Here is a 57,671-nt window from a genome sequence, read left to right on the forward strand (position 1 = left end):
CGATCAGCCTTGGCGCATTATGACCATCGGCCGCCGCGAATGGGCCCGTGGGTCATGATCATTGCAGGTTGGTATAACACGCTAAGACATTTTCCTGATCCAGACTTCCTCCGCCACGGCGACGCGGTAGCGATGTTTGGCGGGGCGGATAGATTGCGCGCACAATTGCTTGCATGATTGATAATTGTCTCGTCTGACTGGCCATCGAAATGAACCTATCCGATTATTTAACTCACAATTCACGGATTTTTCGTGAAAAATTGGCGCTTGCTCATGGCATGGCACCATTCGCCAGCTGGCGTGAATTACGACAGCGAGCGGAGAAACTGGCGACTGGCATCGGACTTCCGCTAAGCTCTCGAGCAGCAATCGAAAGCAAGAATTGTCCGGAATATGTTGAGATATTATTTGCCTGCTGGGCCGCTGGCCTTATCGTCGTTCCGATAAACGCGAAACTGCACAAGCGCGAAGTCGAGCTGCTCGAATGTAGCAAGGCGTCGATGGTATTTGTGTCCGAAGAAATCGAGACGTGTCCGGACCGGAACCAAACCGTTACACGTTCACCTTGCCTCGTTGCGTCGCAGTGATTTCAGTCGAAATAACCACTTGGTCGAATATGTGTACCCTAATAAGCCTGATGTGGCTTTGGAGTGCAAGATGCTAATTTGGAAAAATTCAAAAAAATTCTGTAACAGGAATACCCGTCAGCTTAGCGGAAAGCAGGCGTTCGCTCCCGCAAAAGGAGCGGGAATTCCCGTCAAAGCCGATACGGGAATTCACTCTTCATATCCGCAGGATTACGTGGGTCTGGACGAACCAAGAAGCAGCGGAATGACCAAAAATGCGCAAAATTCCCGTTAGAATCCCGTTAAAACGCGATTTCACAAGAGAGACCCGTTCGCTACAGACTGCGTCGCGCACCATTTGTTCAGCTTAGTAAAAATCAATTCCCTACGGGGAGTGCCCAAACGAGGGTGCGTGCTTGGGTATGGCGTAGGTGCTGTTCTGGGTGGGGATGCCAGTATTCGTATTGGGAGGTTAACCGAGACAGTCAAGAAGCGATCTATTAGGTATCGGCACGCGAAACACCGGCCCAAAATCCTCCCAACAATGGAATAGTTGATAGTTGCAGCCAGCGGGAAAATGCTCGGTGGTCAACTTTGCCATGCTCGCCATGCGCTTGGGATCACTCGTCACATTCAAAACCAACATCGGAGCAGTGAGATTCATGTGTTCCTTATACAGGCCGCATTCTAAATATTCCCGATATTGCCTCAAATGCCGGTCGAAGCTTTTGCGGTTGAAATTGTTTGATGTTGCGGGTTCGGTCGCCCGGTCCGCTTCGACAACGAAGAAGCGAAATCGACGGCCATCGCCCGTGCGATATTCCAACCCAAAGACGGCGTCAGGAATCAAGTCCTTTTTAAATTCAAAACCAGTCGCGGGATCGGCAGTGCGTGCGGGATAGCGCAGCTCAGCTCCAGCTCGCGCCAAAATCCGGCTTTGCGGAATATATGATAGATCATCACGCTCTAAACAGGCGAGTTCGATGGAAGCTGCGATGCAGCTCACCATGAAACTGTGCAGCCAAGGACCGGATCGCGCTGGCTTGGTTGCCTCGATCCCATCTTGATCCGCCAATGCTTTGTGCGCCGCTGGGGCCAGATCATAAACAAGCTGGTTATAGCGGCTATCAATGGTGCGAAATTGCTGCGGCGGTCGCACAAGATATGGCCCTCCATGCGGCGTATTATCTTCGTTGAACAGGTCAGTCAGCCGTTCCTTGGCGCGCTTTTCCGATTTGTGGCTGTCCTTAGAAAATGCGAGTAAAAAGGACGATGGCAACGGTCCATGCTCCGCCAGCTTGGCAAACCAAAGCAAATCACGCGCTGTCGGCGATACACGCTTGCCGGTTGATGTTGGCTGCAGCCGGTTACGGCGTCCTATCTTGTCAAATGGTTGAATCATGATGTGTCCTTCAATGTGAGGACGAACCATTTATGCTAGCTGGACGGGTTTGTAACCGTGCGCTATTTTCAGCGGAGGAGCGCAGTGGAAAACAATGTTCGACTATGGAAATGCCAAAAATATTTCGCCGCTATCGTCACCATTTATCGCGCGGTTCAATGTCCACTTGGCCGGGTGGTGGCTTTCTGGGTTCTGGCTTTTCCGTTTTTGCCTGATCTGCGGCGGCTTCCGTCTCCGGTTCATTCTGGTCCTGCTCCAAAACCTGACCCAGCGCGCTATGATGCACAGCATAGTCAGCCCGCATCTTCGCTTGCAGCATTTTGCGCTGCTCCTTGGTCATCTGCGGCAGACCTTCTACCACACCAAAAGGAAATTGGAGCGGCACTGCACCCTTAGTCACGCCCCTGATATGGGCTGCAAAACTGCCTTTGGGCTGGCTTTCAATCAAACCGGCATCACAATAGAGCATGGGTGCCATGGAGCGCGCATCTTTGGCTGATACGCCGCCTGCAAATTTTATGCAGGTGTGGGCACCAAATGCTTCCTGCAATTTGGGATCAAGCTGGCCGAGGAATTGATGGGCCAGAACCATGCCGACGTTAAATTTGCGCGCCTGCGCCAAGATAATCCCAATATTGCGGTCAAAATAATCCTGCGCCTCATCGACATAGACCATCGTTGGCATGCGTTTATGTTCCGGTAGGGCCCCGACTTGAACAAGTCTAAAGGCCAGTGCAAAGATCTTAAATTTGGCTTGAGCAGGCCAATAAATACGGATCCCCTGCTTTACGCCAATGCTCAATGACAAGAAGTATGTCTGTGACTTTACCGCCGCAGAGTGGCAAGGCCGATCAATTGGGAGGTTTGTAAAGTGCGTAATCGCCATACAAAACCTAACATTAATTCATGACTCTCACTTGACCCATATTCAGGCAGAATTTCAACATGAACTACTAAATGATGCCAAAATCGACATATTCCAATTGATGATGGGCGTCATATGATCTCGCGACAGAGATATTCAGCCTTCCAACGGAACGTCAAACCGCTCAATGTAATTTGCGAATCGGCGGCGGATTGACGCGCTATCGAGGCCAAATTCCTCAGCGCTATAGTCATGTTTGCCATGCCTGCCACGCGGGCGGTCGGCGATGCGCTGACGCAATGCGGCTTCGAAGGCAGGCGTGAATTCCTTTCCGGCTTTGCCATAAATAGCGCGCATCGTAGCGACCGGATCGGCGGCAAGATCGCGATTATAGACATCGATTACCCGATCGCGATGCGGGGATGCGTCACGGCGGGCCATAGCCGTGTCGATTAGTCCGGCTTCGAATTCGAGAACATATTGTCCGAAAGCCTTGCGGTCGAACTCGAGGCCGGACGAATCGCGGATCAGACTGAGCAGGCTGCACACTGAGGGGATCGTATTCGCCGGATCGCGGTGCATCCAGAAGACGGGCGCGTTGGGAAATACCCTGAGCAACGCGGCGATCGCGAAGCTGTCAACTGGGTTTTTGAGATTCCAGTAGCCGACCGGATTTTTCCACTGCAGAAGTTTGAGGATCGAGACGAGATAGCTGAAAGCCAAATCCATGTCGCATTGGAGCACCCAGCTGGCATAATCCGGAATTGTGTTTAGCGAAGGCCAGTGCATGTTCCGAAAAGTGAGCCCCAGTAAAACGCCATGTTCGGAAGCATCTTCTGCGGTGACCGGCAGCATCGACTTGAGCTTCGGCATGGCCCTGTCGCGCGCTGCAAAGGCCACTTGGGTCGCCGCGATCCTTGGGTCTGGTTCGCTTGCAGAAGCGTCCGGCGGCGGCGTTAGCGAGTTAAGTTCCCAGCGCCGAATCGATCTTGCGGCCGGGTCGGCTGAGATGAATTGCGACAGCGCGGTAGTGCCACTGCGCGGCAGTCCAACCACCAGTACTTGTGGAGCCAATGTTTGCTCAAGAATTTCTGGATGGCGGGCGAACCAGTCCTCGACGCGCAGCCGTTCGCAAAGCATGGCCACAATTGACCCCTCCATCCCTTCGGCAGCTGGTGCATTCAGGTCACCCTGCTCACTGAGCGAACGACACAGAGTTTGCAGTCCGTCGTCAAGTGAGGCAGCACCATATTCCGAAAGGCCAGTCGCCTCGCAGGCACGCTGTTTCAAGTCCGAAGGTATAAGCATGGTATTCCCTTTGTTGCTTCGACGATGTAGGTTAGACGGGCGCGACTTCGGCAGCGATATCGCGCGCCATTTGGTTAAATCCGTTCCAGAACGGGACCGAGCATGGTCCGGTAATTGCGTAGCGGCGGGCTGTGTCGTTGGCATTTCCCGCTGGCACCGCAGGATCATTTATGACCCGGATATGCGCAGGTTTGCCGATAAGTTCGGCAGTACGCGCGAGTGTGTCCTGAGTGGTTACCGTTTCGTCGCCGCACCAGTTAACAATCGTTGCGCTGGTTGATGCCGCGTCGAGCAGCGGTTCGATGTGCGCGATCATGTCATCGCTGTGAATCGGCGTGTGGCAGTTGGGTTCGCCCGGCAATATGATTTCCTGACCCGCGCGGACAGCATCGAAATGTGACGCAAAAAAGGCCTTGCGCGGCCCGATAACGGTGTTCAGCCGTGCGATGGTGATCGGCAGCTCAAATCCGCGTCCGCAAAAACGGGCAACGGCTTCCAGCCCGAGCTTGGTCGCGGGGCTGGTCTGCGCCCAAGCTGTCGCACCGCGGCCGATCGGGTCGGTTTCAGTATAGTGGTGCTGCGGGTCGGGATTGGTCGCATATACGCCCTGCGACGAGACGACGAGCGCCGCCTTCGCCCCATGGTATCGCTGCAGAATCAACCCTGCGGCTTCGACATTCACGCGGATGGCGCGGTCTAGTTCTTCAATTGGCGCCCGCATCCATGCGAAGTGCAAGACATAATCGACTTCCTCAGGCAACGCGGACAGATCGCTGCTGTCGAAATCGGCTGGACAAGTGATAATGCCTGCCCGTTCCGTCTTTTCGCGCGCCGCTTCACTAGCGAAGCGGGCAACTCCATAGACTTCATTATTCTTGGCTAATGCGGCGGCGATCGGGATGACTGCCTTGCCGGTTACCCCTGTTATAAGAATGCGCTTATCGGTCAGCATTGCCGTGTCTCTCCAATTGCTCCCCGATAACTGCTCGGACTGCACCGATTATCTTATCAAAGGTCTCGACTGGCGATAAGGGAGTTCCCGTCCCTGCAGACTGGCAGACTGGCATGAGCAGTCATTGCAGACTTGCCTTACATATCGGCAGTATCACGACAATAGCACCGAGAGGAGTGGACATGTTACCAGCAAGCGCCGTCGATCCGGAAATCCGGCAGCAGTGGCGCGAGAATGGCTATTGGCAGGATATTTCACTCGATCAGGCGCTGAGCCATGCTGCCAAGCGGTTCGCCGACGCGCCGCTTAATATCCACTCGGATGTCCGTCCGGCACAAGTCACGCTCGCTGAACTGCGAAAACGGGGGCTCGTACTTGCCGGGGCGCTGCAAAAGCGTGGGATTGGCAGCGGGGATGTAGTTGCTTTGCAGTTGCCAAACTGGATTGAGGCCGCGCTGGTCTATCAAGCAGCGGCAGCAATTGGAGCGGTCATTCTCCCGATCGTTCCAATTTTCGGTGAGGCGGAACTCGGCTTCATATTGCGCGACGCACGCGCTCGCGTGCTTTTCATACCCGGCGTATGGCGCGGCACTGACTATGTCGAGCGGGTTCAGCGGATGGGTGAAACTCCCGAACTCAGGGCCGTGGTTGTGGTGGCAGGGGATTTGGAGTCGGTAGCAGCAGGCGGCGGCAGTCCGAGCGAGTTTCTGACCTGGGATCATTTTCTTGCTGACTCCGGCCCGTACACACCAAATCCTACAAACCCAGATGCTCCGGCGTTCATGGTTTATACCTCGGGTACAACTGCCAACCCTAAAGGGGTGATTCACAGCAGCAACAGTCTACTGGCAGAAGTAACTCAATCCTATCCCGAAGGCGATGACACAATCCGTGTTCTCTCGCCATATCCGGCTGGGCATATTGCCGGTGCACTTGGGGTGCTTGCGCATTTGGTGGCCGGACGACCGACGGTTTTGTTCGATGTTTGGGATCCAGTTGCGGCGGTAGGGTATATTGAGAGCCAACGGATCACAAGCACCGCGGGCACGCCGTATCATTATCTCGGACTGCTTGATGCGGCCGAAGCGACAAACAGTGATCTGTCCTCGCTACGCGCGTGCGGAACCGGCGGAGCAACCGTACCCGAATCGCTCGTGGCACGTGCCGAGCGACTCAACATTCACCTGTTCCGCCGCTATGGCATGAGCGAACATCCGACCGTGACCCAAGGTGACGACTCTGACCCGCTCGACCTCAGGATGACGACGGATGGCCGTGCCCGGCCGGGCGTAGAGGTGAGGATCGTCGATGACGAAGGGAGGGATGTTGCGCCTGGCACGTCCGGCGAAGTGGCGACGCGCGGGCCCGATATGTTCATGGGTTACACCGATCCCGAACAGACTTGTGCGGCCATATTGCCCGGCGGCTGGTATCTTTCAGGTGACATCGGTGTGTTCGATGAGCGTCAATGCCTCACGATCGTTGATCGCAAAAAGGATATTATTATTCGAGGTGGCGAGAATATTTCGTCGCGCGAAATAGAGGATTTGATGCTGCGCATCGCTGGAGTCGCCGAAGCAGCGGCAGTCGGCATGCCCGACGAGCGGCTTGGAGAGCGCGTCTGCATATACATCATCGTCGAACCGGATACGCACGTCGACCTTTTGTCGGTCCAAACCGCGTTCGCGAGCTTTGGTGTTGCACGCCAGAAAACACCCGAGCGCGTAATTGTTGCACAGGCATTTCCTCGCACGGCTGCGGGGAAGATCAGGAAAGTGGATTTGCGCCGAACGCTCCGGCAGGAGTTTGCAATGGAGAAACGGAATAATGGATGATCTCACTCCGGCGATCACGGATTTGCGCCGACGTTTGCTGGCGTTCATGGCCAAGCACATATACCCCAATGAGCGGCGCTATTTTCTTGAAGCCGAGCGTCTGGGACCATGGGCAGAATATCCGGTAATGGCCGAACTCAAGCCGCTCGCGCGCGCTGAAGGACTTTGGAACCTGTTTCTGCCCAACTCGGAGCGCGGTGCCGGCCTGACAAATTCCGAATATGCGCCGCTGTGCGAAATCATGGGGCGTTCGGTTATGGCACCCGAGGTATTCAACTGTGCCGCTCCTGACACCGGCAACATGGAAGTACTCGAACGCTATGGAAGCGAGGACCACAAGCGGCGTTGGCTTGCGCCGCTGCTCGAAGGTAATATCCGTTCGGCATTTGCCATGACTGAGCCGCTCGTAGCGTCGTCCGATGCGACGCAGATTGCCAGTTCGATTATTCGTGATGGTGATAATTATGTTGTCAACGGACGTAAATGGTACACGACGGGCGCAACTCATCCGAACTGCGAGGTGTTCATCTTCATGGGCAAGAGCGACCCGGATAATTCTGACCGCCACCGTCAGCAGTCGATGGTCGTGATACCTCGAAGTGCGCCCGGAGTAACGGTATTGAGAGCGTTGCCAATTTTCGGTTTCTACGGTGTTCCCGATCGCGCTTCCGAAGTGATTTTCGAGAATGTACAGATACCGGCGGCGGACATTCTACTGGGTGAAGGGCGCGGTTTCGAAATAGCCCAGGGACGGCTTGGACCGGGGCGGATACATCACTGCATGCGACTGATTGGTATGGCTGAACGGACCCTTGAACGGATGTGCCGACGGTCCGAACAGCGTGCGCCATTCGGGCGCCCTCTGGCCGAGCAGACCGTGACGCTTGAACGTATCGCCGAGGCACGGATTGCGATCCATCAATCAAGGCTAATGACCCACCATGCGGCGCAGATGATGGACCGGGTGGGTAACAAGGCGGCGCGGCAGGAGATTGCAATGATCAAGGTCGCAGTGCCTGCGATGGCGGAGCAGGTGGTCAACTGGGCAATCCAGGCGTTCGGAGGCGGGGGGACCGGCAATGATCATTATTTGAGCATGGCTTACGCGATGGCGCGCCTGCTTCGTCTTGCCGATGGTCCCGATGAGGTTCATCGTAACCAGATCGGGAAAATTGAACTAAGACGCCACCGTGACTCAGACCCCGCACTGACCGGCGGCACTGCCGATGTTCCTACGATTGAGGAAGTGCGGGAGATCGGCACAAGAGGTGCTTGGCCTGCTAAAACCTAGCCTCGGGTTCTAGACCGGGCGTCGATTTCGGGAGTGAACTGGGCGGTCAGATCACTGGTCGATGCGTGAAGATTTCGGCCGCCGTCGACCGGAATAACCGCGCCAGTTGTAAACGAACTTGACTCGCTGGCAAGAAATGCGGCGACCGATGCAATTTCGCTGACTTCACCATGTCGTTTCATTGGAAGCCGCTCAGAAAATTTACGTTGAACTTCTTCGTTGCGAAACAGCGCCTGCGACCCGCTGGAGCGGATCATCGCGGGGGAAATGAAGTTGAACCGGATGTTGTCCTTCCCGAATTCGGCAGCGAAATTTTCCATCATTTTCCATTCGGCGGTGCGGATTGCGGAATATACGGAGCGTTCCGCAGTCGCTTCGAATACCGCTCCTGATCCAATCCAGATTGCTGACCCGCCGCCTGCTTTTGCCATTTCGGGAATACACATGCTGGTGATCCAGAATCGGCTTTTGAAAATGTAGAGGAACTGTTCGTCAATTTCCGCGTCGGGAGTGTCGATTGCAGATCCGAACCATGGCCTGATGGTAGGCGACATTACCAAAGTCGTGATTTTGCCGAATGCCTCGAGTGTAGCATCAACGACTACACGTAAATCATCTTTGCTTACCATGTCCGCGGATTTGGCGACCGCCAGAGTTTCACCGTTACCAAATTTTTCGTTGATGGTGTCGGCTGCTGTCTCTGCTTCGGCCTGGTTTCGGCTGGTGATCATTACACTTGCGCCGCTGCGCGCGAAGAGCTCGGCGCAGGCAAGGCCCATGCCTTTCGAGCCGCCAATGATAATTGCAACCTTGCCGGACAAATCAAAATTATCGTTCATTTTCTGCCTTCCTGCGCCACTCACCGAGCGGATAATGTCTAAAAAGGCTACCTTGGTTTGCTTGTATACCGGCGTGTAAGGGGAGATTGAAAGGCGCAGCCGATTATTTCGCCTGAATATGATCGGTCCGGGCGTGGCATGACATATGTGAAGGAGAAACCAGCCATGGGACACGCCGACGATGAACTAGCGATCCGCAGCCTCGCAGCGGCTTATACCGATGCGGTCAACCGCCGCGATGGCGAAGGGATGGCGGCCGTTTATGCGCCTGACGGAATACTCGAGGCTCCGTCGGCGGGAAGCCCGGTTCAGGGGATCGAAAAGCTTGCCAAACGTTTCAAGCGACTGGTTGAGGAGGAACGTGAATTCCTTATGCAGCTTACCCATTCTGGTGTGGTCGAGATTGACGGAGACCGTGCCACCGCGCGCTGGTGGTTCAGTGAAATCAAGCGACCTACAGGCAAGGGTTTCGAATATATTCTCGGAACCTACCAAGACGAAGTCGTTCGACTGAAGTCTGGTTGGCGTTTCGCTCGGCGAACTGTCGCCGCCCCATTCCGCTGGAAACTTCCCAGTGACGGTATCAGCACCCAAGACTTGCCGCAATTTTTGGCACTAACGGGGCTACCAAGCACATGACTTCGACCGATCTTCTGATCACCGGGCAAGTCGCAATCGTAACCGGCGGCGGCGGCGGCATCGGCAGGGCGTGCGCGCTGCGCCTCGCAGAATTTGGCGCAGATGTCCTCATAGCGGATATCATTCCGGAGCGCGCGGAGGAAACTGCCGAGCGCGTGCGCGAACTCGGTCGGCGTGCCCTTGCGGCGCCCACCGACATGATGGATACCGCCCAAGTAACCGCTATGGTTGCCGCGGCAGATACTGAGTTTGGCAGGCTGGACATTCTTGTTAATAATGTCGGCGGAGTTGCGCATCGACCGTTTGCAGAGCAGAATGAACGGAACTGGCGACGTCATATCGACCTCAATCTGATCAGTATGCTTTCGGCGACGTCAGCGGCAATTTCTTTCATGGCCCGCAGTGGGCGGGGGGGCTCGATAGTCAATGTCGCAAGCATAGAAGGCGTTCGGGCTGCGCCCGGCTATTCGGTTTATGCTGCGTGCAAGGCTGCAATGCTGAATTTCACTCAGACGATGGCGCTCGAACTGTCTGGCGAGGGCATTCGGGTCAATGCAATAAACCCCGATCATACGGTTACCCCCGGAGGACGGGGCAACAGAGTCGGCGCGGTTGACCCTGCAAAATGGATCGAGCGGAGTCCCGAGGCTCAGGATGCGATGGATCGCCTGATCCCGCTTGGTCGGGAAGGGTTCGACACCGAATGTGCCGATGCGGTTGCCTATCTTTGCTCGCCCATGGCAAGCTATATCACTGGAGTAACGCTTCCAGTAGACGGGGGCACGGCTGCGGCGCAAGGCTGGCAGCGCACACCAGACGGCAGTTGGACTCAAATACAAGGGCAGCAGCGCAGCAATGACCCGGCGGAGAAACGACGTTGACCGCGTTATCACTAAAGGATTATCCTTACCATTTCGAAGTGATCACCCGCCGTTCTGACAGCGTTGGTAACGGTCACATTCCGAACGCTCAACTTGCCACATATTTTGATGACGCGCGCGAGCAGCTTAATTCAGCGGTGATGATGAGTGATCCATATGAGGATACTAGCGCCCTCTCGCTAGTGCTCGCGGAAATCGGCATGCGTTTTGCGTCTGGTATTAATTATCCCGGTGCCCTGACTATTGGCGTCGGGATCAGTCGCGTAGGCCGCAGTTCGTTCGACGTCGTTGCAGGGTTTTTTCGCGATGGGCAGTGCTTGACGACTGCTTGGTGCACGATGGTTAAACTGGTGAATCGTCGGGCTAGCGCATTGACGAGTGCCGAACGCGAGCGGGCTTTCTCTTACAGCGTCGCGACATAGTTCTGGAGCCGCCGGGTTGCTGACTGCGCGATCTCAAGCAATTCGGAATCGGAGCAGCCTGCTTCTTCGGCCACTTCGACAAGATGGTGGACGTCTTTTGCAAGGTTGCTGGTCGGCCCGCTAATCTTGACCAAGGTATCTTGATTGCGGAGTATTCCGAAACCATCGCTGTTGCCAGAACTGTTACGAATTACGTCGGCTGCAACATCACGGTCCATGCCCAGTTGGCTGGCCAGCTCCATCGCGTTAATTCCCATTACGAGATTCGCATAAGCGAGATTGTTGTTGAGCAATTTCATCATTTGCCCCGTGCCTGCCGGACCGAGATGGGCGATCTTGGTTGCAAAAGTTTCGAATACTGCGCGCACGCGTTCGAGGGGGTGTGCGTCGCCGCCAACCATCACGGTCATCGTACCAGCCTCGGCACCATGACTGCCACCACTGACAGGTGCATCGAGCAAATGGACACCCAGACTGCGAGCTTTTTTGTCGAGCTCGATGACGGTCTCCGGCAACAGCGTGGAATGGATAGCAATGATCGATCCGGGACGCATTGCCTCGAGCACGCCTGCTTCGAGAAGGACCTGACGGACATCGGCATCGTTGACAACACAGATGCCGATCAGATTGCATGCCTGTGCGAGATCGGCAGGCGAGTTCGCGATTTCAGCAGCCGTATTGACAAATGGTTCAAGGCTTTCGGGGCGCCGCGCCCAGATGGTCAGGGGGAAGCCTGCATCGACCCATTGACGGGCTATTGGAGAACCCTGATTCCCAAGGCCTATAAACCCTGTCTTAAGCATCTGAGGCATAGTTTATCCCTTTTTTAGCCCGTTAATGATGATCAGGCAGCGGAAATTTTTTCCACCGCGCTGGCGAGCGATTGCTTCCACTGACGTGCCGATCCGCCGACCAGCGCCAGATGACGGCTGCGCCGGTAGAATAGCTGCGGATCGCCTTCCCATGTAAATCCCATGCCGCCGTGGGTCTGGATATTTTCCTTGGCCGCATACCAGTAGGCGTCGCTGGCAGCAACGCGTGCGGCGGCGGCGGCGCGCGGCAGTTCTGCCCCACCCTCCTCCAGCGCCCAGGCACCATAATATGCGTGAGCACGGGCGAGTTCATTCTTGATGTACATGTCGGCGAGCTTGTGCTTGATTGCCTGATAGCTTGCGATTGAACGGCCGAAGGCAAAGCGCCCAAGCGCAAATTCGCGAGCCATTTCAAGGCAACGATCTGCGCCGCCGAGTTGTTCGAATGATACGAGCACCGCCGCACGGTTCATCAATGTCGCGAATTCAGTTTCACAATCTTCAGCGAGCGGTTCGACAGGAGTGCCCGCAAAAGTCAGTGTCGACGCACCACGGCTGGGGTCAATTGTGTCCAGCGAGGTTCGAGGGACATCATCGAGCCTGGCTAAAAATAGTCCCAGCTTACCACTCGAGCGGGCGAGCACGATTGCCGCGTCTGCGATGCCGCCGTCAGGCACGGGACTTTTGACACCGGTTAGACGCCCGTTAATGACCTCTGCCTCCACGTTTTCATAGGTAATAGGTCCGGGCCGCTCGGCTGCTGCCAGACAGCCGATGATCTCTCCACTCGCCACCTTCGGCAACCATTGCTGCTGCTGACCTTTGCTGCCCGCTAGAAGCAACGCTTCTGCGAAAAAATACAGTGTCGACGCGAATGGAACCGGGGCGCAAACGCGGCCCAGTTCTTCGGCGATTGCGCATAGTTCAATCAATCCAAGGCCGAGACCGCCGAACTCTTCGGGAATCGAAATTCCAAGCCATCCCTGTCCAACAATCCCGTCCCAGACAGCCCGGTCATATCCGATGCCTGGATGACCAACGAGTGCGCGAACGCATTCTGGAGGAGAATGCGCCGCCAAATATTTGCGCGCTTCGTCTTTGAGGTATTTCTGGTCATCTGAGTAATCAAAGTTCATTTCGGGCTCTCGCTTTTGCTTCGATCCCTTTTGCCACGACATTTGCCCGAATCATTTATGCGAACTTTTTCCAGTGGAGCCAAGATTCGGCATCGGAAGTAAGGCGCGCATCAATATATGGCTGTCTGGCCCGCCCTTTTCCAAGACTAAAAAGAGGATTGATCGTGGATTTTAACGACGCACCCAACGAAGCTGAATATCGGCGCAACGTACGCGAATGGCTAATTGCCAATGGACCAGCAAGAGGCTGGTTCGCTGGATTGGCTAGCGACGCCGAGCGCGTTGCTGCAGCGCGTGACTGGCAAGCCAAGAAGTTCGAGGGCGGTTTTTCGTGCATCACTTGGCCAAAGGCTGTCGGCGGACAGGGAGGGACATCGATCCAACAAGTCATATACAATCAAGAAGAAGCTGCCTATGAGGTGCCACGCGGGTATTTTGATATTACATTCGGGATGTGCCTGCCGACCGTGCTGAAGACTGCCGACGAGACAACCAAGTTGCGTTTTGTCGAGCCTTCGCTGCGCGGTGAGAAAATCTGGTGCCAACTTTTTTCTGAGCCAGCCGCCGGATCCGATCTCGCGGGATTACGGACCCGTGCAGTGCGCGATGGTGACGACTGGATCGTAAACGGTCAGAAGGTATGGACCTCGGGCGCCCATTTTTCCGACTTCGGACTGCTGCTGGCCCGCACTGACGCCGAAAAGCCGAAGCACAAGGGGCTGACGATGTTCTGGATTGATATGCGCTCCCCAGGAATCGAGATTCGGCCGATCAGGCAAATGTCAGGACGCTCCGCATTCAATGAAGTCTGGTTCGATGACTTGCGCGTGCGCGACGCCCAGCGACTGGGAGATATAGACGATGGCTGGCGTGTCAGTCTGATCACGCTGATGAATGAGCGGCTGTCGATTGGCGGCGGTGCGGCAATTAATTTTGCCAACATCTTTGCTACCGCGACTGAAGCGAAAACCGAAAACGGAACGTTGGCCGAAGACACTGCGTTCCGTGAAAAGGTCGCTGACTGGTACGTCCAGTCGGAGGGTGTGAAACTGACCGGCTTTCGTACGCTGACAGCTATGTCGCGCGGCGAGACTCCCGGCCCGGAATCCTCGATTAGCAAGGTAGTTTCAGCTAATCTGACGCAGGCAATGGCGCAGGAGATGCTCGACATACAAGGCGAGCATGGCCTGATTGCCGATCCCGAAAAGGCTTCATCTGCTGGGATCTATCAGGCGCATTTTCTTTCGAGCCCCGGTTCCCGCCTGGCCGGTGGAACCGACGAAATATTGCGGAATATTATCGCCGAGCGAGTGCTTGGGCTTCCTGGCGACATTCGTGTCGACAAGGACTTGCCGTTCAAAAAAATTCCCACCGGCTAAAGCGGCTATTGAGTAATTAAGCCCGAGATCAGGGGCAATTTAAATGTCGGACCCGACCTAGAGCCACGATTAAAAATATGGCTCCAGGTGTTTAGATTCTCGCGATTCCTGTGTCGATAAATGCACGATTTGGCTAGAAATCACTCTAGCGAAGCTTCCATTTTACCTTTGGAGTGCTGCCGCGATCAACCGCAGCGGTTGAGATCGGATTGCCAATCTGGGTATATTTCAACGCGTTGATCATCGCCTCGCGGAACGGCAAGTTGAGAGACTCCCAGATTGCGCGCACCGAGCCCTCGATTGCGACAGGGTGCTTGTCAGCAACGAATGCAGCCAGCTCGGCGGCGCGGGCCCACAATTTTTCGTTCGGCAACACTTCAGTAACCAGGCTGATTCGCAACGCGGTCTCGGCGCTGATCCGTTCATGATTTCCAAGCAGTACCATGCGTTGCACTTCAGCTAACGGCATGCGGGCCATCGCTCCTACCGGCTCGCAGGCAGAGACCATACCGAAATTTACATGTGGATCGAAAAAGGTTGATTCATCTGAGCAGATGATAATGTCGGCTTCATTCAGGAAATAGAAACCTCCTCCCGCACACATCCCCGACACCGCAACAATAACCGGCTTCCACACTTTGTTGCTTTTGGGTCCGAGCGACTCCGCCGGATCATCCATTTGCCATGGCTTGAGTCGCGCTTCTGGCAGACGGTAAGGCGTAATGTCCGGACCACCCTTGACGTCAGCGCCTGTGCAGAATGCCTTTGACGGCGCGGCTCGAAGCACAATCACCCGCACTGCATCGTTGTCGCGCACTCTGTTCCAGATATCGACGAACTCGTTTGTCATATCGCGGGTAAAACTGTTGTAGGCCTCAGGGCGATTGAGCGTGATTGTTGCAACGTTGTCGGCAATCTCGAACAAAACGGTTTTGTAGTCCATCGTGGATCCTTTCCTCAGGGAGCGTCAATTCTCTCCTCTTTTGTGCCAAAAATGAAGAGGCTTCACAATATAAAAAATCCTTTATCCGCAGAAAAATAGGGTATTAAGGTAAAAAAAGCTTGCATTATATACGTCAACCCATCAATCTTTGCTCAAACGTCCGGAGATTCGAGGCGTAATTTAGGAGAAGATTAGGTGGCTGAACTAGATCGACTAATTCGCTTTTCGGTAATTGCGGAAGAGCTCTCTTTTAGTCAGGCAGCTCGAAGGCTTCGCGTGGACCAGCCATGGCTCTCACGACAAATCCAACAGCTTGAACTGCAACTCGGGTTCACTCTCTTTGTGCGCAGTACCCGAAAGGTGGCATTGACTAGAGAAGGCGAAGAATTGTTCGAGCACACGCGTGAGCTGGCGAAGATTGCTGAGGATTGTCAACATTTCTCGCGCGAGATGTCGCGCTCGCACAGTTTTGAACTCTCAATCGGTGTCAATCCATACACTTTCTGGATACCTGAGCGGAAACAGTTGTTCGAGAAGTTCCGTTCCCGTTACAATCGAGCATCACTCGAAGTGGTAAGCAATTATACACCGCGCCTGATTTCCAAACTTCGTAAACGCCTGATCGATGTAGCGCTTGTCGGTCCACCGTTTGACTTTCGTGATCTTGAAACGCTGATCCTGCATAGCAGTCCGGTCAGTCTCTTGGTTCCGCCAGAGGATCCTCTGGCCGATGCCAGTTGCGTGCCGATGTCCGCCTTGGCCGGACGGACTATTCCCACGGTGAAGCCGCAACTCAACACTGCTATCCACGAACGGATATATGCCCCTTTGATCGAAGCGGGAGCCATACCCTTGGTCGTTCCTGAAGGTGATGCAGCGATTCCTTTCTATGCAGCCGACGAACGACTGCCAATGGTTTGTATCGGTGAACGTCATAACCATCAGGGTGCAGTTGCTGACTTCGTGCACGTTACATTGGAAGGATCGCCTCCGCTGGTTCAGTACGCATTGGTCCGCCGTCGCGAACCACCGCGCAGCCTATTAAATCATTTTTGGAATGTTGCGAAAAGGTTGGTCAAAGAAAATTCGAATGCAAATGTAGCAGAATTAGTCTCTAATTTTGAATATGCCGTTGCAGAAGAGCCAAGGCGTGTCGCGGTAAACGCCTGACTATAGTCGATGTCCGTGATTGTATCGGTAATGTCCGCGATATCCGACACACGCTGATTTTCAGTTGATCGGATCAGGCTCAAACAACGGTAACCAGACGTCTTCGATATTCTTGAATATGACACGCACCTTCATTCCTATGGTAACGTCATCAATTGGGCAATTCACTATGTTGGTCATCAAGTTTAGTCCCGGCTGCTCAGCAAGGGTGACAATAGCGATGACGAAGGGCGTGGTGAGGTCATTTTCCCATGGGTGGCGGTTGATTGTGAACGTTGAAATCGAGCCCTTTCCGGATACCTTTTCGGCACGGACGTCGCGTGAATGACAGTTGCGGCAAGCTGCGGATGGTGGATGGATAAACGTGCTACAGGTCTGGCATCGCGCAATTTGCAAACTGCCCGTTTTTCCAGATTGCCAGAATTCTCGATTGGCTTCGGTGAGGAGCGGGAGGTGCCGCCGCGGCAAGCGGTTTTGCGTGTCGAACAATGTTGAATACCTTTCAGGAATTAGCATCAAGAATAAACCGAAGAGGGACAGCTTGTCTATGGTCAATACAATTCTAAATGGGATCAGGATCGTTGAGCTGGGCGACGGGCATGCTACCTCGGTTTCGGCAATGCTGCTCGCCGAAGCCGGAGCCGACGTGCTCAAGATCGAAAGCAAGCGGGGTATCGAATCGCGGAGATCCGCCTCATTTTCTGTTTGGAATCGTAGCAAGCGAAGTGTTCTTCTTGATTGCGATGTGCCATCGCAGCGCGCAGAACTCGACGATCTGCTAGCGCGCGCCGACGTACTAATTACCGACTGGACTCCGTCCAGACAAGTAACGATGGGTCTTGATGTTGCAAGCCTGGCTGCCCGATTTCCGACACTGATTCACACTTCTGTCGGAGGGTGGCCAGCAGGGCACAGGCTTGAGGAAGCACTCGTCGACGATACGTTGGTGCTTGCCGAATCCGGTTTGATGGATGAGCAACGTGGTTATCGCGAGGGACCGATTTATTTGCGTTTCCCTTTGGGTAGCTGGGGTGCCGCATATCTTGCCGCGATTGGCACGATTGCGAAGCTAATTCAGCGTGGACGTTGTGGCGGCGGAGGTAGCGTTGGTACCAGCCTGCTTCAGGGTGCACTCCTTCCTACCGCCATGCTTTGGCGGCGTGCTGAACATTCCAGTTCGGCTTTCGAGAAAAGCATGGGCAAAGACATGCGTTCTCCGCAATTCAAATGTGCCGACGGTGTCTGGATTCATGTTAAGGCACCTCCCGACGCTGCGCCGAAAATGTGTGCAGCTCTCGATGCGCTTGGTCCGGAACGTGTCGCCGAACTCAATCAGGGACATCCCAGTGATCATACCTGCGTCAACTGGGGTGCCAATGCGCATATTTTCCTTACCCGGCCGAGCGCCGAATGGCTTGAAGACCTCTGGGGTGCCGATATACCTGTTCAGGCCGATGTGCCCATGGGGCAAATCTATTTCGACGAACAGGCGGCTGCAAATGGTTATGTGGTGACGGTGGAGGATCCGGTGTTTGGTCGTACGCGGCAGCCTGGGCCACCGGTCGCCGTCGACCCGCCTATGAGGGTCAGGGGGCCGGCGCCCCTGCTCGGGTCGAGCACAGCATCAGTGTGGGACTCGGAAATGCCGACATCGCTGATGGCCGATTCGGTTGCATCTATGCGGCCCCTTGAAGGAGTGCGAGTCGCTGACTTCGGGGCATATCTTGCCGGACCGTTGGCGGCGATGCTGCTTGCAGACCTTGGCGCGGATGTTGTCAAGATCGAAGGGCCTGCAGGTGACATTATGCGCCGTGTGCCTGGCGCCTTCGTCGGCTGTCAGCGCGGGAAGCGCTCGCTTGCGCTCGATCTCAAGGGAAACGGTGCAAACGAAGTCACTCGGCGGCTCGCGCAATGGGCCGACATCGTTCATCATAATATCCGACTACCAGCTGCCCAGCGCCTCGGCCTCGACTACAAGGCGCTTACGGCGGCTAACCCTGATTTAATATTCTGTCACGTTAGCTCATATGGCCCGCGTGGACCGCGCAAGGATTGGCCGGGCTACGACCAGCTCTTTCAGGCGCAGACCGGGTGGGAATATGAAGGAGCGGGTGAAGGAAACCAGCCGATGTGGCACCGTTTCGGAATGATGGATCATCAAGCTGCCATGGCCTCGGTTCTTGGTACTCTGCTCGCTCTGTATCACCGCGATCAGACCGGGCGCGGTCAAGCAGTCGCTGCATCGCTACTCGGTGCAAGTTTGATGACGGTCAGCGAGACGGTGGTGGGCCGCGATGGCAAGCTAACGCCGTTTCAAAGGCTAGATGCACGTCAGACCGGCGTTGCACCGGGGCGGCGTATTTATCAGGCGAACGACGGTTGGGTTGCGATTGTTGTTGAAAAACCCGGAGCGTTTGATGTCCTTTTTCAAAGTATCGGCGTAAGTACGCAGGTTGCGGTTGAAAAGAGTTTTAGAACGATGTCTGTCGACCAAATCATTGAGGTGGTTAGGGCGGCTGGTGGTGAAGCGGCCACCGCCCGGTGCAACTGGCGCGACTCTTTCTTCGATAGCCCAGAAAATCGTGCGGCGGGTCTGATTAAAACATATGACCATGCTACACTTGGAAAACTTGAATTGGTCGGCTCGTTTATGTCGATTGATCATATACCGACAATCAGCGATTTGCCGCCGCCGGAGATTGGTCAACACAGCGACAAGGTCATGCGCGAACTGGGGTTTGACGAAGACGAAATTTCGGACATGTTCGATAAAGGTCTGATTGCAGCGGTTCGGCCTATTCTAGATTCTAAGTCGCAATCAACCGGATCGTCTTGATAAGTGCCACCAATGTCCAAACTGAAGCAAGTGTTGGCGGACTGACATCGATGCGCTATCGTTTTTAGGTTATACAAACAGTCAGGATCACTAGTTACCGACCAGAGATTATTGGCTCCCGGTAGTAATAGATCGGGATTAAGAGAGTGCAGGGCCGTGGAAAATTATAAGGGACAACGGGTCATGATAGATGACGAAGATAACGGTGTACCGATTCGTGGTCGCAACACTAATCAGCGGTCGAAGCGAAAGAAGAGTGAAATTACCCACGGTAAGCTTTGTAGGGCAACGGCGCGTCTGCTCGACAAAAAACCTCTACGCGCGATCAAGATCGCGGATATCACCAATACTGCTGCAGTTGCTCCATCGACATTTTATATCTATTTCGCCGATGTCGAAGAAGCCGTGCTCGCCGCGATCGCCGAGATTGAGAAAGAGTTGCCCAAAATTGAACTCATTGTGTTGAATCTCACACCCGAAAACCTCGAGCGAGAGATTAAGATATTCGTCAAGAAATACATCGAGTTCTGGGACGAACATTTTGCCATCCTACGAACTCGCAACCTTGCTGCTGACGAAGGTGAGCCACGTTTTCGCGAAGCTCGTGCGCGTATGCTCGCGCCCACGCTCGATGCTCTCGAAAAGAAAGTTGACGAGTTGCGGGGTAGCGATTTGCTCGCATCAAAGGTCGAGTCTGGTGCAGTAGCCGCGCTGATCATGGGGCTGATGGAGCGGTTAGCAGCGATTGTCCGTATCCAGCCCGCGACTAGCTACCTGACCCGGCGTAAACTGATTGATGCCTCGGTGTTCATGATTTGTGGATTTATCCGGCCCACTGCTTCAAATACGGATTTGTCCTGAAAATGGTTATCGGATCACATGGATCGCACGCGGCAATAACCGGGGTTGGATTATCCGCTCCCGGTCGCGCTAACCCGCGACCGGTCATGGATTTAATGCTGGATGCCGTCGATGAAGCGCTCGCTGACGCCGGATTGAAGCTTTCTGACATTGATGGCATCACGACATGGCCATCGAGTTCGCCATCGGCGGGAATGGCCCCGATTGGCGTGATTGAGCTTAAGGAAACGCTAGGTATAGATCTTAATTGGTATCTCGGTGTGGGTGAGGGCCCCGGCCAGTTCAGCTCGATCATCAATGCGGTCGCAGCGGTGGTAAGTGGTCAGGCCCGGCACGTTTTGTGCTACCGTACGTTGGAGGAATATTCGGCGATCCAGCGGCGACGTAAAGCCCCGCCGATCGAAGGGGAGGCTCCACGGATCAGTGGACCATATGTCTGGCAACGGCCATTTAATGCCCTGTCGCCGGTAAATTCGCAGGCAATGATGGCCAAACGACATATGCATGAATTTGGTACCACCAAGGAACAGCTTGGCTGGGTCGCAGTGAATGCGCGGCGGAACGCGATGCTGAATCCCCGAGCCAGTTATCGTGATCCAATGACGATGGACGATTATTTCAACGCCCGCATGATCAGCGACCCGTTGGGTTTGTTTGACTGCGATGCGCCGACTGACGCGGCGACGGTGATCATAGTTTCGCGATTCGATGCAGCGAAAGACCTGCGTAAGCCACCCTTGCGATTCGAGGCGATGAGCGGTGTGGCGTACGGGCGCAACAGCTGGGACCAGTATGAACCGCTTTCCGGTATGGCTGCGCTTGAAGCAGGAGAACAGCTTTGGAAGCACACCGATCTCAAACCGGCTGATGTCGATGTCGCCAATCTCTATGACGGGTTCAGCATCCAGACGCTGATTTGGTTGGAGGCAATCGGATTTTGCAAGCGCGGGGAAAGTGGCCCGTTTGTTCAGGGCGGGCACCGCATAGCACGCGACGGTGAGTTACCTCTCAACACGGGCGGTGGACAGCTGTCTATGGGCCGGATGCACGGCTATGGGCTGCTCTGGGAATCATGCCTGCAACTTTGGGGCGAAGCGGGTGAAAGACAGGTGCCGGGTAATCCCGAAGTAGGCGTGGCAGCCGCAGGAGGTGGCCCGCTCGCAGGTTGCCTTTTGTTGGCTCGGCATTAGACGGCATGGAAGATATACCAAGCAGTAGTGCCGAGAAATCATCCGTCTTGCTGGCTGAACGGCACGGGCATCTTCTGCTTCTCACGCTCAATCGCCCTGATCGCCTCAATGCGCTTTCGCCGGAATTGCATGAGGCTTTGTTCGTTCAGATAAATGCAGCGGCGATTGATCCGGAAGTCCGTGCTGTAGCGGTTACCGGTGCAGGACGCGGCTTTTGTTCTGGCGGTGATCTTGGCGGCGGCAGCCGCGAGCGTCTCACGCAGGAGGCTCGCATCGATCACATGCTCCATCACGCTGAAGCCAATCGGCTGCTGCATGAGATGCCAAAGCCGACCATCGCACTGATCAATGGCGCGGCTGCGGGCGCGGGGCTGGCACTGGCGCTGGCGTGCGATATGCGCGTTGCCGCCAACGATGCGATGCTGACCACCGCTTATTCCAAAGTGGGCCTTTCAGGTGACCATGGCGCGACTTATTTTCTCACCCGCCTGGTCGGTCCAAGCCGGGCGTCCGAACTGATGTTTCTATCCGGCCGGGTCGGTGCCGAGGAAGCTCTTGCGTGGGGGCTGGTCAACAGAGTTGTACCGGCTGCAAGCTTACAAGAGGAGGGGCTGGCTTTTGCCCGCGCCTTGAGCGAAGGCCCGCCAGTTGCATTGCGTCTCATGAAGCGCAACATCCGTGCTGCGGTGTCGGGCACGCTGGTCGAAAATATAGAGCGTGAAGCCGCTGCGATGATTCGCTGCACAAAAACCGAGGATATCAAAGAGGCGATGGTCGCCCGGCGCGAAAAGCGAAAGCCGGAATTTCTTGGGCGCTAGAGTTGACCGATTTTGATCGAATCAATATCGATCTCAAGTGTTTTGATAATAGTACCAGCGTGGCACCCTACCTTCAAAGATGAAGGGGATACCCGCCGCTCACCACCATCGTTTCCCCGGTGATGAATGCGGCCTCGTCCGAACATAAAAAGCGGACGAGACTTGCGACATCCTTCATTTCGCCGGGGCGTTGAACAAGCTGTAGCTTGCTGACAAATTCCGCTCGCCGCCCAGCTGGTATTTCCGCCATTGCCGCAGGACTGTCGACAAGGCCTGGAGCGACGCCGCATACCCGGATCGAATCGGTCGCAAATTCCTGCGCCAGTCCCACGGTCAGCCCGCGCACCGCAAGCTTCGATACGCCATATGCCGTATTTCCGACGAGGCCTGCCGTCGAGGCCATGTTGATGATCACGCCACCACCGCGCGCTGCCATGAGTGGACGACATGCCGCAGCACTGTTGACCGCCCCCAGGATATTGACCTCAAGCATGATGCGCCATTTTGAAGGTGGAAGCGCACTGGGCGCCACGGCATATTCAAGTAGATGCTTGCCGGCATTATTGATGAGTATATCGATCCCGCCAAAGCGGTCCGCTGCATGACCGACCGCGGTTTTGACCTCGTCTTCATTGGCGACGTCACACTGTACTGAAGTCGCCAAAATGCCATTCTCAGTCAGGCCGACAACTGCCTCTGCACCTGCGTCGCTATCGTTATCGGCAATGACAATTGATGCGCCTTCACTGCCAAGCCGCCCGGCAATGGCAAGGCCAATTCCGCGCGCGCCTCCAGTGACAAAAACAACTTTTCGGTCGAACTCCCCGCTGTTCATGCAGCGTCCGCGTCCGTCGGTTTCGGTGTCGGCTCTTCGTCGGCCCAGGGATCGCGCGGCATGCCGAGCACACGTTCAGCGAGTTTGTTGCGATGGATTTCACTGGTGCCGCCGCCGATTGTCGAGGCGCGCGTCGAAAGATAGGCGCGTGTCCAGATACTGTCGGCAAGCCCTTCGCTTCCGAGAACGTCAATCATCAATTCGAACAGATTTTTCTCATTTTCCTGCCCAACCAACTTTGAAATTGACGTTTCGGCTCCTGGCGTTTCGCCATGTGTGAAGCGGGCCACATTTCGCAGGCCGTGTAGCTTGACGATTTGAGTCGCGGCCCAAGCCTCGGCGAACCGGCGGCGCAGGTCGCTGTCCCGGCCAAACATTTCCTCGCGTTTGACGATCTGTTTCGCAATGCGAGCGAGCGTTGAAGCCTGTGCCGCTTGCGACCCGAGGAAGTTGGTCAAATGTTCGCCAACCATTGTTGTGCGATTGACGCGCCAGCCTTCCCCCATCGGTCCGACGACATTGGAAAGCGGTACACGAACTTCGTCGAAGAAGACTTCGTTAAAGTGAAAATCGCCATTGTTCCGGCGGATCGGACAGACCTGTAGACCCTTGCTGTTCATGGGGATCAAGACAACGCTGATTCCGTCATGTTTTGGTTCGGTAGGACCGGTCCGGATCAGCGCGTACATCCAGTCCGCGTCCTGGGCCTGGGAAGTCCATATCTTATGACCATTTATTACCAGTTGATCGCCATCGACCAAACCTCGGGTACGCAGCGATGCGAGATCGGAACCCGCCCCACGCTCCGAGAATCCGCCGGCCCACAGGATATCGGCCCGGCGGGTCGGTTCGAGCAGGGCCTTCTGTTCGTCCGAACCATGCGCTATCAGTGTCGGTCCAACCAGCATCAGCCCGCGATTGCCGGGAAGTGCGGGGAGCCTTCTGCTTACCATTTCGCTATAATAGAGCACCTGTTGGGTAAAGCTTGCCTCGCGGCCGCCCGCCTCCTTCGCCCAATGCAGGCCGACCCAGCCCGCTTGGGCGAGTTCCGACTGCCATGCACGTCTGGCAGCCGGATCACTCCGTCGAAGCTCGTCGATCCGTTCCCTCGGCGCATTCTTGTCGAGCCAGTTACGAAATTCGGCGATAAACGCCTCGTCCTCGTCACTCGGAACAAAGCCGAGATCGCCATCCTCATTTCGGCGCTCGCCACTCGCCGCATCGGCAAGAGCGGTCTCTCCAAGTGCCTGAAGATTTGCTGCGGGTGAGCCGAGGCTGAGTTGACAGTGTTTGGCTCGCCGCATTAGCAAGTGGATGTCATGCTCCCAAGTACAGCCGATTGCGCCGTGAAGCTGCACGCCCTCTGCCGTACAGAACATGGCGGCTGCAGTCGCTTCGGCTTTGGCAAGCCGCGCGGCGTCAGCAGCGGGAATACCATTACGCACCGAGCGTACCGCGCCCCAGATCGTCGAGCGCGCTCCCTCCATCCGTATAAGGCATTCCGCGAGCTTCTGTTTGACAGCCTGAAATCTGCCGATGGGTTGCCCGAACTGGTGGCGCTGGAGCATATATTGACGTGTCATTTCGAGCGCCGCCGTACCCACGCCAAGCGCCTCGGCAGCAATCAAAGTACGCGCCAGCGCGATAACTTCGTCAGTATCAATATTTCCCACCGCTTCTGCATCCACCGAATCCAGCTTGAGACTGGCCATGCTATGACTCGCATCAAGGCTAACGATCCCATCGAGAACAACGCCCTGCTGCTCGATGTCGATCGCCCACCATGTTCTGTCGGTATGGACAAGCAAGACTTTTGCGCACGCGCCTTCGAACAGGTCGGAAATTGTTCCGCTCAGCACTGCTTTGTCCCCGTCGCGCCCAGTCGCCTGAATGTCGGGCAGACCGCCTTGTGCCGACAGTGCGACTCCAATCATGCTCGAACCGCTGGCCAACTTTTCGGCAAGGCGATTCGCCGTAGCTGTGTTCCCTTCGGCGAGAATATGCGCAGCGAGATAGGTCGAGACAATTGGCACCGGCGCAACGAACTCGGCCAGCGCTTCGACGATCACGCATTCTTCGGCCAAGCCGAGTCCAACGCCACCAAGATCTTCGGGAAGCGCAATGCCAAGCAGCCCAAGTTCAGCCAGCTTGTTCCACAATGATTGGTCTATCGCAATGTCGCCCTCAATGGCCTGCCGCGCGGCAGACCGGTCGACGAATAGCCGTCGCACGGTGCGGCCGATTTCCTCCTGTTCCGAAGTTAACACTGATGCAATCTCCCTTGCTCCCCGCTTTGCGCGGAATTAAAGAATTCTGATCGCGTCATCGCGTTTGAGCGCCATTCCGTCCAAGTCGTTATATCGTGTTTTCACGTGCAAAAACACATAAGCGCGGCTTCGGCCGGCCGATAAGCCTCGACTAAGGACAAATGGTCAGGTCATTAACAGCGAAAGACATTTGTCCCCAGCGAGCATAATCTGTCTGGAAGTTCCATGCATATCGAGTTTACCGCCCAAGAACAGGATTTCCGTGCTGAGGTGCGCGACTGGCTTTTGGCCCACCGACCAAAGGAACAGCGTCCCTATTCAGGGCAGGCGATGCGCGAATTTGATCTTGCCTGGCAGCGGACCCAGTTTGAAGGTGGCTGGGCGGGTATATCCTGGCCGCGCGAATTTGGTGGCCGCGGTGCAAGTCTGATGGAGCAGCTGATCTGGCATGAAGAATATGCCCGTGCACGGGCCCCACGAGCGGGCGCATGTTTCGTCGGTCTCAGTCATGCCGGGCCGACGCTCATCGCGCATGGCAGTCAAGAACAAAGGGCGTTCCATCTGCCACGGATACTTGATGGTCGCACGGTTTGGTGTCAGGGTTTCTCGGAGCCAGGTGCCGGGTCTGACCTCGCGGCACTTTCGACCCGTGCGATTGTTGACGGCGATCACCTCGTCGTGACGGGCTCAAAAATCTGGACCAGCTATGCCTCGCACGCTGATTTCCAAGAATTGCTTGTTCGTACTGATTCGGGCGGACGCAAGCAGGACGGAATCAGTTGGGTGATCTGTGATATGAAGCTGCCCGGGATTGAAGTGCGACCAATCGCGACCATGATCGCGCCCGATGACCATCATTTCGCGCAAGTGTTTTACAACGATGTACGTATCCCGATATCCAATGTTGTCGGAGAGTTTAATCATGGCTGGGCCATTGCAAATTCCACTCTGGGATTCGAGCGTGGTACAGGGTTCATCGCTGACCAGATCCAGAACTCCGAACTGGTTGAGCAGCTAATCGTGCTCGCTCGTGAAAGACGTTCCGGGGATGGCCAGGGCTGCATGGCTGATGACGGGGACATAGGCAGTCGGCTCGCCATGCTGCGCGCCGAGATGGCGGCAGTTCGCGCCATGACCTATGCGACGATTTCGCGCGCTGGACATGGCAATCCTGGACCGGAAGGTTCACTTGTCAAACTGTTTTTCTCCGAAGCATCGCAGCGTCTGAGGCGGTTGTCGGCCGACATCCTTGGCGCCGAAGTGCTCGAACTTTCTGCCGATGAAGGGTTGACCTTTGCTTATCTGCGGTCGTTCGCTGCGACGATCGGCGGCGGTACGTCGGACGTGCAGCGTAATATTATCAGTGAACGCGTGCTTGGCCTGCCGCGCGGAGCGCGCTGACATGATTGACCTCCAGCCCTCGTCCGAACAGGTGCAGATCATTGATTCGGTTGCCGGATTTCTGGCCGATAGGTTGCCAGTTGAAAGGTTGGTCGCGACGCAGGATGCAAACGCAGAAGCAGAGGCAAACCAAGACTATACCGCATTGTCCGAAATAGGTGAACTAGGTGTGTTGGGACTTGGTCTTAGCGAGGAACAGGGGGGAGTTGGCTATAGTCTGGTCGAGGAAGTCTTGGTGGCACGCGAGTTCGGCCGGTTTCTGGTGTCGCCGGGAATTATAGCCACAATGCTTGCGGTCCATCTTGTCGCTCGTCCGAACGAGCAGGCGGTCGCGGCCGAATTTGCGCAATCGCTTCAAACCGGTTCGATTGCTGTTGCTCCGGCTGTCGCCGTCACCTCTGACGGGAACTTGACCGGCAGCGAGTTTTACATTCTTGATGGTGCTCCGGCAGACTGGGTCTTGGTTGTAGCGGAATCTTCAGCGTGTCTTGTTCCGCGGGCGGACTGGAAGGAACGGCGGGCGATAGTCGCGATCGATCCAAGTGTGACGCTCGAGCGTGCGCAGCTTGGCAATCTTAATGGATCACATCATTGCAGTGATGCGTCGTTGGTTAGACGGGCACGATTGCTGGCGTCTGCCTATCTGGTCGGAATAGCCGAAGCGGCACAGGAAAGTTCTGTCGCATATGTGAAAATACGTGAACAATTTGGTCAGCCAATTGGTGCATTTCAGTCAGTCAAGCACCGCTGTGCAGACATGTTGACGCGATCGTCTGCCGCTTGGAGCCTGACGCTGTTTGCAGCTCTAAGCGAGGAAAGTCGCTCGAGCGATGCCGGATTCCAAGTCATGGCAGCAAAAATTATTGCGAGTGATGCGGCCTCACGCAATGCGGCTGTCAATATCCAGAATCACGGCGGGATCGGTTTTACCCGTGAGCACCACGCCCATTTGTTCGTAAAGCGCGCTCACATGTTTGATTTGATTGCGGGATCGAGCGCGCTGCTCAAGAAGCGTCTGCTGTCCGCAGATTCGCCGCTGCGGGTAACTTAGGCGGATTCGCATGAGTATCGGCTGCATTCTCCCTTGTGGGGTTCCATTGGGCACCGCACAACTTACGTGACTTCGAAAGTATAACAATGGAATTTAAGGAGCATCGATGTGATCCGTAAGACTGAAGAGATCGCCGCACATTTTGGCCGATTGCCGACACTCGAGCCAGAAAGCATCGCCGTGCGCTTCGGCGACAGCGAGCATAGCTGGCGCGATCTTGGCGCGATTGCCGACGGGATTATCGCAGAACTGGAACTCGCGGGTATCTATAACCAAGCGGCAGTTGGCTGGCTGGCGCGCAATGATCCGGCACTGATCGGGGCGTTGATCGGGCTGATCAAGGGGAGCTATTGTGTCTCACCAATCAACCCGCACCAGCCTACCGCCAGGGCGGCCGAGCAATTGCGCGAACTGAAAATGGCGGCTCTGGTTGGGGTCGAGCGTGATTTTACGCCAGAAGTGCGCGAAGCATTGAAAGAGATCGGAGCGATCGGACTGGTGCTTGAGGCGGGGGGAAGCCCACCCGTTCGTCCGCTCGATCCGGCGGCAAAACTCGGACCGGGTCCTTTTCGTCACCTGGGCGACGATATAGTCATTGAGCGGCTGACCAGCGGCACGACTGGCGAACCGAAGCGAATTCAGGTTTCCGCTGAAACCTTTTCCAAGGCGGTCGAACTCGGCGCGCGCTCGGAAAAAGGGGGCGAGGCAGGAGAACTCAAGGTCAAACGCTCACCTTCGATTTTGCTGACAACGTTCTCGCACTCGGGCGGCATGTGGGGCGCGTTGCTTGCGCTCAACCAGGCACGCCCGATTGATCTTCACGAAAAGTTCGAACCCCATGCTTGGGCCGATGCTGTCGAGAGGACCGGGACCAAGGCCGCAAGTCTGGTCCCGTCGATGATAACGATGGTCCTCGAGGCCGATGTCGAGCCGGGCAAGATTCAGAGTTTGATCGCAATCCGCTGCGGTACCGCCGCGCTGGACCCGGAAACTCAACGGCGGTTTGAAGAGCGCTTCAACGTTCCAGTGCTAGTCGAGCTTGGTGCCTCCGAATTCATGGGTGGAATTGCCGGATGGTCGCTCGCTGATCACAAGGAATTCGGCGAGTCCAAGCGCGGCTCGGTCGGACGTGCGCGGCCCGATATGGAGGTGCGTGTAACCGATATTGAAAGCGGCGCGGAACTGCAGGCGGGTGAAATCGGGATCATGAATCTTAAGTCTCCGCGTGCGGGACCTGACTGGGTGCGCACCACCGATCTTGCATCGCTCGACAAGGAAGGTTTCCTTTATCTTCATGGGCGCGCGGACGAAGCAATTAACCGTGGTGGATTCAAGGTGTTGCCCGACAAGGTCGCGGAAATCTTGCGGCTTCATCCGGCGGTCCGTGAAGCTGGCGTACTCGCCGTCAAGGACAAGCGGTTGGGTGAGGTTCCGGTCGCGTTTGTTGAAACAGTTCACGGCCAGCCGAAACCCGGCCCTGATGAGCTCAGGGCGTTTGTCCGCGAAAATGCTGCTGCCTATATGGCACCGGTAGCCTTCGAGATGGTCGATGCGTTACCGCGCACGTTGTCGTTAAAAATCGACCGGCCCGCATTACGCGCGCGCTTCAAGGACTCATATGATTTTTCGTAACTATTGCGAGCATTTGACTCGCGCTTAACAGGAGATTGAATAATGGCCAGCGCTCCCGAGGACACTACACCCCGTGACATCGATTCCAAGATTACTGACGAAGATATTAAACGTGCACGGAAACAGATCGGCATTCCGCAGCGCCGTTACGTCCCGACTTTCAATGTCACCGCGACGAGCGACGCCATGCGGCACTTCGCGTTCGGATTGGTCGGCGACGACAATCCGCTCTGGCACGACGAGGCATATGGCAAGACAACGAGGTGGCGAGGACAAGTCGCGCATCCGCTGTTCATTCAGACGATGGGAATCAACGAATGCCCTGCCTACCCACCTGAGATCAAGCCGCTGTTTCGTGGTCTATTCCGCGGCATAGGTAAATATCTCGCCTCAACGACCTGGTCCTTCTACAAGCCGATTTTTCCAGGCGAAGTGGCATATGAGGAATATATAACCTCGGCCATCGAGGTGAAGAAGTCGAGTTTTTCAGGCGGCCGCAGCGTCATTGACAGCTACCGCTCGCTTTATGTCGATCAGGCGGGCGTGCCGCTTGCGACGCGCGATCTTTCGCTGGTCAACGCCGAGCGCGGCGGCTCGAAGGAGAAGGGCAAATATAGTTCGGTTAGCCGGCACAGTTACACGCCCGACGATATTGCCAGAATTGACGAAACCTACGCCGCCGAACAGCGCCGCGGCGCGGTCCCGCGCTTTTACGAGGACGTCGAGGTTGGCGAGGAACTGACGCCGGTCGCCAAGGGGCCGCTGACCATGGTTGACCTGATCAGCCGGCATATTGCGACCGGCATGGCCGACGGTTACGACATTGGACCGCTGCGCTACGGGTACAAAGCCCGGCAGAAGATCGCACCTTTCTACACCCCCGACAAATGGGGAGTCCCTCAGGTACAGCAGCGCGTCCACTGGGACGATAGCCGCGCGCAGGATCTTGGCCTGCCGAGCGGATATGACTATGCCATCATGCGCTTTGCCTGGCTTTCACATATCCTTACCAACTGGATGGGCGATGATGGCTGGCTCAGTAAGTTCAAGGTTGAACTGCGCCAGTTCAACTTTATTGGCGATTTCCACGTCGTTTCGGGCAAGGTGACCGACAAACGCGTTGACGACGGGCAATGTGTGGTAGAAATCACGTTGGAGGCAGCCAATCAGCGCGGCGACATCACTACGCGAGGCACTGCTGAAGTGCTGTTGCCATCGCGCGAGCATGGCGCGGTTGTCCTGCCTGAGCCACCGCGCGAACTGATGGCTCGCGGAGCCAATATGATGGCCGAGGCCGCTGCTCGGTCACGGCAAAACTGAGATGGAGGCGAGCGACCGTTCAGCCAATATTGGCGGGGAAACCAACCAATGAGTGATACAATTCGAACCGAAACCCGCGACGGCGTGGGCGTGATCAGCTTTAATCGTCCCGATCGTCACAACGCCATGGATGATGCCATGAGCGCTGCCTTTGGCGAGGCAGTCACTGCCGCTTTGGAAGACGGTGATGTACGAGTGATTCTGTTTCGAGGCGAGGGCAGTTCGTTTACCACCGGCCGCGATACTGCGGTGCTCGGAGTCCGGGCTGCGGGAGTGAGCGATTTTGCACATGTTTCGCGTAGCCAGCAGCGAAAAATTCAGTTGCTGGACAGCCAGAAACCGACGATTGCGGCGGTGCGCGGTTACGCGATTGGCGGCGGCTGCGAACTCGCACTGCAATGTGACATCCGCGTTGGATCGGAAACCGCGCAATTGTCGCTCCCCGAGATCGATCACGGGATCATTACTGACGGCGGGGGTTCCGTCATCACAGCATCACTGGCGGGACCTTCCCGGGCCAAATATATGTTGATGACCGGGGAGCGTATTGACGCGGCGCAGGCGCTTGCGTGGGGGCTACTGGATTTTGTCGTTCCTGACGCGGACCTCGACGAGCGGGCAATGGAGATTGCTCGCAAGATTGCGGCGCGTCCGCCGATTCATGTTGCGGTCGCAAAGCAATTGGTCGACGGGCTTCACGGTGACCAGATACACCGGGGTATCCGTGAGGAATTGATCGCGATCAGCATGCTCTATAAAACCGAGGACAGGCAGGAAGCCCGTACCGCGCGCAAGGAGAAGCGCACACCCATTTTCAAGGGACTTTAACAATGGCGCTCAAAGAACCGTTCGCAGCGGACCACCCGTTCATGGCCGCCGATACGTTCAAGGATGATGTGGTAATAATCACTGGTGGCGGGACGGGACTCGGCAAGGCGATGGCCTGCGCATTCGCTAGAATGGGTGCGGGCATTGTGATCGCAAGCCGCAATGCGGACCATCGTGCCTCGGGAATTGCGGCAGTAGAAGAACTTGGCGGAAAAGCAATAGGTTTCGCCGTCGATATTCGCGATCCCGATCAGATATCCGCGATGTTTGACGAAGCCGAGCGGCTTTTGGGTCCGGTGACCGTGTTGGTCAATAACGCTGCGGGCAGGTTCATGGCCCCGGCGGAGGACATCTCGCCCAATGGCTGGCGGGCGGTAACCCAGATTGTGCTCGATGGCACATTCTTTTGCTCGAAGGAATTTCACCGGCGCCGTCTTGCGGCTGGCGGCGCGGGGGCGATTTTGAATATTGGCGCGACATTTGCCTGGACCGGCGGTCCCGGTTCCGCGCATTCGGCTGCGGCTAAAGCGGGCGTTATCAATCTCACCCAAACCTTGGGAGTTGAATGGGCGGTGGATCAGGTTCGTGTCAACTGTCTAGCTCCCGGTTATTTCCCGCACGAAGATACCGCCGCGCACATGAAGGGCGACTGGTCTGGGGAGGACAAGCGCGCGGGGCAAATGCCCGCAGGCCGCGTTGGGCGCTTGCAAGAGCTTGGCTGGTCGGCGGCCTTTCTTTGCTCGCCGTTTGCTTCTTATATTACCGGCCATACGCTGGTGGTCGATGGTGCCAACTGGCTGCGCCACCGAGCGTCGAGTGCACCCGACTTCGTGCCGGTACGCGAATGGGCGCGGACTCCCAGAGATTAACCCGATCTGATGACATTGCGCGAACCGCCCCCAGCCGCCGATCCGATGCTTCCGGCAGACGAATTTGCAGGGAAGGTCGTGCTTGTCACCGGCGGCGGGAGCGGCGTAGGGCTGGCGATGGCGCGGGGCTTTGCTCTTTGCGGAGCCCGGATCGCAATAGCCAGCCGAAACGAGGAAACACTAGCGGAGGGAGCTGCCGAACTACGCGGGCTTGGTGCGGAGGTCTTCACTGCACAATGTGATGTCCGCCAACGTAATCAGGTCACCGAAATGTTCACCCGGATCGAGGAAGCGGCCGGGCCGGTAGATTTTCTTCTCAACAATGCGGGTAGCAATTTCCCCGCACTTGCCGAAAACCTGAATGTCAACGCGTGGCGGGCGATTACGCAGATTGCGCTCGACGGCACTTTTTTTTGCAGTCAGGAATTTCACGCCCGCCGGTGCCGTGTCGGACGCGCAGGGGCGATCGTCAACAATCTCGCGTCATATGCCTGGACTGGATTCCCCGGGGACGCCCACTCAGCTGCGGCCAAGGCAGGCACGCTCAATCTTACACTTTCGCTTGCTACTGAATGGGCACGTGATCAGATACGGGTTAACAGCATAGTCGTTGGTACATATCCGCATTCCCGTGTCCCGAATAATGACCCACGCGAGCGCGAAGGTCGGCGCGGACTTACGGTACCTGCAGGACGGGCGTTGCGGACTCAGGAACTTGGTTGGGCCGCAGCATTTCTATGTTCGCGCTTCGGCGGATATATAACCGGACTCAACCTCGTCGTTGACGGCGGCGACTGGCTGCGGCGCGATCTTTTGAAACCGCCATTCATTCCGCCGCGCGAGCGTAAAGACTTGTGGTTCGGTCAATGAGTCAAGTGCTCCAAGATCTGCCGGTACCGGCAGGAACATTTGCAGGTAAGGTCATTCTGCTTCTGGGCCAGCCTGGATCCACCACCTATGCAATTGCCAAGGCTTTCCGGGCGGTCGGCGCGCAGCTGGTGGTGAGTGGCGATGCACTGGAGCAAGTTCCCAGCGATATGTCGCTCGCGAAAGCCAAAGTGCACCCTGCCGCCATATCGGCACTTTTTAATACGGTCGAGGCGGCATTCGGTCCGATTGATGGACTGATTATTGATCGGGTTGGTTTGGGATGTGCGGCAGCGGAGGATATTCCTTGGAAGCGGTGGCGGGCAATCAACGCCGACATTGTAGACTGTATTTTTCTTGCCGGAAGCGAGTTCGCACGCAGATGCTTTGCGCGCGGTGATGGCGGCGACATCCTGTTGCTTGCTGCAGCCCAAGCGATTGACGGCGCCGCGGGGAATTCACTTGAATCTGCCGCCGCTTCGTCGGTTGCCAGCCTTGTCAAAAGCTGGACTGTTGAATGGCTGAACGATGATGTCCGGGTAAACATGATTGAAGTTAGCCTGATTGAGGGATCGATTAACTCGGTATCCGATCTCGCTGGCAGACAGGGGACCAATGAAGTTGATACCGTTCCTCTCGCTCGCCTTGGAACTGCCGCTGAGGTGGCAGCGACTGCGCTGTATCTGACATCCCCTTATGCAGCTTATATAGCTGGTGCCCGGGTGCGGATAGACGGAGGGGAGGGGCTCCGGGCCAATCTCGGTGGAGAACCATTTCTGCCGCCCCGGACATGGGTACGCAGCAGTAAGGTTTAGGCGGAATGATCGCGTCACATCGCATCAAACGCATTAAATCGCGAATATTATTTTCGACAATCCATCATAAAAATCAGGCAAATCCTTGGTTTCTCTCATTTCGGAGATTTTGATTATTCATCGAATATGACTATATGTACCCACGTATGGTATCACGGCCCTTGTTCGCGCTTGGCGAGCTGCGTCGATTTGTATATGAATAGTCGTCATAAATTATAGCTGTGGCGCGGCCATGACGAACTGGAGAAGATTATGGAATTGAACGACATGATACTGGTCAGTGTGGATGATCATATTTGCGAGCCCCCGGACATGTTCGAGAAGCATATTTCGTCCAAGTACAAGGGGCGCGAACCCAAGGTTGTGGTCACTGAACATGGTCAGGCCTGGGAGATCGAAGGGAAAAAGGTCACCGGTCTCGGCCTAAATGCCGTCGTCGGTCGCCCCAAGGAAGAATATGGCTATGAGCCGACTTCTTTCGAGCAACTTCGTGCCGGCACCTATGACGTCGACGCACGGATCGGCGACATGAACGCAAACGGCGTTCTTGGCTCGATTAACTTCGCTCAGTTTCCGGGCTTTGCCGGACTGCGCTTTATCATGCAACAGGACAAGGGTCTCGCGCTCGCAACCATTCAGGCTTATAACGACTGGCACGTTCACGACTGGTGCGGCAAATATCCGGCCCGCCTGATTCCGATGGCGATTTTGCCGTTATGGGACATAGGTCTCACATTGGCGGAAGTTAAACGAATGGCCGATCTTGGCGTCCACTGCATCAGCTTTCCAGACAATCCTGCACTAATTGGGTTGCCCAGTCTGCATGACGAACAATGGGAACCACTGTGGAAGCTGTGCGCTGATCGCGCAATAGTTTTGAACTGTCACATCGGCACTGGTGCTCATGCCGAGCACGCATCAGACCTTTCGCCGATCAGTTCGTGGATCACTTCAATGCCGATCTCGATCGCCAATAGCGCGGCCGACTGGCTGTTCGCTTCAATCTGGAGGCGTTACCCGACACTTAAGATGGCCTTGTCCGAAGGCGGTATTGGCTGGGTGCCCTATTTCCTCGAACGTGCGGACACGACAGTCCGTCAGCACAGTGCATGGACCAATCTCGATCTTGGCGGCGAATTGCCAAGCGATATTTTCCGCAAGCATTTTATAACCTGTTTCATAGAAGATGATTTTGGGGTCAAGAACCGGCATGATATCGGGATCGACAATATAACATGGGAGTGTGACTATCCGCATTCGGATTGCCTGTGGCCAAATTCACCCGAGGGGCTGTGGCGCGGGGTCAAGAATATACCCAAAGACGAAGTCGACAAAATGACGCACCTGAACGCTATGCGGGATTATAGTTACGATCCCTTCGCGATCATGGGCCGTGAGAATTGCACGGTTGGCGCGCTACGCGCGCAGGCTGCGGCGCAAGGAGTTGACACGAACGAGGCTGCTCCGGGTTCTCTCGGAGGGCTGGAACCGAAATACGAAGCGGGCAAGCCAGTCACGTCGGGCGACATTAAGAAAATACTTTCTACGGTTTAGTCGACACATTGTGCCGGGGACCGATGCTCGATGCGCCCGTCGGGTTCCAATATACTCCAATCGCCGTACCTTGCGGTCGAAAGTCCTATAATGTCATCAAACGATATTCCGCGTAATCAAACCGTAACCGGCATTCTGGCAAACGCCGTTCGCGACGGTGGTGATCGGATTTTTCTCGACTTCGGCGGTATTACATACAACTATGCCGAAATTGATGCGCGGTCGAACCAGTTGGCCAATGGTTTAGCTGCGCTTGGGGTGAAGCAGGGTGACAGGGTTGGAACCTTACTCGATACTTGTGTTGAAGCCGTCTTGATCTGGTTTGCGGCGAACAAACTGGGTGCAATCTACGTACCTGTCAACGCCGCCTATAAAGGCGAATATCTGCGTCATCAGTTCAGCGACGCCGGGGTCGGGGTGGTATTCGTGGAGCCGTCTTATGCAGCGCGCCTCGAACTTATCCATGATGGCCTGCCGCAGCTTCGCACGGTCATCCAGCGCGGCGAAGAAGCACCTTCCATAAGTGGCTTCGACATACGCCGCTTTGACGACGTGCTCGCCGACAACACTCCGCTTGTTGATCCCAACCGCTATTCCGATGTCTCGATGCTGATTTACACCGGTGGCACTACCGGGCCATCGAAGGGGTGTATTGTCAGTCACAATTATATCTGCAATCTTTCGCGTCAGGCCGTGGTAAATGGCAATCGGACCGCCGATGATATTAGCTGGTCGCCATTGCCGCTGTTTCACATGAACGCGCTGGCTGCGACAGTGCTGGCGTCGGCCATGACACTCAGTCGCGGCGTTCTCTATCCACGCTTTTCGGTGACCAATTTTTGGCCGGAAATAGAGCGTAGCGGCGCAACTCTGTGCAATTTGCTCGGCTCAATGCTCAGCTTCATCGCTGACCAGCCGGAAACCGAGGCGGCTAAACGCTGTTACGGACAATTGCGTGCAATTCGCGGGTCACCATTTCCGGCCGAGCTGCAAGCCAAATGGAAAAAGCGCTTTGGGGTCACCGTTGCCGGTACCAATGTCTATGGACTGACCGAGGCCAGTGCCGTCACCAGCCTGCATGATGATGAATATGCCAAGCCTGGCTCGTCGGGCAAACGCAATGATGACTTCGACGTCAGGATAGTAGACGACGATGACAATGAATTGCCGCCGGGCACTGCCGGCGAGATCGTCATCCGTCCGCGCCATCCTCATGTGATGTTCGAAGGCTATTGGGGACGTCCCGAGGAAACGCTCAAGATACTCAAGAATCTGTGGCTTCACTCTGGCGACATCGGTATGTTTGACGAGGACGGATATTTCTTTTTCGTCGACCGTAAAAAAGATTATCTCCGCCGTCGGGGCGAAAACATATCGAGCTTCGAGCTCGAAAACACTTTTCGCCAGCATCCGGATGTCGCTGACGTTGCGGTGCATTCGGTTTTATCGGAAACTGCCGAAGACGATGTTAAGGTCACCCTGGTGCTGTCACCGGACAGCTCGGCCACCGAACCGGAGATGTGCTCATGGTGCGCAGAGCGCGTGCCGTATTTTGCTGTGCCGCGCTACATTGAATTCCGGCCTGAGCTTCCCCGTAATCCGGTTGGCCGAATCCTGAAATACGTGCTGCGCGACGAGGGCTGTACGTCGGGAACCTGGGACCGTGAAGCGGCGGGATTCGAGTTGGAAAAGAGCTGAGATAGCCTGAGGAACACAGTAGATGGACGCCAAAGCCGCTATTCTGGTCGCAGACCGGACAATCGAGATTCGCAATGTGCATGTCCCTGACTCACCACCGCGTGGCGGCGCGATTCTGTCGGTCGAAGGCTGCGGCATGTGTGGCAGCGATATAAAACAGTATGAAGGCATTACGGCCCGCAGCGGAATGATGACTTTCCCCTGCATTCCCGGCCACGAAGCACTCGGGCGTATTGCAATGCTTGACGCAGAAGCGAAAGCGCGGTGGGGTCTGAAAGAAGGTGACCGGGTAGCGGTTCACGGTATCGCACCGTGTGGTGTTTGCACCGGTTGCATGGCCGGTGTCGCGTGCCAGGACAATTTTTATTACGGCTTTCGCTCGCTCGACGTCGGCTCGGGCTTGTGGGGCGGTTTCGCCGAAGCGATGGAAATCGATCCGCGGACCCGGCTTTACAAAGTCTCGGACAGTCTTTCGGTTGAGGACGCATTATTGTTCAACCCGCTGGCAGCGGGGTATGACTGGGTGATCGACCAGGGTAGACTTAAAGTTGGCGAGACAGTGCTAATTCTTGGTAGCGGGCAGCGCGGACTGGCCTCGGTAATCGCTGCTGTCGAGGCGGGTGCCTCCCAGATTATTGTCACCGGACTATGCCGTGACAGGTTCAAGCTCGACATCGCCATGGAACTTGGCGCGACCGCCACTCTGGTGGTTGAGGACAGCGATGTTCCCGATGCCGTCAAGACACTGACCGGAGGTCGCGGTACAGACCTTGTTATCGAAACCACCCCCGGGGCTTTCGGCCCGGTCCGCGATGCGATCATGGCAGTGCGCGTTGGCGGTACGATCATACTGGGCGGCCTGAAGGAAGGCGAATCCATGAACGATTTACCTTTTGATCAGTTGTTGATGAAGCGTATTCGGCTTGTCGGGGTGTTGTCATCGAGCCACTGGGCCACGCAGCAGGCGATCCGGGTAATTGAGAGTGGCCGTTTCCCGGTTGAACGCCTACACACACATACATTGCCGCTCGCCAAACTGGAACATGCCGTGCACCTTCTCGCTGGTGAAGTTCCGGATGAGGCGGCGCTGCACATCAGCATCGTAGAGCAATGAATTCGAAATGATCTCATTGACATGGAAGCCATTCATTTAATAGCTATGATTCTGGACGCAATATTTTAGGGGTCACTGCCTCGCCGACGAGGCGCATAACCATCTTTGCATCCGAACCGGCATACAGTGGCATCGCATTGCTTCCTGCACGTGCGCCAAGCTCGTCAAGAACAGTTGCGATGTCGTCCGTCTCAATTTCATAGATTGCCAGATAGCGGAGAGCCGAGGAGGTTTCATCCGGTCCAGGGGCGAGCAGGAATCGTTGCGCAGAGACAAAACCGGGGACGTCCAGAACGTGAGGTATATGTTGCTCGACATACCATTTGCCATATTCTTCGGTCTCGCCCGGAGGCGGTCTAGTCACCACCATGAATATATGTCTTGTCATTAGACTCATCTGCCAATCTAAATATTGCAGGACTCTATCTATCTAAAGAATTTTCGACAACTCTTCATTTTTGCTCAACATTTCTATGGTCAAATAAAAAGTCAGCCTTTCAAAATCTCGTGCCCCGATGCGGGTTTGAAGTCCACCGATCTATCACTGGTTGACCCGGAGCTATGCTCCTTTATCAATTAAAATGTTATATATCAGAAAGATGAAGTATTTTCAATTGACGTTGATGAAGTATTATATGCTGTGGAGAATTTTTTAGTGATGACAATTGCGCATGAATGCCGAGTTTTAACCCATCACTTGAATGCCCCTCTGCAATGGCTTTTTTAAACGGCATCATATATTTGACTGGAGCGGATCAACTGGAGACGGTGCCCCGGAATCCGAAAAACAAAATGCGCTGCAAGACAAGCGCTCATGGAGAGGTCGGCGATGAAAGATTATACAAAGATATTAATGGCCAGCGGTGCTTTTTGCATGGCTGCAGCGATTCCCAATGCGGCTGCTGCGCAGAATGACGGCAGTGCGGATTCTCCCGTTGCCGCAGACCGAAGCGCCAATTCCGGACAAATTGGCGAGATTGTCGTTACGGCCCGCCGCGTTAATGAATCGGCGCAGCGCGTGCCTGTTGCCATCACTGTTTTAGGTGAGGAAACGCTCCGCGACTCGACCATAAAAAATATTCGCGACTTGCAGGGTAGCGCTCCGGCACTGTTTTTCTCAAGTGGCGCAGGCGGCCCCTCGGCGGCTAATGTCGCGATTCGCGGACAAACGCAAGCCGATGTTCAGCTGACCACCGACCCTTCGGTGGCAGTCTATCTGAACGAAGTGAGTTTACCGCGTCAGATCGGTTTGCGCGCATCTTTCCTCGACCTCGACCAAATCGAAGTGCTCAAGGGACCGCAAGGCACACTGTTCGGCAAAAACACCACTGGCGGCGCATTACTGCTGCGCTCCAAGCGCCCGAATCTCACTGAATTTGGTGGTTTCGCCAATTTGCAGGCGGGCAACTATGGCCTGATGCAGGTCAGTGGTGCCGTTGGTGGCCCGCTAATTCCTGACCAACTCGGTGTTCGGATCGCCGCGCAACAAACCCTTCGGGGAGGTCTTGGCCGAAATGGTACAGGACAGCAGATTGGTGACCAGGAAGATTTTAGCTATCGGGCTTCCTTGCTTTGGGAGCCGACGGATTCGGTTCGTCTATTCCTCACCGCAGATGGTTCGAACGGAAAAAACAACGGCTCGATTATCCGGCTCGTTGAGCTCAATCCATTGGCCTTCAATGCTACAGGGGTGCCGCAGAATGCACTTACCAACACGCTTCGCGAGACTGCTCTTGAACTCGGGTTGAAGAATTCGGTCGGGGATTTGACTGTGGCCGATTACACCACTGCCTATAACGAATTTGCCAGACGAGGGTTTGAGACGCGCAGCTTCTACGACACGAACAATACGCAGCGCACGCGTTCCAAACTCGATCTTTACGGCTTTTCGGGCGACCTGTCGGTAGATGTAGGTTCGGTTACCTTCCGTTCGATTACCGGCTATCGTCATACCGACCGCATGGATGACCAGGATTATGGTACGACGGGCTTTAGTATCGTCCAGCCGATCAACTTTACCGATGCGGGTAGCTTCACGCAGGAAGTTCAGCTGCTGGACAATAGCGGGGGACGCTTTGGATGGATTGTCGGCGGATATTACGGCCGCGAACGGGGTGTGGAAGGTAGCACTACCACTCAGCTCAGGCTTTTGCTGGGGAATAGAAACCCCAACATGACGGATAGCACCATCACGAATAAGACCTATGCCGTGTTTGCGCAGGCCAATTATGAGATCATCGATGATTTACGTTTGACGGCTGGCGCACGGTATACCGATACGAAGCAGGAGCTGCTTTCGCGAAACCGCAACCCGACCGGATGCAATGTGCCGATCGAGGTACGTGCGGATCCAGCGATTTGCGAAGGACGTTTTGTGACCGGATCCAACAAACCATCTTGGTTGGTTAGTCTTGATTATCAGGCCACGCCGAACATTCTCCTTTATACATCGGTTGCGAACAGCTTTCGCGGAGGTGGCCTTAATGCGCGAGGCGGAACAAGTGTCGAAAGCTATGCTGCATTTGGTCCTGAAGAAGCGACGAATTATGAAGTCGGATTCAAGGGCGATCTGCTAGACCGGCATCTGCGTATCAATGTAGCTGCTTATTATACCGACTATACCGGTATTCAGCGCAGCACCACGCTCATCAGCCCGACTGGAGCACTGATTACGGTCGTCAACAATGCGAGTTCTGGAGAAGTCTACGGAGCGGAAGTTGAAGTAACGGCGAGACCGGTAGACAACCTGACACTAGGCGGTGCATTCAACTGGACACATACGGCTTATAAAGAATATTTCGATGCCAATCTAGGCGACAGATCCGATGAATTATTTGCGGTACCGGAATATCAATTTTCGGCCACGGCCAAATATGTCGTTCCACTTGGCCCTGACGAGCTTAGTTTCTTCGGTGCCTATCGCTGGCAAGATGACGTGACATTTCGGTCAGAAGCGATGTTCGACGACACCGTCACACAAAAGGCATTTGGCCAGCTCGAAGGACGGATCGCTTATCATATGGGTAGCCCTGACATTGAACTGGCAATTTTCGGGAAGAACCTTACCGACGAGAAATATTTCACCAACTTTCTCGCGTTCGACCGCAATCTTGGCTACAATATCGGCTTTGTTGGCGAGCCTCGGACATATGGACTCGAATTGCGGATTGCGTTTGGCGGAGGCTGACCAGGCACCCACTGCCAAGTCACAGTATGGCGGCGGTTTTTTCAAGGGTTGACCGCCGTCAGTGACAGTACGCGAGCCAATATGGCTACAGCGTTTGGTGACGGAAAAACGATGCAAGAGCCGCGCTTCGATATCCCCGGGATGCTTTTACCAGTTTGTCAGTGAGCATAAAATTTTCCTGTCATTCGCCATGCCCGTGCGGCGGCACAGTTATGTGTCTGCGTATCACTCGAAGGCAATCCTGACATTATTGCACGGGCTGCTTCGACCCTATGCTTGTCTGAATTATGGAGAATATCTATTGATAACCCGACGCCCCTGTGTCCAAGGCATTGACCGGCGAACGGCGATGGCGCTGTCTGGCGCGGTAGGAGTTGCTGCAATGATGCCTGATCCTGTAACGGCGTCTTCTTCTGTCGGTGCAAGCGCGCCCCAGACAGTGTCCGTTAAATTAAAGGTGAACGGGGAGTCGCAAAGCGTCCAATGCGACGCTCGGACGACGCTCCTCGACTTCATTCGCGATCATTTGCGTTTGACTGGAACTAAAAAAGGTTGCGATCACGGTCAGTGCGGTGCTTGTACCGTGGCAGTCAACGGAGATCGGATCAATTCCTGCCTGTCACTAGCAGCAATGCACGATGGCGACAGCATTGAAACAATCGAAGGCCTTGCGAAGCAGGGCAAACTGCATCCCATGCAAGCTGCTTTCATTACTCATGATGGCTTTCAGTGCGGATTTTGTACCTCTGGCCAGATCATGTCTGCTGTAGCGTTGCTGGACGAACATGCGAATGGCCAACCGAGCCATGTCACAGATGACATTGCCGACAAAGCCATTGAGCTAAGTGACGGCGAGATACGGGAACGGATGAGTGGCAATATATGCCGATGCTCGGCCTATCCGAATATCGTCGCTGCCATTCGCGACGTGGCAGCGCGCCGATGAAGCCATTTCAATACCTTCGGGCGGGCAATCTTGAAGACGCGACCCGGTCGGCTGTAAGCAGCGAAAATGCACGCTATATCGCAGGTGGTACGAACCTGCTTGATCTTATGAAACTGCAAGTCGAAACGCCAGAGTTGCTGATCGATATCGGCCGGTTGCCAATGGAAACGATCATGCCGCACAAAGACGGTATTCGCATCGGTGCACTGGTGAGCAACAGCGCAGTTGCGGCGCACAAGGACGTTAGGGAGTCCTACCCGGTACTGGCCAAGGCGTTGCTGTCGGGGGCGACGCAGCAATTACGCAATAAGGCGACGACGGGCGGAAATTTGTTGCAGCGGACCCGATGCTCATATTTTTACGACATCGCCATGCCCTGCAACAAGCGCCAGCCAGGGTCAGGTTGCTCCGCACTGGGCGGCTTCAACCGGATGCATGCAATCCTTGGTGCCAGCGACACATGCATTGCGGTCCATCCTTCGGATATGGCGGTGGCTCTAACCGTTCTGGACGCCTCAATCGAGACGATCAATGATGCTGGTGTGAACCGCACTATTGCGATCGCTGATTTCTACACTGATCCCGCTGCACAGCCCAATGCGGAATCAGTTTTGAAACCGGGAGAACTGATCACGGCAATTTCACTTCCGCCACCGCCCAAAGGCGAACAGCATTATCGCAAAGTGCGTGATCGTGCATCCTATGCGTTCGCAGTCGTTTCTGTCGCCATTGCCGGAAATCGCGCCGCGATGGGCGGCGTTGCACACAAACCATGGCGTGCTTTCCAAGCCGAAAAATACATTGCGGACGACCGGTCTGCCGCGGTTTCGGCCGATGCCGAGCTTGCAGAAGCAAAGGGGTACGGTCACAATGACTTCAAAATACCGCTGGCCCGGCGCCTGCTGACAGCTGCGCTCGATGGCAGTTTTCTGCCCAGGGATCGATCATGACGACCCGCAAGATGGAAGGCCGTTTCGGCGAGAATCGCCTCGACTATGGCGGCCAAGGGGTGCTTGGCAAGCCTATTGATCGACGTGATGGCGTTCGCAAGGTCACTGGCGGTGCCGACTACACCGCCGATTGGCGACCTGCAGAATTGTTGCATGGTTATCTTGTCTGCTCGCAGCGCGGAACTGGAAGAGTTACCGGTCTTCGGGTTGCCGATGCGCGCCGGGCGCCGGGTGTGCTGGCTATCTACCCCCGGGTGCCCGGACTGCCGGACGCGGCTTCGGACGGCGACATTCTTCATCCAGTGCCAGCGGCCGTAAAACACATAGGCGCTCCGCTTGCTCTGGTCGTCGCCGAAACGTTCGAGCAGGCCCGTGCTGCAGCTTTGCTGGTTGGAATAGATTATTCCGGGGAGACTCAGGGGCGATACAGTTTAATCCAAGAAAAATCAGTGGCGAGGGTGCCCGCTCCGTTCCTCTTCGGTCCCGATTATGTGCGCGGCAAAAAGACTACCGATGATGAATTCACGTCGATCGACGCGACCTATACCACACCGTCGCAGTCGCATGCCGCGATGGAGCCGCATGCAACTGTTGCTCAATGGGAGAATGATAGCGTTACGCTCCATGTCAGCTACCAGATGCTCAACCGCGGCCGGCAGTTGCTGGCTCGGGTGTTTGGCATTCCCGAAGAACGGATCCGGTTGATCAGTAAATTTGTCGGCGGCGGATTCGGCGGCAAGACTGGAATGTCGGTCGAAACTGTGTTCGCTGCGCAGGCAGCGCGTTTGCTCGGTCGGCCGGTAAAAGTCGTCATGACCCGTCGTCAGGTTTTCACTGCCACGTCGCGCCGTTCGGAAACGATCCAGAAAATTGTGCTTCGTGCCCGTCCGGGCAAGGGTCTGGAGCAAATACAACACCGCAGCGTGGTTGCGAATCTCCCCGGAGAAGTGTTCTGGGAGCCGCCTGGCGTGGGCACCATGAATATGTACGCCTCCGACTCGCTTGAGATTACGCACCGCATTGCCGATCTTGACCTCGTGCGCGCTGGAATGATGCGGGCACCGGGAGAGGGTGTCGGCATGCTCGCACTGGAGGTCGCGATGGATGAGTTGGCCGAGAAGGTCGGAAAGGATCCAGTCGCATTCCGGATCGAGTGCGAACCCGAAGTTGATCCGCTTGACGGAAAGCCGTTTTCGTCCAGATCTATGGTGCAGTGTTTGCAGGAGGGTGCCGACCGTTTCGGTTGGGCAAAGCGACATCGGTTGCCGGGTGCCCGCCGCGAGGGGGAGTGGCTAATCGGTATGGGCATGGCCGCCGCGATTCGCCTGAACATATTTGACCAGTCCAAGGCGCGGGTTTCGCTTTCGAAGGACGGGCGCGTAGAGGTTGAGACTGATCTCACCGATATTGGCACAGGTAGCTATACCGTTATGGGTCAGATCGCAGCGGAAATGCTGGGCGTTCCGATGGATCGGGTAACGGTAGCACTGGGTGACACCAATTTGCCGCTGTCGGCAGGGTCGGGAGGCTCTTGGGGTGCGAGCTCGACCGGCACGGCCGTATTCATTGCATGCGAGGAAATTGTAGGAATGATCGCTGCACAATTAAAAGTTTCTCCCAAGCATTTGAAGCTGAAGGACGGCAAGGCAATCGTTGCCAACAAATCTTTCGAAATGGTTTCGCTCTTACCGCAAGGCGGGCTGGAGGCAGTGGGAAATGCCGAGCCCGGCTCCAATTATCAGACCCACGTTCAGTCCGCTTTCGGTGCGCACTTTGTTGAGGCAGCTGTGAGCTCGCTGACCGGTGAGGTGCGCTTGCGGCGAATGCTGGGCGTGTTCGACGTGGGGAGAGTGATGAACATGAAACTGGCCCGCTCCCAGCTGATTGGCGGGATCATTTTTGGTATCGGCGGGGCGCTGGGCGAAGAACTGGTGGTCGATCAACGTCATGGTCATTTTGTCAATGGCGACCTTGGTGAATATCTTGTCCCGGTCAATGCCGATGTTCCCCCGATTGAGGTGCACTTCCTCGATACATTGGACGATTGGTCCAACCCGATCAAAAGCAAAGGTATTGGCGAGCTCGGAATTTCCGGTTCGGGGGGTGCGATAGCCAATGCCGTCTATAATGCTTGCGGTGCCCGGTGCCGCGATTTTCCACTTTCGCCTGACCGCATTTGGGCTGCCATACCATAGACATTGCGCGATGGTTGACGGAGTTGCCAGCTGCTGCCGAAACGCCGGAATAAGTATGTGTGACTTTGACATTGGTGCCGTTGCACGTTTTGCTCAATGGCATGTGGGATTATAGCAGTCGGGTTGTTCCACTGCTTCGGCCTAAAGATTTCAATAATGGCGAACGGCCAGTCGCATGGAGGGGATTATGATGAAGAATTTTACGGGGACGTCGATTGTTGCGATTGCGGTCGTTATTGCTACGGGTCAGGCCCAGGCTCAGACGCCAGCAAACCAAGAATATGGCGAGGCCGATGCAGAACTGGCGCAACCGCAATCAGGTCTCGATGAAATAGTCGTCACGGCCCGTCGGCGAGCTGAAAGTGCTCAAACAGTGCCAATCTCGATTACTGCATTTTCAGGGGAGGATTTAGCCAGTCAATCAGCTGTCAAGGTCAATGATGTTAGTCGCCTGACCCCAAACCTGTTCATCGGTCCTCCAGGCAGTGCCCCGGGCGGACTGGTCATCGGGATTCGTGGCCAGGTTCAGACCGATACTATCGCTACTCTCGATCCGTCGGTTGGAATTTACGTCGATGGTGTCTATTGGGCACGCGCACAAGGTGCCAACGCCGATTTACTGGATATTGAACGAGTTGAGGTTCTCAAGGGTCCGCAAGGAACTCTTTTTGGCCGTAACTCGACCGGTGGCGCGCTAAATATCACCACGGCCAATCCGGATACGACGAGTTTTTCAGGTGTCCTGCAGGGCCGGATCGGAAATTTCGGACAGCTTGATGCGATGGCGGTGCTTAACATTCCACTTGTCGAGGATGAATTAGCGGTACGGTTCGCGGCCAACAAGGTGAACAATGATGGCTTTTACCGGAACACCTTTCTCGACACCCGCCTGCGCGAGGATGACACTTATACCGTGCGTGGTAAGTTACTGGCAAACATTGGACCTAGCCTGAAAATGGTGGTCTCTTATGAGCATTTCGATCTTGGCCAGGCAGGAAATTTTACTCGCCTGATATCCTCGCTTCCGTTTCCATCGGCCCCTGAATTTCAAGCTCTGATTGAAACCGGCGGCAGCCTGACGTTCGGTCAATTCGCAAGTCCGGCAGATTTCTATGGGGCGCCTCTTAACGTCGATTCTATCGAGACCGCCAACACCGACACGGCATCTCTAACACTCGAATATGAGCTTGGTGGTGCTACAGCAAAATATATCGGATCCTACCGTTCGGTCGATTCTGACACCGGAACCTATGACTATGACGGAACACCAATTAACGTTCTCACGCCGCGTAATTTCAACAGTACTTCACAGTGGACGCACGAATTGCAATTGAATGGCGAAACCTTTGATGACCGCTTCAACTATACACTTGGCGGCTTCCTGTTCCGTGAGGACGGCCGCGACGGCGGGTTCACTCTGTCGCTGCCTGCAATTAATCCCAACAATCCGTCCGAAACCGATGGCACAATTAAAACCCGTAGCTGGGCGGTCTTTGGCCAGGGTACTTTCCGGTTTACCGATGCATTTTCGTTCACTGGCGGCCTGCGTTATTCCGAAGACCGGAAGGAACTCGATCTTCGTTCTCGGGCCAACGGGGTCTGCTCGCTTAGCGTCGGCACTCCTCCGGTCCGGATCGCGCCCACTGCCGAGTGTCTTGTTCATCAAGAGCGCAAGGACAGCTCCGTCAGCTATCTTGCCAGCCTCGAATACCGGGTCAGCGATGCAATTCTGACATATGCTAAAACAAGCAAGGGCTATCGCGCCGGCGGCTTCAACTTGCGAGGAACCACACCGGGAACTTATGGGCCCTTTGCGCCTGAAAACGTTACCGATTATGAAGTCGGTTTGAAATCTGAGTTCCTTGATCGCCGCGTACGGTTGAATGTAGCTGCCTTCTATTCCGACTATAGTGACATCCAGCGCGGCGTGCTTGTGCCGAACGGAGTCGGCGGCGTCGCGACATCGACTATCAATGCCGGTAAAGCTGAAATCAAGGGGCTTGAGGTCGAGTTGACCGCGCGCCCGCTGGAAGGGCTGGAACTTGGCGCGACCCTCGGCATTACGGACGCCAAGTACAAAGAGTTCCTTTCGTCCTGCCCTGTCCCGTTTCCGACGACGGCGGTTGTTCCCTGCGTGAATGGAACGCTTGATCGGTCTGGGGAGGAGTTCGAGCGCACCCCCAAATATACTTATAGTGTGACAGGGTCATACACCCACCCGGTACCGTTGGGCAGTGCGACAATTCGCGCCGATTACAGCTTCCGGAGTAGGACCGTTCAGGTTGGCTTGACCCAGACGATTACGCCGGCAGCTGTGCCGTTTATTTCGCAGGAAGGCTTTGGTCTTCTTAATGCGCGGCTTAGCTGGGACATCGAAAATCCCGACCTATCGCTTGCCGTTTATGGGCGCAACCTGACGAAGACAGAATATTACGCTTATCAGCTTGATCTCGCGAGTGCCGGTCTCGGTTACTATCAAGGCTCACCCGGAATTCCGCGCCAATATGGTTTGGAAGCCACCTTCCGCTTCTAGTGGCAACCAGCCCGGTACCGAACCGCACAACGCATCCGGAAATGATGGAAGAGCTGGCAATAGTGTTCGTTCATGGCGGAAGCCACGGTTCCTGGTGCTGGGATGACGTCATCGCCCAGATGAAGTGTATGGGGCGTAAAGGCCCGCTAATTGCGCTGGATGTGCCGGGGTGTGGCGCCAAGCGGGATCGACGAAGCGAACCTCTAACACTCGCTGCCATCGCCGCCGAATTGAACGCGGAAGTAAGTTCAAGAGTGACTGGTTCCGCACTTCTTGTCGGTCACTCAATGGCTGGCATTCTGCTGCCTTTCATGGTCGCCTTGGCACGGGCTCAATATTCGGAGGCTTGCTTCTTAGCGGCATGCATCCCGCGGGTCGGTGAAAGTGTTGCAGATACCTTGGGCACTGGCACGCAGGGAATGGATCCCGACAAAGTGGGTTGGCCGGTACCGCTATCCGACGACCCGATTGCCATGTATAAAGCTATGTTCGGTCCTGACATGACACAAAAACAACTCGACTGGGTCATCGAGCAAGCCAAACGGGATGATTGGCCACGTTCGGCGGCGACCGAACCGGTTGACCGTGCGGGCTTTCCCAGAAAAACGCGCACCAGCTATATCGCGACCCAGCGCGATCCTATTCTTCCGCTAGTGTGGCAGGGCCGGTTTGCCGAGCGGATCGGAGCGAAATTACTTTACTTGATTGATACACCTCACGAACCTTTTATAACGCACCCTACTGAATTGGCAGAATTAATTCACCAAATCTGCAGCCATGTAGGTGGCTTGGATGCGTTCAACGCGAAACTCGGAATCACAGCCTAAACGAATTAGTCTGATGCCTTGAATGTGGCAAAGAGTGGTCGGTCGGTTACCGAAACAGACTTATGGTATAGACGAGCGACGCTTGGAATGAGCCTGGCGGGCAATTGTGGCTTGCGCGCGCACATAGTTTCGTATTCCTTCCAGCGTTTGGTCGTCAAGCTCTTCGAAACGGGGCATACCCTGAGATTGCAGCGCGCCGCCACGAACGATTTGTTCGAATGTGCTGGCATCACTCGTACTAGATGATGCTCTCAGGTCGGGTGCGTTGCCAGCTGCGATCGCACCAATTCCGTGACAATGTGCGCAGCGTCTACCGTATGCAATTACGGCGCTAATATCTACTTTAGCCGGCGGGCGGGAACTTGGGTCATCCGGAATGTGGATAACCGTCGGAATATTTGGCGACAACACAGCCTTCCCATCGATCGCAAAGGTTAAGATGCGACGCGCCTGGGTTCGATAGTCGATCTTGGATTTCTTTATCAATGGACCCAACGCTCCCGAACCCGTTCCGAAACCCGCAATAACTGTCACATATTGAATGCCCTTCGAACGGAAAGTGATCGGCGGAGCAATTACCGGGGCTTGCGATGCAAATGACCAAAGCATCTTACCATTTTGCGCATCATAAGCCCGAAAACGGCCATCGATTTGCCCTTGGAACACGAGGTTTCCAGCTGTTGCCATGACACCACCGTTTGTAGGTCCATCTGTCGCGATTCGCCATACTTCTCGCTGTGCAACTGGATCCCATGCGATCAAGTCACTTTGACTAGCACCGGGATCGTCAGAAATGATACCAGCCGATACGCCACCGTCCTGCCCAAGGCCTGGATATCGCGTCCAGCGGGCCGGATTAATACCCTTATCACTGACGCGCGAACCTATGGATAGTGTCGGGATGTAGATCAGTCTGCTTTTGCGGCTGAATGCCATGGGTAGCCAGCTGTGAGCGCCGATGCTCCCTGGATAGAGGTCGAAGCTTGAGCCGCCGGGAAACCGCGCGCCGGGTGCTTCCTTTGGGCGCCCGGTCTTCAGGTCTATTCCGGTGGCCCAGCTTGTCTTGACGAACGGCCTGGCAGAAATCAGCTTGCCGTTCGCTCGGTCGATCACGTAGACGAAGCCGTTTTTAGGTGCCTGAATCAACACCTTGCGGCGCTTACCGTCAATGTCCAAGGTGGCGAGCGCCATGTCCATTGCAGCATTGTAGTCCCAAGTCTCGGCCGGATTGACCTGATAGTGCCATTTGTACGCGCCGGTTTTTGCATCAAGTGCGACGATCGACGCAAGAAACAGATTGTCCCCCTTGCCGGCGCTGCGGATGCGATGGTTCCACGGAGCGCCATTGCCGGTTCCGATATATACGGTTGCGAACTCAGGATCGTAGGTGATGGCGTTCCAGACCGTCCCGCCTCCGCCGAATTTCCACCATTCGCCTGACCAGCTTTTGGCAGCCATCTCCATCGCCGGACTTTCGAAGCCCTTGGCAGGTTCTCCCGGCACCGTGTAGAAACGCCACATCCGCTGGCCCGTCTTCTCGTCATAGCTGGTTACATAGCCGCGCACTGGCGCGACGTCTGCGCCGGCATTGCCAATGATAACTTGTCCATCAAGCACCCGGGGGGCGCCCGTGATATAGGCGCCTGGCGTTTCATCGAGAGTCTGCACGCTCCATCGCAGCCGGCCAGTTTTCGCTTCAATTGAAAGCAGGCGACCGTCGAGCGTAGCGACGAAAATTGATCCATCGGACCAGGCAATGCCGCGACTACCCCAGCCAGTTCTCAGCAACCGACCGGCAACTTCAGTGACTTTCGGATCGTAGCGCCACAATAGTTTTCCGGTCGTGGCATCAATGGCGCTGACGATACTGTATCCCGTCGCCACGAAAACTGTGCCGTCAATCGCCAGCGGCTGGGTCACTGGATTGCCCGGTTCAAGATCCAGCGACCAGGCGAGGCCGAGACGGCCAACATTCTTCTGGTCGATATCCTGCAAGGTGCTGTAATGCTGTTCACCATAGGCCCCGCCATAACCTGGCCAGTCGTCACTAAGGCATTGCTCTGCTTGCGCGCTAGATGCACAATCTGCTGGCTGCTGATTGCATCCCGACACAGCGAGGCAAAAAAACGACATCATATTGATATTGATTATAAGATTCCGTTTCATCAAATTTTACCTGGAAATTGTTGCTCCCGATCATCGGGATTGCCGATCATCGGGATTGCCGATCATCGGGATTGCCGATCATCGGGATTACCCATCATCGTGTCTGATCGCATGCTGCACCAATGCGATGTGGCTATGAGACCTTACTTAAGTCACCTAAACTCACCTGTTGAACAGTGCTATCACGCATGATCTATTGACTAGCAGCCAAAATGTGGGGGGCGGTTTATGGCTCGTCAGACATTCGGGATCGATTCCTCGTGACAGCAGTGTAGAGATTTAGGCGGCGGCCCCGGCACGGTTGTGAAAATCTCATCATAACTTGGGCCGGCGGTTGGGTAGTTAAACGAAGCAGGTTCCGACATTTCCAAGGGAATGTCAGTATTATTAACCAGAGGAGAGTTATTCATGAGCGTGACTGCGCTTTCCGTTCCAAACCATGTGCCGCCTGAGCTGATTTTCGACTTTGATTTCCTTAATGATGCGCGTTTGAAACCGGACATGCACGAAGGTATTGCAGAACTGGCCCGTGTAGCTCCACCGCTGTTCTACACACCGCGCAATGGAGGCCATTGGGTCGCGCAGGGCAGGACCGTGCTATTTGACATCGCCCGCGATGTTTCACTTTTTTCAAGCGCGGCTCAGACCGATGACTACAAGGCGCAGACAGAGCGAATCCCGATCGGTATGGATCCACCGGAACATACTGCTTACCGTGCGGTTTTAACACAGGCCTTCTCGCCGAAGCTGATGACCACGCTTGCACCTGACATTCGCACACTTGCGATCGAATTGATCGACGAGGTGGTGCCGCGCGGCTCTTGCGATTTCGTCGCAGCGGTGTCCGAGCCACTGCCGGTTCTCATTTTCATGCGGATGGCGGGATTGCCCGAAGAACGCTTTGCTGAATTTCGCGAATGGGTTGCGGCAGCTGTCGGAAGCTATGACCCAGCCGAGCGCCAGCAGGTGTTCAACAAGGTCACCGACATGACTGCGCCTTTGGTACGTCAGCGGATGGAGCAACCCGGAAGCGACCTTATCAGCCGGATTATTCAGGCCGACGTTGGCGGTCGCCGTCCGACGTTCGACGAAGTTCAGTCGTTCTATCTGATGTTGTTCATTGCCGGCCTTGATACCGTAGTCAACGCGATGTCTTTTGGTATCCGGCATCTGGCGATTGATCAGGACCTTCAGGCTAGCCTGCGCAAGGACCCATCGAAGATTCCTGCAGCCATGGAAGAAATTCTCCGTCGCTATTCAATTGCATTGCCGGGAAGGCAGGTGACGAGGGACGCAAACTGGAACGGAATTGAATTTTGTCGGGGCGACAAGGTGATGCTTTTTGTCCCCGGCGCAGGTCTAGACCCGGACGCCCATCTGGACCCGACCAGAGTCGACCTCAAGCGCGGTGAATCGCATATCGCGTTTGGTGCAGGTCCGCATCGCTGCGTTGGTGCCAATCTTGCGCGAATCGAGTTGCGCATACTCTATGAGGAATGGTTATCGCGCGTTCCGCAATTCGGCATCGATCCGGACAAGCCGTGGCGGTTTCACCCTGCGCTGGTGTTGTCAGTAGATGCACTCCCGCTTATCTGGCAGCCGGTAGGCAGCTGATGCAATTTTACACACGTATGCACGCCGTGCTAAACGAGGACCAATCATGAGTCTTGCTCTTACCAAACGTCAATTCGTCGGGGGTGTTTTTATTTCGTCCGACAGTGTCGAACCAATTATCAATCCGGCCACCGAGGCGGTGCTTGGCGAAGCGCCGCTTGGAACGCTCGAAGATGCGGAATCGGCGATCGAGGCAGCTCACCAGTCGTTTCGCAACGGCACCTGGCGGCGAATGAACGCTTCGGCGCGCGTTGCGGCAATGCAGCGGTTTTACGGTTATCTTGACCAGCGAAGCGGAGAGATTTGCGAGCTGATCGTCGCCGAAGCAGGCGCTACTATCGGATTGGCCCGCGCCGCGCAGTGGGGATTGCCAATGAAGCATTTTCGCTATCAGCTTGCAATCGCCCTTCACGATCAGACGACCATGTCGGCTCCCGAAATCACCCCGATGCCGAACGGACATTTGATGCTGGGAACGAGTGCTGTTCACCGTGATCCGGTTGGTGTGGTTTCGGCTATCACGCCCTATAATTACCCTTTCATGCTGAATCTGGCCAAGATCGTGCCTGCGCTGCTGATGGGCAACAGCGTTGTTCTCAAGCCTTCCCCTTACACGCCATTCGAGGCGCTACTTCTCGGTGAGGCAGCGATTGCGGCGGGCCTACCCGAGGGTGTGCTGAATATCATTACGGGCGGAATAGCGGTCGGCGAGAGGCTGACAACCGATCCGCGCATTGCGCTGGTGACATTTACCGGCTCCGACAATGTTGGTGCCGCGATCATGGCGCAGGCCGCTCCAACTTTGAAACGCGTGCTGCTTGAACTTGGCGGCAAGTCGGCGATGATTGTCCGCGCAGATGCCGATCTGGACGGAGCAGCGGGAGCCGGTCTTGGGGGGTTTACCTCGCATTGCGGGCAGGGATGCGCGCTGCTGACACGCCATATCGTCCATAACTCGGTGCGCAGGGAATATGTCGCAAAGCTCAAGGCGATGGCCGAGTGTGTTACGGTAGGCGATCCAAATGATCCGTCGACCATGATGGGGCCGTTGATCCGCGAGACCCAACGGGCACGGGTCGAACATTATGTCCAAACGGCGGTTGAAGCAGGCGCAAGGCTGGTTACTGGAGGACGGCGGCCACCCAATCTCAGCAAGGGATTCTTTTTCGAACCGACATTTTTCGACAATGTCGACAATGCGTCAGAATTGGCACAGGACGAAGTGTTTGGTCCGGTGGGCGCAGTGATAGGGTATGACAGCGACGAAGAAGCGATTGCCCTCGCGAATGATTCACGGTTCGGATTGAGCGGTGCAATCTTCTCGGCCGATTCAGGTTTGGCCTACGAGATGGCGGGCGAAATCCGCAGCGGCGGCGTGAGCATCAATGGCGGCGCCGGAACGATGCTGTCAGATGCTCCTTTTGGCGGAAATGGTCGTTCCGGCTATGGCCGCGAGAATGGAATGGAGGGACTTCTTGAATATACTAACAGCAAATCGGTGTCGTTTCACGCCGAATGATCTGCGGCGATGGCGTGCGTGAGTAAGCGCCATATCAAAACATGAGTTTGCTCGGACATCACGAATATTAGATTTTCCAGGCCAAGTGGACCAAATTTATGCGCACACTATTTTGACGGGTGGTCGCCATTCGCCCGTGCCGCCGCGACCAGTTTGCCGACATCAATCAGACCGGTGTTGACGCCGCCTGTGAATGCGCAATCCACCGGTAAGCAGGCACCGCTAATGAAACCGGCAGCTGCAGAATTGAGAAAGATTAGCGGCCAAGCCTGTTCTTCTGCGGTCGATTGGCGCCCGGATGGCAGAGCGAATAAATCGAGGATTCTTTTTCCCGTAAGACTCTCGAAATCCTTCATCATCGGAGTTGCGGTCGGACTCGGGAGCGTCGCGTTGATCCGGATGCCTCGCTGGATCAGATCAACCGAGCGCATCTGTGTCCACACGAGGAGCGCTTCTTTGGAAAAGCCATAGCCGTCGCCGACATCCGCGAGATGATCGGCGATCCACGCTAATGCGCCATCGGGTGTGTCTATTGCGATGAACTCTTTGAGTAACGCCAATCGCGCCTGGTAGTTCATCGCTGAATTTGACGCGACCGTGACGATCGCTCCGCCATCTCGAATCCGCGGAATCCATTGTTCTGTCCAATACCGGATGGCGACGAAGTTGACTCCAACCACATCGGTTGCCGGGAAGGTCTGTGGCAATCCAGCGCAATTGAACACAGCGTCAACCGCTCCGCCAATGGAAGCGACGGCCTGTTCAATAGCCGGTATATCCCTGAGGTCGAGCTGGGTGAACGTGGCCAGATCTACCGGGGATTTCTTGATATCGACACCGTGGACTTCGGCCCCCAGCCGGACGAGTTCGCGCGCGCAAGCTTCACCCATTCCGGAAAAGCATCCTGCAATAACGACACGTTTATCTTTGTATGACCAGACATCAGTCATAAATATTTCCTTTCACTGGACTGGACAGCGGTTTGATTCGCTGACCCAGATTGCACAAAGCATATCACGATTATGCACCTCGTTCGCTGAATCGACCCATGCGACAATGGAAGCAATTGGCGATGTGAACTCACTTATCCGCAAGCACCCAACGAGCTACCGGTTAAGCGGTGGAGTGCAGTTGGCGCTCGGTAGCGGTCTCGGGAAAAATGCGCAAACTTGAACCTCTCGACTCAATCTTCCTTGATATGGAGCGTCCAACCACGCCACCCATCATTGGGGGGCTGTTCATGCTCGACCCCTCGACTTCACTGGGCTCTTTCGTGCGCCACCGAGACATTCTCAAATATGTCGGCGACCGGCTCCACATTGTACCGAACTTGCGGCGGAAGCTGATTTTCAGCGCGCTCGGGATTGAAGCACCGCGACTGGTGGACGATCCGGACTTTGATCTCGAATACCATGTCCGCCATATTGGCCTGCCGCGACCGCGCGATCGCCGCCAGCTTACAATACTGGTTGCACGGCTCATGTCCCGGCCGATCGATCTCAATCGCCCTCTATGGGAGATGTATATCATCGAAGGACTTGAGGAGATTCCCGAATTTCCAAGTGATGCCTTTGCAGTTCTGATGAAGGTTCACCACGCAGCATTCGACGGCGCTGCGGCTGGCGCTGCGTTGTGGGCAATGACGCAGGATACGCCAGATGAGACTCCGTCTCCTCCGGTGGAACCTTGGCAGCCCGCGCCGATTCCAGGGGCAATTGCGCGGGCGACGAGCTTCGCGGCTGAAGGGATAAGTCAGCTAGTATCGAACCTGCGTTCAATCCCTTTGCTTGGCGGCAGCGCGATCAGCGCCGCGTTCTCGGTGGTGGAGGGCGGCGGCAAGATTCAGGCGGCCCCGAAAACACGATTTCAAGGCAAAATATCATCCCACCGCATGTTCGATTGGGTGGTGTTTACCCGCGCCGAGGCGAACGAAGTGAGAAATGGGCTTGGCAAGCCAAAGATGAACGACATGGTGTTGTGCATCATCGCGGGAGCCATCCGTCGTTACTTGATGGCCAAGGGCGAACTGCCCGATGAAACATTACAAGCAATCTGCCCGATCAATATCAGGGGCAATCGCGATCCCGCAGAAGGCGGAAATTTCGTTACGCTGATGCGCGCTGGCATCGGCACCCATATTGAAGACCCCATTGAGCGCCTCGCATATATCGCCGATCAGACAGTGCGGGGTAAAGCTCAGGCGGAGCAACTGGGCGGTGATTTCGCGGGAAATCTGTTGGCGCTTTATCCCTATGCCATACGTTCACGGACGGTGCGGGGTTTAAGCGCGCTCAATGCCTCAGGAAGCATTCGGGCGCAGCCAGCCAATCTAATCATCACCAACATTCCCAATCCGCCGGGGGGTCACTATCTGGCCGGAGCTAAGGTGCTCGAATATGCCGGTTTTGGTCCCGTTGTCGATGGTTTGGGGATGTTCCATACCGTCACCGGAATGGATTGGGAACTTTCCATGTCGGTTACCTCCTGCCGCACTGTCATGCCTGATATTGAACATTATATGGATTGCCTGACCGAGTCTTTTGGCGAACTCAGGAAATTGTCCGATGTTTCTCGTACTGCCGCTGCTCTTGGAAAAAGTCGCGCAAACGCGCTTGCGGCCGCCAAGCCTGCCAAAACCGCAAAGGATTGAATATGGACGCTGATGACCTGTTTTCGCTCGAAGGCCGAAATGCTATCGTCACCGGCGGCTCGCGGGGCATCGGCAGGATGATTGCCAGCGGCTTTATATCTGCCGGTGCAAGGGTTTACATAAGTTCACGCAATAGCGACGCGTGCGATTCGACGGCGGCCGAGCTTGGGCCGAACTGTATTTCGCTTCCACAGGACTTGAGCAGCCCTGATGGATGTCAGGCATTGGCGCGCGCTTTTGGCGAACGCGAGGATCATCTTGATATTCTGATCAACAATGCGGGCGCTGCCTGGATGGAGCCGTTTGCTTCATTTCCGGAGAAGGGATGGGACAAGATTATCGACGTAAATCTCAAATCACCATTCTTTCTCACACAGGCGCTTCATTCTTTGCTCCAAGTCGCAGCATCGCCGGGTCATCCGGCGAAGGTTATCAACATAGCTTCGATCGACGGGCTTCGATTGAACAGCTGGGAGACCTATAGCTACGCCTCGTCCAAGGCTGCCCTGATTCATCTCACCCGGAATCTTGCCGCGCGGCTTATCAAGGATGATATCGTGGTTTCGGCGATTGCGCCGGGGGCTTTCCCGTCGGAAATGAATCGGGCGGCGCGCGACCATGGTGACACTATCGCGACGAAGATCCCCGCAAAGCGGGTCGGGGACGCAAACGACATGGCCGGGGCAGC

At 55.6% G+C, this 57,671-nt stretch carries 47 protein-coding genes (1 of these 47 running past the window's edge); 33 read left to right on the forward strand and 14 right to left on the reverse strand.

Going from position 1 to position 57,671, the window contains the following annotated elements; genetic code table 11:
- Positions 1-209: 209 nt before the first annotated feature.
- Positions 210-587, forward strand: a complete 378-nt coding sequence (locus tag V7650_RS15935; RefSeq protein ID WP_335657200.1) for a class I adenylate-forming enzyme family protein — start codon at positions 210-212, stop codon at positions 585-587.
- 451 nt (positions 588-1,038) lie between these two features.
- Here the strand turns inward: V7650_RS15935 and V7650_RS15940 are convergent, their stop codons facing one another.
- The 4 genes from V7650_RS15940 to V7650_RS15955 all read right to left on the reverse strand — a co-directional run bounded on the left by V7650_RS15940 (position 1,039) and on the right by V7650_RS15955 (position 5,093).
- Positions 1,039-1,968 carry a replication-relaxation family protein gene (locus tag V7650_RS15940; RefSeq protein ID WP_335657201.1) on the reverse strand — a complete coding sequence of 310 codons (930 nt, stop codon included), beginning with the start codon at positions 1,966-1,968 and terminating at the stop codon, positions 1,039-1,041.
- A 136-nt stretch (positions 1,969-2,104) separates the two neighbouring features.
- Positions 2,105-2,776 carry a hypothetical protein gene (locus tag V7650_RS15945; RefSeq protein WP_335657202.1) on the reverse strand — a complete coding sequence of 224 codons (672 nt, stop codon included), beginning with the start codon at positions 2,774-2,776 and terminating at the stop codon, positions 2,105-2,107.
- A 213-nt stretch (positions 2,777-2,989) separates the two neighbouring features.
- On the reverse strand, positions 2,990-4,141 hold the full coding sequence (locus V7650_RS15950) for a sulfotransferase family protein (RefSeq protein WP_335657203.1): 1,152 nt from the start codon (positions 4,139-4,141) through the stop codon (positions 2,990-2,992).
- Between the two features lie 31 nt (positions 4,142-4,172).
- Entirely contained in the window at positions 4,173-5,093 is a 921-nt protein-coding gene (locus V7650_RS15955; protein ID WP_335657204.1) for an NAD-dependent epimerase/dehydratase family protein, read from the reverse strand.
- A 182-nt stretch (positions 5,094-5,275) separates the two neighbouring features.
- Between V7650_RS15955 and V7650_RS15960 the strand changes: the two genes are divergently transcribed.
- Complete coding sequence (locus V7650_RS15960) at positions 5,276-6,928, forward strand: AMP-binding protein (RefSeq protein WP_335657205.1); 1,653 nt, start codon at positions 5,276-5,278, stop codon at positions 6,926-6,928.
- Positions 6,921-8,219, forward strand: coding sequence for an acyl-CoA dehydrogenase family protein (locus V7650_RS15965; RefSeq protein WP_335657206.1), 1,299 nt, complete (start codon positions 6,921-6,923; stop codon positions 8,217-8,219). The genes V7650_RS15960 and V7650_RS15965 overlap by 8 nt, the downstream gene beginning before the upstream one ends.
- On the opposite strand, the gene V7650_RS15970 is transcribed toward V7650_RS15965, so the two are convergent.
- A complete protein-coding gene (locus V7650_RS15970) occupies positions 8,216-9,058 on the reverse strand; it encodes an SDR family NAD(P)-dependent oxidoreductase (protein ID WP_335657207.1) in 843 nt (280 codons plus the stop codon). The genes V7650_RS15965 and V7650_RS15970 overlap by 4 nt on opposite strands.
- 165 nt (positions 9,059-9,223) lie before the next feature.
- On the opposite strand from V7650_RS15970, the gene V7650_RS15975 reads away from it, so the two are divergent.
- From V7650_RS15975 to V7650_RS15985, 3 genes are read left to right on the forward strand one after another with little or no spacing between them, the layout of a single operon-like run.
- Complete coding sequence (locus V7650_RS15975) at positions 9,224-9,697, forward strand: nuclear transport factor 2 family protein (RefSeq protein WP_335657208.1); 474 nt, start codon at positions 9,224-9,226, stop codon at positions 9,695-9,697.
- Entirely contained in the window at positions 9,694-10,578 is an 885-nt protein-coding gene (locus V7650_RS15980; protein WP_335657209.1) for an SDR family NAD(P)-dependent oxidoreductase, read from the forward strand. The genes V7650_RS15975 and V7650_RS15980 overlap by 4 nt, the downstream gene beginning before the upstream one ends.
- Complete coding sequence (locus V7650_RS15985; RefSeq protein WP_335657210.1) at positions 10,575-11,000, forward strand: acyl-CoA thioesterase; 426 nt, start codon at positions 10,575-10,577, stop codon at positions 10,998-11,000. The genes V7650_RS15980 and V7650_RS15985 overlap by 4 nt, the downstream gene beginning before the upstream one ends.
- Here the strand turns inward: V7650_RS15985 and V7650_RS15990 are convergent.
- Positions 10,982-11,812 carry an NAD(P)-dependent oxidoreductase gene (locus V7650_RS15990; protein WP_335657211.1) on the reverse strand — a complete coding sequence of 277 codons (831 nt, stop codon included), beginning with the start codon at positions 11,810-11,812 and terminating at the stop codon, positions 10,982-10,984. The genes V7650_RS15985 and V7650_RS15990 overlap by 19 nt on opposite strands.
- A 32-nt stretch (positions 11,813-11,844) precedes the next feature.
- On the reverse strand, positions 11,845-12,948 hold the full coding sequence (locus V7650_RS15995) for an acyl-CoA dehydrogenase family protein (RefSeq protein ID WP_335657212.1): 1,104 nt from the start codon (positions 12,946-12,948) through the stop codon (positions 11,845-11,847).
- Positions 12,949-13,112: 164 nt separating this feature from the next.
- On the opposite strand from V7650_RS15995, the gene V7650_RS16000 reads away from it, so the two are divergent.
- Positions 13,113-14,327, forward strand: coding sequence for an acyl-CoA dehydrogenase family protein (locus V7650_RS16000; protein WP_335657213.1), 1,215 nt, complete (start codon positions 13,113-13,115; stop codon positions 14,325-14,327).
- A 145-nt stretch (positions 14,328-14,472) separates the two neighbouring features.
- Here V7650_RS16000 and V7650_RS16005 read toward each other — a convergent pair whose 3' ends face one another.
- Complete coding sequence (locus V7650_RS16005) at positions 14,473-15,270, reverse strand: enoyl-CoA hydratase/isomerase family protein (protein WP_335657214.1); 798 nt, start codon at positions 15,268-15,270, stop codon at positions 14,473-14,475.
- A gap of 195 nt (positions 15,271-15,465) precedes the next feature.
- Here V7650_RS16005 and V7650_RS16010 point away from each other — a divergent pair, with 195 nt between their 5' ends.
- Positions 15,466-16,440, forward strand: a complete 975-nt coding sequence (locus V7650_RS16010; protein WP_335657215.1) for a LysR family transcriptional regulator — start codon at positions 15,466-15,468, stop codon at positions 16,438-16,440.
- Positions 16,441-16,500: 60 nt separating this feature from the next.
- Here V7650_RS16010 and V7650_RS16015 read toward each other — a convergent pair whose 3' ends face one another.
- Positions 16,501-16,995, reverse strand: a complete 495-nt coding sequence (locus tag V7650_RS16015; protein WP_335657216.1) for a Zn-ribbon domain-containing OB-fold protein — start codon at positions 16,993-16,995, stop codon at positions 16,501-16,503.
- Between V7650_RS16015 and V7650_RS16020 the strand changes: the two genes are divergently transcribed.
- The 4 genes from V7650_RS16020 to V7650_RS16035 all read left to right on the forward strand — a co-directional run bounded on the left by V7650_RS16020 (position 16,988) and on the right by V7650_RS16035 (position 22,145).
- A complete protein-coding gene (locus tag V7650_RS16020; protein ID WP_335657259.1) occupies positions 16,988-19,276 on the forward strand; it encodes a CoA transferase in 2,289 nt (762 codons plus the stop codon). The genes V7650_RS16015 and V7650_RS16020 overlap by 8 nt on opposite strands.
- A 183-nt stretch (positions 19,277-19,459) precedes the next feature.
- Positions 19,460-20,137, forward strand: a complete 678-nt coding sequence (locus V7650_RS16025) for a TetR/AcrR family transcriptional regulator (RefSeq protein ID WP_335657217.1) — start codon at positions 19,460-19,462, stop codon at positions 20,135-20,137.
- 86 nt (positions 20,138-20,223) lie between these two features.
- Positions 20,224-21,327, forward strand: a complete 1,104-nt coding sequence (locus tag V7650_RS16030; protein ID WP_335657218.1) for a thiolase family protein — start codon at positions 20,224-20,226, stop codon at positions 21,325-21,327.
- A 5-nt stretch (positions 21,328-21,332) separates the two neighbouring features.
- On the forward strand, positions 21,333-22,145 hold the full coding sequence (locus tag V7650_RS16035) for an enoyl-CoA hydratase-related protein (RefSeq protein WP_335657219.1): 813 nt from the start codon (positions 21,333-21,335) through the stop codon (positions 22,143-22,145).
- A gap of 73 nt (positions 22,146-22,218) precedes the next feature.
- Here the strand turns inward: V7650_RS16035 and V7650_RS16040 are convergent, their stop codons facing one another.
- Together V7650_RS16040 and V7650_RS16045 are read right to left on the reverse strand one after the other, a co-directional pair.
- Complete coding sequence (locus V7650_RS16040) at positions 22,219-22,980, reverse strand: SDR family NAD(P)-dependent oxidoreductase (protein ID WP_335657220.1); 762 nt, start codon at positions 22,978-22,980, stop codon at positions 22,219-22,221.
- Positions 22,977-25,247 carry an acyl-CoA dehydrogenase gene (locus V7650_RS16045; protein WP_335657221.1) on the reverse strand — a complete coding sequence of 757 codons (2,271 nt, stop codon included), beginning with the start codon at positions 25,245-25,247 and terminating at the stop codon, positions 22,977-22,979. Before V7650_RS16045 ends, V7650_RS16040 begins: the two co-directional genes overlap by 4 nt.
- A gap of 225 nt (positions 25,248-25,472) precedes the next feature.
- Here V7650_RS16045 and V7650_RS16050 point away from each other — a divergent pair, with 225 nt between their 5' ends.
- The 11 genes from V7650_RS16050 (at position 25,473) to V7650_RS16100 (ending at position 38,396) form a co-directional block, all read left to right on the forward strand.
- Positions 25,473-26,648, forward strand: coding sequence for an acyl-CoA dehydrogenase family protein (locus V7650_RS16050; RefSeq protein ID WP_335657222.1), 1,176 nt, complete (start codon positions 25,473-25,475; stop codon positions 26,646-26,648).
- A 1-nt stretch (position 26,649) separates the two neighbouring features.
- On the forward strand, positions 26,650-27,699 hold the full coding sequence (locus V7650_RS16055; protein WP_335657223.1) for an acyl-CoA dehydrogenase family protein: 1,050 nt from the start codon (positions 26,650-26,652) through the stop codon (positions 27,697-27,699).
- A gap of 108 nt (positions 27,700-27,807) precedes the next feature.
- Positions 27,808-29,331, forward strand: coding sequence for a class I adenylate-forming enzyme family protein (locus tag V7650_RS16060; RefSeq protein WP_335657224.1), 1,524 nt, complete (start codon positions 27,808-27,810; stop codon positions 29,329-29,331).
- A gap of 42 nt (positions 29,332-29,373) precedes the next feature.
- Positions 29,374-30,651, forward strand: a complete 1,278-nt coding sequence (locus tag V7650_RS16065) for a hypothetical protein (RefSeq protein WP_335657225.1) — start codon at positions 29,374-29,376, stop codon at positions 30,649-30,651.
- A 48-nt stretch (positions 30,652-30,699) separates the two neighbouring features.
- Positions 30,700-31,479 carry an enoyl-CoA hydratase/isomerase family protein gene (locus V7650_RS16070; RefSeq protein WP_335657226.1) on the forward strand — a complete coding sequence of 260 codons (780 nt, stop codon included), beginning with the start codon at positions 30,700-30,702 and terminating at the stop codon, positions 31,477-31,479.
- 2 nt (positions 31,480-31,481) lie between these two features.
- Entirely contained in the window at positions 31,482-32,348 is an 867-nt protein-coding gene (locus tag V7650_RS16075; RefSeq protein ID WP_335657227.1) for an SDR family oxidoreductase, read from the forward strand.
- A 9-nt stretch (positions 32,349-32,357) separates the two neighbouring features.
- On the forward strand, positions 32,358-33,218 hold the full coding sequence (locus V7650_RS16080) for an SDR family oxidoreductase (RefSeq protein WP_335657228.1): 861 nt from the start codon (positions 32,358-32,360) through the stop codon (positions 33,216-33,218).
- Entirely contained in the window at positions 33,215-34,030 is an 816-nt protein-coding gene (locus V7650_RS16085) for an SDR family oxidoreductase (protein ID WP_335657229.1), read from the forward strand. Before V7650_RS16080 ends, V7650_RS16085 begins: the two co-directional genes overlap by 4 nt.
- A gap of 252 nt (positions 34,031-34,282) precedes the next feature.
- Positions 34,283-35,584 carry an amidohydrolase family protein gene (locus V7650_RS16090; RefSeq protein WP_335657230.1) on the forward strand — a complete coding sequence of 434 codons (1,302 nt, stop codon included), beginning with the start codon at positions 34,283-34,285 and terminating at the stop codon, positions 35,582-35,584.
- 90 nt (positions 35,585-35,674) lie between these two features.
- Positions 35,675-37,282, forward strand: coding sequence for an AMP-binding protein (locus V7650_RS16095; RefSeq protein WP_335657231.1), 1,608 nt, complete (start codon positions 35,675-35,677; stop codon positions 37,280-37,282).
- A gap of 22 nt (positions 37,283-37,304) precedes the next feature.
- Positions 37,305-38,396, forward strand: coding sequence for a zinc-dependent alcohol dehydrogenase (locus V7650_RS16100; RefSeq protein WP_335657232.1), 1,092 nt, complete (start codon positions 37,305-37,307; stop codon positions 38,394-38,396).
- 43 nt (positions 38,397-38,439) lie between these two features.
- Here V7650_RS16100 and V7650_RS16105 read toward each other — a convergent pair whose 3' ends face one another.
- On the reverse strand, positions 38,440-38,784 hold the full coding sequence (locus tag V7650_RS16105) for a hypothetical protein (RefSeq protein WP_335657233.1): 345 nt from the start codon (positions 38,782-38,784) through the stop codon (positions 38,440-38,442).
- Between the two features lie 441 nt (positions 38,785-39,225).
- On the opposite strand from V7650_RS16105, the gene V7650_RS16110 reads away from it, so the two are divergent.
- The 6 genes from V7650_RS16110 to V7650_RS16135 all read left to right on the forward strand — a co-directional run bounded on the left by V7650_RS16110 (position 39,226) and on the right by V7650_RS16135 (position 49,034).
- Positions 39,226-41,583: a TonB-dependent receptor gene (locus V7650_RS16110; protein ID WP_335657234.1), complete on the forward strand. Its 2,358-nt coding sequence runs from the start codon at positions 39,226-39,228 to the stop codon at positions 41,581-41,583.
- A gap of 349 nt (positions 41,584-41,932) precedes the next feature.
- Positions 41,933-42,529 carry a 2Fe-2S iron-sulfur cluster-binding protein gene (locus V7650_RS16115; protein WP_442955320.1) on the forward strand — a complete coding sequence of 199 codons (597 nt, stop codon included), beginning with the start codon at positions 41,933-41,935 and terminating at the stop codon, positions 42,527-42,529.
- Positions 42,526-43,479, forward strand: a complete 954-nt coding sequence (locus tag V7650_RS16120) for an FAD binding domain-containing protein (RefSeq protein WP_335657235.1) — start codon at positions 42,526-42,528, stop codon at positions 43,477-43,479. The genes V7650_RS16115 and V7650_RS16120 overlap by 4 nt, the downstream gene beginning before the upstream one ends.
- Complete coding sequence (locus V7650_RS16125; RefSeq protein ID WP_335657236.1) at positions 43,476-45,674, forward strand: xanthine dehydrogenase family protein molybdopterin-binding subunit; 2,199 nt, start codon at positions 43,476-43,478, stop codon at positions 45,672-45,674. The genes V7650_RS16120 and V7650_RS16125 overlap by 4 nt, the downstream gene beginning before the upstream one ends.
- A 187-nt stretch (positions 45,675-45,861) precedes the next feature.
- A complete protein-coding gene (locus tag V7650_RS16130) occupies positions 45,862-48,207 on the forward strand; it encodes a TonB-dependent receptor (RefSeq protein WP_335657237.1) in 2,346 nt (781 codons plus the stop codon).
- 41 nt (positions 48,208-48,248) lie between these two features.
- Positions 48,249-49,034: an alpha/beta fold hydrolase gene (locus tag V7650_RS16135; RefSeq protein WP_335657238.1), complete on the forward strand. Its 786-nt coding sequence runs from the start codon at positions 48,249-48,251 to the stop codon at positions 49,032-49,034.
- Between the two features lie 60 nt (positions 49,035-49,094).
- On the opposite strand, the gene V7650_RS16140 is transcribed toward V7650_RS16135, so the two are convergent.
- Positions 49,095-51,200 carry a PQQ-dependent dehydrogenase, methanol/ethanol family gene (locus V7650_RS16140; protein WP_335657239.1) on the reverse strand — a complete coding sequence of 702 codons (2,106 nt, stop codon included), beginning with the start codon at positions 51,198-51,200 and terminating at the stop codon, positions 49,095-49,097.
- Between the two features lie 408 nt (positions 51,201-51,608).
- Here V7650_RS16140 and V7650_RS16145 point away from each other — a divergent pair, with 408 nt between their 5' ends.
- Together V7650_RS16145 and V7650_RS16150 are read left to right on the forward strand one after the other, a co-directional pair.
- Complete coding sequence (locus V7650_RS16145; protein ID WP_335657240.1) at positions 51,609-52,814, forward strand: cytochrome P450; 1,206 nt, start codon at positions 51,609-51,611, stop codon at positions 52,812-52,814.
- Positions 52,815-52,860: 46 nt separating this feature from the next.
- Entirely contained in the window at positions 52,861-54,333 is a 1,473-nt protein-coding gene (locus V7650_RS16150) for an aldehyde dehydrogenase family protein (protein ID WP_335657241.1), read from the forward strand.
- Between the two features lie 107 nt (positions 54,334-54,440).
- Here V7650_RS16150 and V7650_RS16155 read toward each other — a convergent pair whose 3' ends face one another.
- Positions 54,441-55,283, reverse strand: coding sequence for a coniferyl-alcohol dehydrogenase (locus tag V7650_RS16155; RefSeq protein ID WP_335657242.1), 843 nt, complete (start codon positions 55,281-55,283; stop codon positions 54,441-54,443).
- Positions 55,284-55,492: 209 nt separating this feature from the next.
- Here V7650_RS16155 and V7650_RS16160 point away from each other — a divergent pair, with 209 nt between their 5' ends.
- A complete protein-coding gene (locus V7650_RS16160) occupies positions 55,493-56,983 on the forward strand; it encodes a wax ester/triacylglycerol synthase family O-acyltransferase (RefSeq protein ID WP_335657243.1) in 1,491 nt (496 codons plus the stop codon).
- Positions 56,984-56,985: 2 nt separating this feature from the next.
- On the forward strand, positions 56,986-57,671 hold the 5' portion of the coding sequence (locus V7650_RS16165; protein ID WP_335657244.1) for an SDR family oxidoreductase. It continues 103 nt past the right edge of the window; 686 of the gene's 789 nt are visible here — the first part of the coding sequence; it begins with the start codon at positions 56,986-56,988; the stop codon falls past the right edge of the window.

The sequence above is a fragment of the Parasphingorhabdus sp. genome, assembly GCF_036964565.1.
Classification (GTDB): Bacteria; Pseudomonadota; Alphaproteobacteria; order Sphingomonadales; family Sphingomonadaceae; genus Parasphingorhabdus.

Bases quoted from the DNA above. Each gene is read 5' to 3' on its own strand.
- V7650_RS16090 (WP_335657230.1), top strand. From the start codon at position 34,283: ATGGAATTGAACGACATGATACTGGTCAGTGTGGATGATCATATTTGC.
- V7650_RS16070 (WP_335657226.1), top strand. From the start codon at position 30,700: ATGAGTGATACAATTCGAACCGAAACCCGCGACGGCGTGGGCGTGATC.
- V7650_RS16025 (WP_335657217.1), top strand. From the start codon at position 19,460: ATGATAGATGACGAAGATAACGGTGTACCGATTCGTGGTCGCAACACT.
- V7650_RS16055 (WP_335657223.1), top strand. From the start codon at position 26,650: ATGATTGACCTCCAGCCCTCGTCCGAACAGGTGCAGATCATTGATTCG.
- V7650_RS16005 (WP_335657214.1), bottom strand. From the start codon at position 15,270: ATGGACTACAAAACCGTTTTGTTCGAGATTGCCGACAACGTTGCAACA.
- V7650_RS16140 (WP_335657239.1), bottom strand. From the start codon at position 51,200: ATGAAACGGAATCTTATAATCAATATCAATATGATGTCGTTTTTTTGC.
- V7650_RS15980 (WP_335657209.1), top strand. From the start codon at position 9,694: ATGACTTCGACCGATCTTCTGATCACCGGGCAAGTCGCAATCGTAACC.
- V7650_RS16080 (WP_335657228.1), top strand. From the start codon at position 32,358: ATGACATTGCGCGAACCGCCCCCAGCCGCCGATCCGATGCTTCCGGCA.
- V7650_RS16110 (WP_335657234.1), top strand. From the start codon at position 39,226: ATGAAAGATTATACAAAGATATTAATGGCCAGCGGTGCTTTTTGCATG.
- V7650_RS15975 (WP_335657208.1), top strand. From the start codon at position 9,224: ATGGGACACGCCGACGATGAACTAGCGATCCGCAGCCTCGCAGCGGCT.
- V7650_RS16135 (WP_335657238.1), top strand. From the start codon at position 48,249: ATGATGGAAGAGCTGGCAATAGTGTTCGTTCATGGCGGAAGCCACGGT.
- V7650_RS16125 (WP_335657236.1), top strand. From the start codon at position 43,476: ATGACGACCCGCAAGATGGAAGGCCGTTTCGGCGAGAATCGCCTCGAC.
- V7650_RS16040 (WP_335657220.1), bottom strand. From the start codon at position 22,980: ATGAACAGCGGGGAGTTCGACCGAAAAGTTGTTTTTGTCACTGGAGGC.
- V7650_RS15940 (WP_335657201.1), bottom strand. From the start codon at position 1,968: ATGATTCAACCATTTGACAAGATAGGACGCCGTAACCGGCTGCAGCCA.
- V7650_RS16065 (WP_335657225.1), top strand. From the start codon at position 29,374: ATGGCCAGCGCTCCCGAGGACACTACACCCCGTGACATCGATTCCAAG.
- V7650_RS15935 (WP_335657200.1), top strand. From the start codon at position 210: ATGAACCTATCCGATTATTTAACTCACAATTCACGGATTTTTCGTGAA.
- V7650_RS16085 (WP_335657229.1), top strand. From the start codon at position 33,215: ATGAGTCAAGTGCTCCAAGATCTGCCGGTACCGGCAGGAACATTTGCA.
- V7650_RS16105 (WP_335657233.1), bottom strand. From the start codon at position 38,784: ATGACAAGACATATATTCATGGTGGTGACTAGACCGCCTCCGGGCGAG.
- V7650_RS16030 (WP_335657218.1), top strand. From the start codon at position 20,224: ATGGATTTAATGCTGGATGCCGTCGATGAAGCGCTCGCTGACGCCGGA.
- V7650_RS16130 (WP_335657237.1), top strand. From the start codon at position 45,862: ATGATGAAGAATTTTACGGGGACGTCGATTGTTGCGATTGCGGTCGTT.
- V7650_RS16035 (WP_335657219.1), top strand. From the start codon at position 21,333: ATGGAAGATATACCAAGCAGTAGTGCCGAGAAATCATCCGTCTTGCTG.
- V7650_RS15950 (WP_335657203.1), bottom strand. From the start codon at position 4,141: ATGCTTATACCTTCGGACTTGAAACAGCGTGCCTGCGAGGCGACTGGC.
- V7650_RS15965 (WP_335657206.1), top strand. From the start codon at position 6,921: ATGGATGATCTCACTCCGGCGATCACGGATTTGCGCCGACGTTTGCTG.
- V7650_RS15960 (WP_335657205.1), top strand. From the start codon at position 5,276: ATGTTACCAGCAAGCGCCGTCGATCCGGAAATCCGGCAGCAGTGGCGC.
- V7650_RS16050 (WP_335657222.1), top strand. From the start codon at position 25,473: ATGCATATCGAGTTTACCGCCCAAGAACAGGATTTCCGTGCTGAGGTG.
- V7650_RS16160 (WP_335657243.1), top strand. From the start codon at position 55,493: ATGCGCAAACTTGAACCTCTCGACTCAATCTTCCTTGATATGGAGCGT.
- V7650_RS16020 (WP_335657259.1), top strand. From the start codon at position 16,988: ATGGTCAATACAATTCTAAATGGGATCAGGATCGTTGAGCTGGGCGAC.
- V7650_RS16095 (WP_335657231.1), top strand. From the start codon at position 35,675: ATGTCATCAAACGATATTCCGCGTAATCAAACCGTAACCGGCATTCTG.
- V7650_RS16120 (WP_335657235.1), top strand. From the start codon at position 42,526: ATGAAGCCATTTCAATACCTTCGGGCGGGCAATCTTGAAGACGCGACC.
- V7650_RS15955 (WP_335657204.1), bottom strand. From the start codon at position 5,093: ATGCTGACCGATAAGCGCATTCTTATAACAGGGGTAACCGGCAAGGCA.
- V7650_RS16115 (WP_442955320.1), top strand. From the start codon at position 41,933: ATGGCGCTGTCTGGCGCGGTAGGAGTTGCTGCAATGATGCCTGATCCT.
- V7650_RS15990 (WP_335657211.1), bottom strand. From the start codon at position 11,812: ATGCCTCAGATGCTTAAGACAGGGTTTATAGGCCTTGGGAATCAGGGT.
- V7650_RS16150 (WP_335657241.1), top strand. From the start codon at position 52,861: ATGAGTCTTGCTCTTACCAAACGTCAATTCGTCGGGGGTGTTTTTATT.
- V7650_RS16155 (WP_335657242.1), bottom strand. From the start codon at position 55,283: ATGACTGATGTCTGGTCATACAAAGATAAACGTGTCGTTATTGCAGGA.
- V7650_RS15995 (WP_335657212.1), bottom strand. From the start codon at position 12,948: ATGAACTTTGATTACTCAGATGACCAGAAATACCTCAAAGACGAAGCG.
- V7650_RS16075 (WP_335657227.1), top strand. From the start codon at position 31,482: ATGGCGCTCAAAGAACCGTTCGCAGCGGACCACCCGTTCATGGCCGCC.
- V7650_RS15970 (WP_335657207.1), bottom strand. From the start codon at position 9,058: ATGAACGATAATTTTGATTTGTCCGGCAAGGTTGCAATTATCATTGGC.
- V7650_RS16145 (WP_335657240.1), top strand. From the start codon at position 51,609: ATGAGCGTGACTGCGCTTTCCGTTCCAAACCATGTGCCGCCTGAGCTG.
- V7650_RS16100 (WP_335657232.1), top strand. From the start codon at position 37,305: ATGGACGCCAAAGCCGCTATTCTGGTCGCAGACCGGACAATCGAGATT.